Origin of the sequence: Caballeronia sp. GAWG1-1 (assembly GCF_023631465.1) — a bacterium.
Lineage (GTDB): Bacteria > Pseudomonadota > Gammaproteobacteria > Burkholderiales > Burkholderiaceae > Caballeronia.
This window is the reverse complement of the sequence record NZ_JALQDB010000001.1, coordinates 1-57671: the sequence shown is the minus strand read 5'-3', so window position 1 is coordinate 57671 and position 57671 is coordinate 1. Positions and strand designations below refer to the sequence as shown.

Below are 57671 nucleotides of genomic sequence, written 5' to 3'. Positions count from 1 at the left end.
ATCGCGATCTGGCGCGGGCGCGCGATATTGGCCGGCCGCTTCTTCGAATACATGTCGGCGACCTTGATGCTGTAGAAATCCGCGACGGTCTTCTGAATGTTCTCCACCGAGATCTGGCGGTTCTGCACCGTCAACAGATCCTTGAGCGCTTCCTTGGTCAGCTCGATGGTGATGTCGCGGCCATGGAACTTCGAATAAGCGAGGATCTTGCGCAGCGCGCCTTCGAGTTCACGCACGTTCGAGCGCAGATGCTTCGCGACGAAGAACGCGACGTCTTCGGAAAGACTCACGCCTTCGGACTGCGCCTTTCTCATCAGAATGGCAACGCGCATTTCCAGCTCGGGCGGCTCGATGGCGACCGTCAAACCGGAATCGAAGCGCGAGATCAGACGGTCGTCGATACCGGAGATTTCCTTCGGATACGTGTCGCTCGTGATGATGACTTGCGCCTTGTTCGCGACCAGCGCCTCGAACGCGTAGAAGAACTCTTCCTGCGTACGCGACTTGCCCGAGAAGAACTGAATATCGTCGATCAACAAAAGATCGAGCGAATGGTAGTAACGCTTGAAGTCGTCGAACGCCTTGCGCTGATACGCCTTCACCACGTCGGAAACGTACTGCTCCGCGTGAATGTAGCGGATGCGCGCGCCCGCCTTGTCCATCAGCAACTGATTGCCGATAGCGTGGATCAGATGCGTCTTGCCCAGGCCCACGCCTCCGTAAAGAAAGAGCGGGTTGTACGAGATGCCGGGATTGTCGGCGACCTGAATGGCCGCCGCGCGCGCGAGCTGATTCGCCTTACCGGTGACGAAATTGTCGAAGGTCAGCACGGGGTTGAGCTTCGAACGTTCGTAAGCGGAATCGGTTTCACCGCCGGCCGATGGGTTGCCGCCCGGACGCCACGTGCGCCGGCCAGCGGCGGCTTCGTTGGCGTCGAGGCTCGGCAAGTCGAGATCGGCTTGTTCGTCCTGCATGGCCTGAGCTTGCTGGGCGGCTTCCGCCGCCAGCGCGTTCACGTGCGCGGCAGCGTTCGCGTGCGCGACGACCGAAGGCGCTTGCGGTGCGGCGGCCGGCGCGGGCGGACGCGGCGCGCCGTCGGCGACACCCGCGCCGGCCGCCGGCCGCGGCGCGGCGTTCGGCGCCTGACCGATGGCGCTGCGCGCGGTCGCTTTCGGGTCGAGTACGAACTGGACGTCGATCGTCGCGCTGAAGTATTCGCGCGCCATATCGGCAATGCGTCCCGAGAACTGGCTCTTCACCCAGTCGAGCTTGAAGCGATTGGGAGCGGCTATGCGCAAGGTGCTCGCGTCGGCATCGAAGTCGACCGGGGCCAGCGGCTTGATCCACGTGACGTACTGCTGCGGCGTGAGTTCACGCTCCAGCAATGCCGAACAGTGTTCCCAGAAATCGTTCATCGAATGCGGTCGTTTTATGGTTGGCTCCGCGCTCCTGACGGCCGTGCTTGCCGGATGCGCTCAAGCGCCTCGGCAAGTCCCGGCACAGCCATGCAGGCATGCTCCGGAGGCTTACGCCGCAAGGGTTTGCGGGCGAACGGCGGGCCGAAGCAGTAGGCGGATATTTGGGAGTAAGGCGAGATTCTAACGCCAAACGGGACCGGCGCGCGAGTTATCCACAGGGTCAAATCAGCGCGTCCGACAAGCTGGAAATGAACATGATGCGAGCATGGCGAGCTTCACTATTACGCTAACCTATTGACGGTCAATAGGAAAACGGTTTAAATAGCGGGTTCCGCGAAAACAGAATTCCTGAACCTCCGGTCGTTGCGCCCGTTGTGCCTCTCGTGCCTGCGGTTATCCACAGTCGGAACACGGTGGCGCCAAAGCCCGCGCGGTCGATCAATACTCAAGTGAGAGCATCATGAAACGTACTTACCAACCTTCCGTGACGCGCCGCAAGCGCACCCATGGCTTCCGCGTTCGCATGAAGACCGCTGGCGGCCGCAAGGTCATCAACGCTCGCCGTGCGAAGGGTCGCAAGCGCCTGGCAATCTAAGGCTTTCCGGTGGCTGGTCGCGCACGTGTGGTACAGGCCGTATCTGTCCTGAAGCCGGGCGCGCATCACGAACCGGCAGGCTGCTTTAGCGCCGCACAGAAGTCTTGAAACAGGACATCGTTCAGTTGCCGGCGCAGGCCGCGTTCCCCAAGGCCGCAAGGCTACTGAAAACGGATGAGTTCTCATCCGTTTTTCGTTTGCGCCCGTGGCGACGTTCGCCGCATTTCGTGCTGTACGGGAAACCGACTGGGCAGGAGGCGCGTCTCGGCCTCGTGATCGGCAAGAAGCAAGCGCCGCGTGCAGTCACGCGCAACTTGATCAAGCGGCACGCGCGTGACGCGTTTCGGTTGCGTCGCGAAGCGTTGAGCGGTTTCGATATCCTCGTGCGCTTGCACGCGAAAATCGACCGCAAGGCCATGCCGAGCGCCAGTTCGCCGCCGCTCGGCGCGCTCGTGCGAGGCGAACTGGAAGCATTGCTGGACCGTGCCGTGCGCGAAGTCGCGCGCCGTGCGGCTGAAACCGTGGCGGCGCCGCCTGGCGTGCCCGCCGTAGACGACACCTCCGGCCCTTCCGGGTCATGAAGCGCAGTCTGCGTCTCGAATCGCCGGTCACGGCGAACGGGGCGCGCGGCGCGAAGCTTATGCAAACGGCACTAATCGCGTTGTTGCGCTTCTACAAGGTTGCTGTGAGCCCGCTGCTCGGCAGCCGGTGCCGTTTTTATCCCTCCTGTTCCGACTACGCGCGCGAGGCAATCCAGTATCATGGCGCCGCGCATGGCACGTATCTCGCCGCCAAAAGGCTTTGCCGCTGCCATCCGTTCTCGGCGGGCGGCGTCGATCTCGTGCCGCAGCCTTCCGATTCGCGATCAGATTCCACGCGGGTTTCCGAGCCGGCCGCGGAATTCGCTCAAGAAAAGCATTCACCACTAAACGGCGCTGATGCGCTTACCGATCGACACTGAGACAACGCATGGATATCAAACGCACCGTCCTATGGGTCATCTTCTTCGTGTCAGTTGTCATGCTGTTCGACAACTGGCAGCGCGACCATGGGCGCCCGTCGATGTTCTTCCCGAGCGCGACGCAGCCGGCCAAGACCGCCAGCAACCCCGCACCGGGCACGGCCGCATCGGGCGCGCAGCCTTCCGAATTGCCCAACTCGCCGGCCGGTACCGCCGCGCCGGGTTCGACGACGCCGCCCGCCACGGCGGCCGCGCAACTCGTCAAGTTCACGACGGACGTGTATTCCGGTGAGATCGACACGCGCGGCGGCACGCTTTCGAAGCTCTCGCTCGTGAAGGAAGGCGACGGCAAGCAGCCCGACCTTTACATCACCCTCTTCGATCACACGCCGACCCACACGTATCTCGCGCGCACGGGCCTGCTCGGCGGCGACTTCCCTAACCACAACGACATCTTCACGGCGGTGCCGGGCCAGACGTCCTTGTCGGGCGACGCGAAAACGCTGACGCTCGCGTTCGAATCGCCGGTTAAGGGTGGCGTGAAGGTCGTAAAAACCTACACGTTCACGCGTGGCAGCTACGTGATCAACGTCGATACGAAAATCGAGAACGTCGGTAGCGCGCCGGTCACGCCGAAGCTCTACATGGAACTCGTGCGCGACAACACGCCGGTGGAGACGCCGCGCTTCTCGCATACGTTCATCGGGCCAGCGGTCTACACGGATCAGCATCACTTCCAGAAGATCGACTTCAGCGATATCGACAAGAACAAGGCTACGTTCGCGCCTTCCGCCGACAACGGCTGGATTGCGATGGTGCAGCATTACTTCGCGTCGGCGTGGATTCCGCAGCAGGGCGCGAAGCGTGACATCTATGTGCAGAAGATCGATCCGGATTTGTATCGCGTGGGTGTGCAGCAGGCCGTGCAGACCATTGCGCCGGGACAGACCGCGACCGTCGATGCGCGTCTTTTCGCGGGTCCCGAAGAAGAGCGCATGCTGGAAGGTATCGCGCCGGGGCTCGAGCTTGTGAAGGATTACGGCATGGTGACGATCATCGCCAAGCCGCTTTTCTGGCTGCTCGAGAAGATCCACAGCTATGTCGGCAACTGGGGCTGGGCGATCGTGCTGCTTACGCTGCTCATCAAGGCTGTGTTCTTCCCGCTGTCGGCGGCGAGCTATAAGTCGATGGCGCGCATGAAGGAAATCACGCCGCGCATGCAACAGATTCGCGAGCGCTTCAAGAGCGATCCGCAGAAGATGAACGCGTCGCTGATGGAGCTTTACAAGACCGAGAAGGTGAACCCATTCGGCGGCTGCCTGCCGGTCGTGGTGCAGATTCCGGTGTTTATCTCGCTGTACTGGGTGCTGCTGTCGTCGGTGGAAATGCGCGGTGCACCGTGGATCGGCTGGATTCACGATCTGTCGCAACAAGACCCGTACTTCATCTTGCCGGTGCTGATGGCTGTATCGATGTTCCTGCAGACCAAGCTGAACCCGACGCCGCCGGACCCGGTTCAAGCCAAGATGATGATGTTCATGCCGATCGCGTTTTCGGTCATGTTCTTCTTCTTCCCGGCCGGTCTCGTGCTGTATTACGTGGTGAATAACGTGCTGTCGATCGCGCAGCAGTATTACATCACGCGCATGATGGGACAGCGGAAGAAGAAGGCGGCTTGAGGTTTCTTTAGGTTTGGATGTGGAAGTGGATTTGAAAACGCCCGGCATGCCGGGCGTTTTTGTTTGGTTCGACAGGCGGCTCATGAACTTAATATTTGAGCTCGTCCTCGAACTTGTCGACTTCGACCAGTAGTTGATCGATCATTGATCTGATATTGCGAAGCTTCGAGCGACGATCTTCATTTAACGCGCCTTGACCATACGAGACCGCGGGTTCATTTGCATAATTGTTCACGTAGCTGGAGGAGGAATCGCTTACTCCGAACTTCAACCAATTAACAGAACGGTTCAGCGCCTTCGACAGCATTTGTAAATGCTTTGGCCTGGGCATGTGTATGGCATCGAGCCAGTTTTTCACGGTTGTCGATGATACTTGTTCCGCGATGGGAACGTGGGCATCCAATAGGCGCCGGACATGTCTCAGATTCTCAAAATCAATAGCAGTCTCGGCGGGCCAATGCGCCTTTTTGGAAAGTCGCGCGCTCTCTTCAACCAGAGCGTCGCGAAACCGCCTTGCGAAGGCGAGCTTTACAGGATCGGTAACCATGGCGGCAGTGTCCGCGACATTGTTCAAGACGTGGTCAAGGTAAAACTTTTATAACTCAAGTTTTAACGGGCAGCTGATTGTCGGGAAGGCAGAAAACCTTGCGGGACAAGCGTTTAGCGACAATGGCCGGTACAGGCTAGATTTAGCCAACTCGATTGAAACATTCTGTCGCGCTGACGAATTCGAACGTTTACCGCTTCGCCGCCCCGTAAAACTGCTGCACAAGCTCCTCGACCAGATACCGATGATGCGGCGACAACGCCTCGATCTTCGACACAAGCTCGAGCGTTTCCCCGGACGCCGGGTATTGCTCATCCCGTACGAGCGGCTTTGGCGTCCCCTGAGCGATACCGCCCGGCGACGGTCCATAGTGCAGCCAGTGCAACTCCACCTTGAACCATCCGGCCAATACTTCCAGCTTGTCGATGGTCGGAATCGAACGCCCGGTGAGCCACTTGTGCGCCGTTTGAGGGGAAACCGCTTCGCCGTGATAACGGAGACTGAATTTTTTGGCGAGATCGGTCGCGCCGCGCAACTTCTCAGGTGCGCGGGTCATCGAGAACTTAAGCCGCTCGGAGAAATCGGCTTTTTCTTGTGGTGTAGGCATAGTGCAATTGTGCGAGCCAACCGTTGCCTATGCGTCAACCAATCGCGTTAGAAGTGGCGGAAATATTCGTCGTTTTATCTTGCGTAAGCGTTACCGATCGCTGCCAAAAAGCAATCAAGCGTCGCTCTCAGACCTCCGTCAGTGCTGCCTAAGCCACGAATTTGTTGTAGAAAACGGCGCGAGTTGCATGCGTTCGTCCGTATCTCAAATGAGATACGGCAAGAATTTTCCTAACGGGCGTGATGTCCGCAGCTACGCGTCTCAGCGCGATACAATCCCCGCACCCGAAATCCCTGCTTTCCTCACATGCTCAGCAACGACTCCGATCCGATTGTCGCCATCGCCACCGCGCCCGGACGCGGCGGGATTGGCGTCGTGCGGCTGTCGTTCGGACGCGCGGGTGAGCGCGCCGCGCACCTCGCGATGTTCGCGCTGTGCGGCCAATCGTTGAACGCGCGCCACGCTAGCTACGTGCCGTTTCTCGACGGCAACGGCGAGGCGCTCGATCGCGGCATCGCGCTCTACTTTCCCGCGCCGCACTCATACAGCGGCGAATATGTTCTTGAATTGCAGGGTCACGGCGGCCCGATCGTGCTTCAACTCGTGCTGCAACGCGCGCTCGACGTCGGACGCGAGTTCGGCCTGAGACTTGCCGAGCCCGGTGAATTCACGCGACGCGCGTTTCTCAACGACAAGCTCGATCTCGCACAGGCCGAAGCCGTCGCCGATCTGATCGAGGCCAGCACGGAAGCCGCCGCGCGCTCCGCGGGCCGCTCGCTCGAAGGCGCGTTTTCGCGCGAAATCCACGCGCTCGTCGAAGACGTCATCAATTTGCGGATGCTGGTTGAAGCGACTCTGGACTTCCCCGAGGAAGAGATCGACTTCCTGGAAGCAGCGGACGCGCGCGGCAAGCTCGCGCGCATTCGCGAGCGCTTGAACACCGTCCTCGCCGATGCACGACAGGGCGCCTTGCTGCGCGAAGGCTTATCGGTCGTGCTGGCCGGGCAGCCGAACGTGGGCAAGTCGTCGCTGCTGAACGCGCTGGCCGGCGCGGAGCTCGCTATCGTCACGCCGATTGCCGGCACCACGCGCGACAAGGTCGCTCAGACCATTCAAGTGGAAGGCATACCGCTGCATATCATCGATACGGCGGGGCTGCGCGACACCGAAGACGAAGTCGAGCGAATTGGTATCGAGCGGACTTGGGGTGAGATCGAGCGCGCCGACGTCGTGTTGCATTTGCTCGACGCCCGCAACGGGATGACGAGCGAAGACGACGCGATCGCCGCGCGTTTCCCCGGTGGTGTGCCGGTCGTGCGCGTGCTGAACAAAACGGACCTGGCGGGCGCACCAGCCGCAAGCCGAGACGCGGACGGCGACGCGCGCCAAGTCAATCTCTCGGCGAAAACGGGCGAAGGTATCGCGCTCTTGCGAGAAATGCTGCTCAAGATTGCCGGATGGCAGGCAGGCGCGGAGAGCGTGTATTTGGCGCGCGAACGGCATCTCATCGCGTTGCGGGCGGCGCGCGAACATCTGGCACTGGCGGCCGCCCACGCCGATCAGAACTCACAGGCGCTTGATTTATTCGCTGAAGAACTGCGCCTCGCTCAAGAAAATCTCAATGCAATCACGGGTGAGTTCACTTCCGATGATCTACTGGGCGTGATTTTCAGCCGGTTCTGCATCGGAAAGTAACTCAAGCGAGTTTCGGTTTCCCTATCTCCCGCAACTCGGCGCTCAGTTTGTCGCTTTCCTCCGGCCTTCCATGAAACGCGGCCGGCGTGTTCTGAAACAGCTCGACGCGATACACCCCGTCGCACATCGACAGAACCATGGTCTGAATCGCGTTCAGACTCGGATCGAGCGCCGCCGTGCCGCGTGGCCACATCCCTGCAACCGCACGCAAAAGCAAAGTCTGCCCGCTCGCCATGCGTCTGACTTCCCGCACCTTGGCCACGAAAAGCGGCGTCGGATGCTGCGCGAAAATCGGTTGCAGATGCGCTTCGATGCACGCGCGGCCATCGATCGTGCTGCCGTCGAATCCAACTAGACTGCCGCGCTCGGCGAAACGCGCGGCCATTGCTGCCGCGTCTTGACGATTCCAGTCATCGAGCAAGCCGAAAAATACGCGGCGCGCGCTAGTCGCCCAATCAGCAAATGCGGTTTGAGTCATGTCGCCCTCTTCCATGCAGCCGCGAAGACGCCGGCGCCCATGAGCAGCGCGCCGCCGGTCCGATTCACCGTGCGCTGCACGGAGGGCTTGCGAATTGCCCGACGCGCGCCCGATGCGAGCAACGCGTAAAAGAACGCGTTAGCCGCCGCCAGCCCGACGAAGGTTGCCTCGAATAGCGCGATTTGCGAGACGCTTGCCGCGTGGGGATCGATGAACTGCGGCAGAAACGCGACGAAGAAGATGATGCTCTTCGGGTTGAGCGTGGTTACCGCGTAGGCGTGGGCCAGGATGCGGCCGGTGCGCAGATCGTCGCCGGCCTTGACTGCGTCCGTGTCGATCACCGGCGCGCGCCACAACTTGATGCCCAAGTAAAACAGATACGCCGCGCCCACCCACTTGACCACCATGAACAGTTCCGCCGATGCCGCCAGCAAAACGCCGAGACCGAGCATGGAAGCCGTCATCGACGTGAGGTCGCCGAGCGCCACGCCGAGCGTCGTCGCGAGCGCGTACTTGCGCCCGTGCCCGAGCGCGTAGGACACGACCAGCAATACGGTCGGGCCAGGGATTGCAACAAGAATGGCTGATGCGATAGCGAACGGCAGCCACTGAGCGAGCGTCATGGGATATCTCCTGATTTCGTTGGGATCGATTTATCCATGAACGGCGGCGCGGCGCAATAGGCCGGAAGGCTAACTAGACATCTCGGCGAAGAATCGATTGCTTGGAAGGTTGGAAAGCGCTCTTGGTCGGGTAATGCGCCGCACAAGAATCGTGTTGAGATAAATCGCTACCATTGGCAAGTAATAACCGCTTCAATTTCCTCCAAATAGAGGTTTTTAATGCCTTTCATATCAATACGCTGCGTTCTGACGAACTAACGCAAGCGTGCGACATTCCGGCTTGTTGCAATCGCACACAACTTGAGCTTGCAAACTTTCAAACGTCAATTAGCATGGCTTTTGCATTTAGCGGCTTTTAAATACATAGCTAATTTCGAGACGAATTCGTTTGGAGGCTACTCAATGAAGAAGCGCGCCAGTTTTCTCGTTGCAATGGTAGGGACGTTCGCTATCGCTTGCGCTGCGCAGGCCCAGGACAGCGCGGTTCAAGCCCAACAGACATTCACATTTCGGCCTAACTCATATGGTTGCCTGTCCAAGGACAAATTCGATTCAGCCGATGAGCATGCGAAAGCTGGCGAGCATCAAAAGATGCAGCAATATTTCGAAGGCTTCGAATGCGTTTCGACGCCGGTCGATTCGCATTTTCGCGTATTGCGCGTAGTCGGACACGACATCGAATTCGTCAATGCCGCGAATAGCGATACGCAGGGAATGTGGACTGCCGACCGGTTTATTGAGCAGAAAGGGCTCTGAGTAATTACGAATGATGGTGGCCGACGCGCATCGAATAAATGCGCGTAGGTAAATCATTGCCGTTGAAAATGGTGCCATCTTTCGTGGCGGCGAACGCTCGCTGCGCGCATCTTATTCTTCCAATTTGTTCCTGAATCACCGCACAATGTCGGTCGCGTGAGCGTCGGCGTGCGGTGTCTTGGTATTTGTTCGCCGCCTCTTCTACTTTCCTTGCCGGTTTTCGACCGGCCTTTTGGTGTTGCATGGCCCTCAAATCGACAATCTACAAGGCGGACCTTCAGATCGCCGACATGGACCGCCACTATTACGGCGACCATTCCCTGACCATCGCGCGTCATCCTTCCGAGACCGACGAACGGATGATGGTGCGCGTCGCCGCTTTTGGCCTATTCGCGAGCGAACGACTGGAGTTTTGCAAAGGACTATCCGACACCGATGAACCCGATCTCTGGCAAAAGGACCTCACTGGTCAGATCGAGACGTGGATCGAGATTGGCCAGCCGGATGAGCGGCGTATCGCGAAAGCGAGCGGTCGCGCGGACCGCGTGGTGGTTATCGCGTATGCAGGCAGGACGAGCGACATCTGGTGGCAAGGTGTGAAGGGCAAGGTCGAGCGTCTGCAAAACGTGACGGTGTGGTCGCTTGAGGAGGGCGTCGGCGAGGCGCTTGGCAAGCTGGCCGAACGGACGATGCGGCTGCAGATGACGGTGCAGGATGGTGAGGCGTCGTTGGGAAGCGCGACGGTGGATCCGGTGATGATTCGGAAGGGGGTGTTTAAGGGGGCGGCGGTTTGATGTCGATGCGGGCGGGTTGAACGACGCGCAGTTTACGTGTGGGATGTCGTCAATGCGAAAAGGCTCAGCCGAATGGCTGAGCCTTTTGATTTTTCGTGGTGGAGAGGAGGAGGATCGAACAAATCCGGCTTTCGCTTGCCAGATATGGCCTATTTTGGCGGAGAAAATGATAATGCCCCCAAAAATGCCCCCGTTTGCATTGTCGTGTCCAACGCGAAGATCAGCGCGTTGACATGCTCAAATCGATCTAGGCTGTGTTGCGGAAAGGCGACAAGACTCGCTTATGTGTATCAATCTGAATTTCGGCTATTGCGTCTTGGCTTTGCCCTGCCACCGAAATGTAATTGCTGACGCCTAGGCCACCCCAGTAGCTCGGTGGCGCAGTCTGCAGCTAGCTTCGGTTCAATCTGCGGCGACGGCACGCCTAAACAAAGCGGCCCGAGTCGCGTTACTGCCCGCCGCGTGATCACGGGCAGATCGATGGTTCTGAGGTGAGATCGCCCTCTGCAGTTGGCGACTCCGAAGGAATGGACCAACATGCCGTATCCTCTGCCCACACCGCTCCAAGGTTTCGCAGACCGCCGTAGACCCCGTCTCGGGCGATGTCTCGCCCCATCATTTCAGAAGCCTTCACGACGATGGTTTGAATCGATGCCCCCCTTTCGCATCCGAGCAATATCTCTCGTACAGCGTCGACTAGCAACAATCTTCGCGGCCCTTCCCACTTCGAAAGATACAAGTACTGTCCGGCGCCCGAGCGGAACCTCTGATCGCGAGTAGCAATGGCGAGCATAACGGACCCTCCGCCGAGTAAATCGAACCTCTCAGCGGCCAAGCCGGCATAAGGCAGCAGTTCAGAAGTGTGCAGCCCTATTCCTCGGTCCTCGAGTTCTGTTGCAAGGCGATCCAAGATTTCACTGATCTCGGCCTCACTTAGTCCCAAATCTCTATCCAGCAGCCCCCAACGCCCGGACCCGAGTCTGAGAAGGTTTCCTCCGTCGAAGATTTGGAAGATGTCGTTGATCCCTCGCTCAGCGACAATTCGCTCCCTGATCTCCTTATAACTGAGGGGACAGCCGGCATTTTGAATAACCGATAAGATGGCCTGACGAATGTCGATACGATTGGCCGTACTCATCTGCTGACCTTTGTTGTGTACCCAAACCATGCGGCCCAGATAGGTCAGCGTGTTCGAGTTCTGCAAAGCGATGCACAACACATAGGGGTCCAAGTTGCCGTTGCAATCGACCCCGTTTGCATAGAGATGCTCGACCAATTCATTGCAGTGCCATTGTCTTTTAGCCTTCCCCTCACCGACAATCGCAAGCGTCTCTTGGACCAAGGCTTCTTCTTCTTCCGCATCGAGCGGAAAATGCTTTCGGAGACCAAAGGTGCCACGCCCGTACAAGAAAGCATATCTTCCACAAGCGGCATGAACGTAACGAGCGCGGTTATTTCCCCCATCGCGTCCACGCAACCGCTCAGCCACCTCCAAAAAGTGCAACGGCCGCTCTGATTCTGACAGTACCCCAAGAACCATTGCCTCCATTGAGGTTCCATAAGCGACAACGACTGGTTCACCGGCGCCTATTGTCGCCGTGTGCGCCTTCGCCACAGCGAGACGCCACAATTCCTCGCTAAATTCGGATCCTGAGAAAGGCAAGAGCCCGGACACGAGGGATTGCGCTTGGCTAACAGGCCAATTTTTACTCGCGGCCTCAGCCATGATCTCAGAGGCCTGTCGCATAGCAAGATCCCATTCATCCTGAGATAGTCGCGTCACATACTCGATGTGCTCGATCTCGACGAGGTGAAATCGACCATCCAAGAAATTGTCGAAGCAATAGGACAGCACCTTTGCGTTGGCGGCGATTCCATCGAGCCACGGCAATACCACATCCAAACCTAAAACGGGCAACGGTTCCAACGCCTTCGAAAGCGACATCGATAGGTTGGAATCCAGCAGCCTCCATATTGGAAGGTGTTGAATTTCAAGTTTCGCCGCCCTTTCTATTTGTCGGATTCTTTCTCTAGTCACCCCGACGTCCTCTGCGATTTCCTGCAAAGTTGCAGCTTCACAACGCAAGCCCATCCGCCTGCGTAGAACAACGTCCCTCCCCCATTTCAACCGCGGGAGGCTCGCAGCAAGTTCATCTAGGAAATAAGCACTAGGAGCGACGGGATCAAAGCTAGGGCTCGTCGGCTCAAGTCTAGATGCCTCAATTGGCCTCGCGAGACGATTCGCTTCTGAAAGACGCAGTGTCACGTCGGCATCGAAAGATGCCTTAAGCCTTTGTGCCACCTCGTTATCACATTTCCGGCCAAAGTTTGGCAGCTTTCGCAAGGCCTCCGGTGCGAAGAATCGGAGGTCTGCCACCGTCGAAATGTCTGCGGCACGGAGGCAGTTTCCGGCCCTCACTCCCAGCCCCAAGGCTGACACTGCAGTCTCGATAAACCAAGGCGGTAAGCAGCGTGCTAAGCTTCCAGCGTCCACATTCGATAAACTCGACGTGAGATATTCGAATCGCCGAACGCCCAGCGTAATCCGATGGATTGCCGCCAGTCCGGCCTCTTTCCTTTGATAGGATTGGTCATCAAATATTCCAGCATCTGCAACAGCCGCCGCCAACATTGGGTCTTCTGCCAAGATAGCGTTCAACCACTTCTCGCGTTTTCCAGTCAAATGAGGCGTAATCCGACGCTCTAAGTGCAGCAGCCATTCCTCTTTGCTGCCGGCCTCGGCTTCAACCTGATCAGCGGGGAACAAAGACTTTTGTGACACTGCCATTGTGTCGGTGAGCGGCTCAACTGGGATTGTGTATCCCCAACCTTCACATGACAGAAACAGCGGTATGCCTTCGACATCGCCGACAGGTTGAGGGAGGCAACGGCCCAAACCACCGAGACCGTATCGGGCGGACCCTGTGAGAAGGACCCGCCCTTCGTGCGCGGCAGCATAAGAAGCAAACGAGCGAGTGTCGGGCCGCGAAAAGCCAATATGAATAACACCGGTTGCGTCTAATGCACGCGGATACGAATTCCACGTGGCTACGAGATCCTCCAACTCGCGGTGAATCGTTATTTGCCAATCTCGACCTTCCTGCCACACCATCAGGAAGCAACGTAGCGTCTGCATTTTCTTATTCGCGAGAACCGGATAAAAGCTTTGCGAAGTCGATTTGACCACTGTCCGCGCGACGACCGAGCTCGTTCACACCCCATTCGGCCAGACGTTCCGCGCATCGATACACAGGCTCATCCCCGGTTTCGAAGAGTGCTTTGATCATGGCTTGTAGTTCGCCGTCGGGATCCAGCGATCCAATGTTAAAGATAGTCGTCTTCGGTGGAACTATTTCGTCCGGAATTACGCCTTGGCCAATTGCCAGTGCTATCGCAAACCGGTATCCATCCATCATCTCACGGAAGAATCCATTGTCCTTCAGATGCCGCAATCGTTCCGCTGCGCGCTCGGAAAGACCTACGCTAGTCGGTTCGTAAGCATTACTCACGCTAGTACCTCTTCGATTTGAGAATGTCGCGGAGTGATTTCCTTGATTTCATAGGAACGTCCTATCCGTGGCGCAATTACCGCCAGGTCGACATCTTTTCGGATCTCACCGTCGTGAACAAGCAAGACAAGCTGGGTTGTCGCAGTGGGCAAATATCGAATGATGTTGTCTCGGTGCTTCGTGTCCAGTCGTCCGAACGGTGTGTCCATCACTACCGGGCCGACCGAGCGTCCAGTCTGAGAAAGCCCGTCTATCAATGACAAAGCAACGATCTGTTCCGCTCCCGCGGATCTGATAGACACTGGACGGCCGTTCTCGTCCAGAATCGTCAGGCCATAGTTTTTATTGATTTGTAACGACTTATAAGACGCCTGACTTATCATCTTGCGGAAAGCTTCTGTCGCCTTCGCCTCCACCTTCGAACGCAGCGAATCCCGAAGACGCTCGACGCTGTCACCGAACACTCTCTCGAGTTGCATCAGAACCCGCACTTCAGCCGAGCTTCGTTGAGCCCGCGCTTGGGGAATCCCATCTATCGTGCGCGCGATGATTTGAAGCTGCTTTTTAACTTCGTCTAATGCTTCGATTTTGGTGGAGATTGAATTTTCGATAAGCGTTTCGTTTTTGAACAACTGATCACGCAACGCCCTTTTTCGTGCCGCCTCAGGTGGATCGAACCCCTCAACTTCTTGGTTAAGCATCTCAATTTCGTTTTCGATGCGCGTGTACGACACTTCGTTTTGGCTGATTGTCGAGTCCAAACGAGCGATACTTCCGGCGACGGGGGCGCTCTCCAACCTCGCAAGCGAAGTAATCTCGGAAGTCACCTGAGCATAGGCCTCATGTTTAGCCTCGAACTCCGTTATCTTCCCTTGCAACTCACCCAACTCTCGGCCAGCAGCTTGCTTGCGGTCGACTGGAACTTGGGATCCGCAAGTCGGGCACGCAGCATCGGACAAAATCGCACTTAACGTTGCGATGTGACTTTGCATCGCAGCACGTTCGGTTAAGGCGTCAGCGATCTTTTTCTGCTCCGCGCGCAAGTGATCAAGCTTAATTTTGATTTTCGGCTGGAGCAGATCCTTCCACGCAAGCTTAAGCAAATCCAGCTTTTCTTCGTGAAGCTTCTTTTGCTGAACGATAATATCGTCTTTCCGTGATTCAAGCGCATCAATCCGAGCCTGGGCCTTTTGGGCGGCCTCCGTTTTCTTAAGATCGTCGTCTAGCTCACGCCTCTGCTTTTGGACATCTTGATATCGAGCCTTGAGACCGATAACGTCGGCCTCGTGCGCAGCTTGCTTCTGCTGATATCGCTCTTGCTGTTCTGCCTGCCGTTCTAACCCGGCCACCTGAGCGAGGTCCTTACTCTGACGCCGCTGCGCAGCTCGCAAAAGGGTTGTGACATCTTCCCGACCATAGATAAGAGCCGGAACACCCAGCACTTTTTCGATTGCTGCCTTGATATTTCGCCCTTGATCACTTCCCTCGATCAAGAGACTCTCGTACTCTTGTAAAAGCTCACCATCAAATAGAAAAAAACGAGATACTTGCTCTGGCGCAAATTGATTGATTTCAGCTTCGACTAGATTGCCGTTCACCGCCATGCCGTCTTTCAAAAGCGCAGTGAACACTTCGAAATCTTCTTTTCGAGTAGGCGTAGCTACCACCGGGCGCTTAGTACTCCGCCGCCTCAATTCATATTTATGGCCGCCGGCTTCGAACTGAAGCGCAACTTCCATCTCCCAATTCCCTTCGAGCGTCGCTTCTTTGTTGTGCAAGTCGTGGAGAGAAATTTCGCTAGAGTGACGACCGACCGCCCGGCCGTAAAAGGCCCACCGAATGGCGTTCAGGAGGCTCGTCTTGCCGCGCATGTTGTCGCCGAACACGACCATAACGTTTTTTACGGAGTCGTCCGGAAAATTTACGGTCTGCGTGCCCTTGTAGGGCATGAAATTCTTCATTGTTAGACGTTGGAGCTTCATGCCTTATCCTTGATCATCTGCGCCAATATATTCTTCTATTAATTTCCCAAGCTCTTGAGAAGCGATTGGCGACTCACGATTAAATTGATGAGTACGTTCTATAACGTAGGCCGCCTCTATTAGCCCCGGAGACAAAGTTGGCTCGAGCTCCTCTGCACTTCCTAGGAGGGCTTTTAGCCCCATGTCTTGGCTATTGTCAGTCATCGTCAAGCTCTTCCTCTATTCCCTCTTCAGATTTTTCATCCGGATCGAAACCGATTTCTGCGGCAATCGCTCGCAATTCGGCGTCGGCACCGCCATTAAAAGCATCATGCGCGAACTCTAAAGCGCGCACAAATTCCGATCGCAACAATGCAAGCTGTTCGGGTTCGTCGCTAACAGAAACCGGCACGACGATTGCATCATGAATCACAGCGAGAGTCTTTCCAGTGATAGATCGAAGCACGCGCCCCCGTCGCTGTATAAATTGGCGGGGATTTTGACTGGAAGCGAGCACGAGCGCATGCGATATTGCGGGTATGTCCACACCTTCGTCGAGGCATCTGATGGATACCAAGATCCCGCCAAAGATTTTGAACCACTCAAGCGTGCCCTCCTTGTCACCTTGCATGTTCGAATGATATTCGGTGGACGCCAAGCCTGCACCGCTTAAAGCAACACGCACGTCCCTCAGTTGCTCCAGATCTTCGCAGTAAACCAACCATCGCGCGCCTTCTTCGAACTCTGAGGAAAGGACATTAACCGCTAGCGCAATTTTGTTGGCGGCCTTCTTTGCAATGCGTGACCGTTGAATAAGCAATAATTTAGCTTTATCGCTCAGATAGTGTGCCCCATCCGCGCCTCGGCTACGGCCAACCTCGCGGGAGATAGCCTTAGACAGTTCCTTCCAATCCTCGGCCTCGTCAGCAGTTAGACGCACAGGATGAGGGAAGTACTGGTATTCAACCAAGCGCCCGGCGGCGATAGCATCGCGCAGCGTTATTGGTGGGGGCAGGATCGGTCCGAAGTAGCCGAAGATGCGGGCTGTCCCTTCAGGATCGCCGTATCGTTCCGGAGTCGCTGACAGACCTAGCCTAGGTCCACAACGCAGTGATAAAGACTTTGCATTGAAGGAGCTCCCAATTTGATGAACCTCATCAGCCGCAAGCATCAAGTGCGGACCATGACATAGGAGGGATTGAAATGAGTCCGTGGCCGCGGTTTGCATGGTCGCAATAATTACCCGTGGCCCAAGGGTGCAATCATCGCTTGAAATGCTTCTCAAACGCGTGCCTTGCCGCCACGAGCTATGGCCCGCACCGGCGAGCATTCGCGCGGCCTCAGGCATTTCAGCCGAGATTTCCGCGTTCCACTGCGCCAGCAGCAGGCGGCTCGGTACTAATACTAGGGCTGGCAGCCCCTGGGCGACATGGGCACGCATCGCTGAAATCGCGGTGAACGTCTTCCCACTTCCAGTAGCGTGCTGCAGAACCCCTTTCCTCCCGGCCTGCTCCCATGCGGAAATGGCCGCAGCTTGATGCGGTAAAACGTTACGCTTAAGGCTCTTTGTTCGCTTCGGGATTGAATCCTCAAAGAGGGCGGTTTCAATTGCTGACAAGGACGGCAGAGTCTCTTCGATTAGCTTGCGCCTTACTGCCTCTGGAAAATCCTCGACAGTCACGTCCGGCGCGACCTTACCCCACAGCGCCTCGAAATCGTCGGTGTGGCGCTGAACTCGCCCCGCCTCTGCCAAGCCCCTCCATGAACAAAAGGCTTCGATCGATTCGAAATTTCCAGTCGGATCCCACCCGTTCCAAGTCTCATTTGCGGAGCCAATGAAACTCAATGCGTTGCCGAAGCGATCTCGGAAGATGCCGATCTTTTCATGATATAGACCGTAGCTTTTCGGGCGGACTGCAATTTTTATATCGAGTACACCTGTCGCGACAAGTGTCGCAAGTACCCGCGTTCGATAGTTAGTCTCCGGTTGAGAAATGAGAAGCGCTAGCTCTCCTTCCAACTCGGCGCTCAAATTTAGCTCTCTATCGCGATAGCCGGCTTCGATGCTCGCTGTGTCCGCAGGATGCAGTGACGGCGAACACACCAGACGAATTTTGCCGCCGCGTTTCGCAAACTCGATGGTTTCTGGTCCGACGACGAGATAGATTGACGAGCGAAAATAGCCGACCGCTCGATCGTAGAAGGCCGAGTTCAGCAAACACGGATGATAAAAATCGCGGATGGGATCAGATGTTCCAGTGCGATAACGCTGAGAAAACGCAATGGACGACAACCCCAACCCCGCTGCGGCCCCGCTTTTCATTTGGCCCCTTTTTTGATGCGCCAATTTTTAATTCGCTTCGATGGCATGTTTACGGCATCTTGCATCGTTTTCTGAAGTCGCGAAACTGGAACCTTTAATTTTGCCCCGTACTCCCCAGTTCGCCTCCCCGCGGGCCGTATGCATGTCGCACGCCTTTGAGTTGCGTGCGGTTGCCCTTTGCGGCAAAATGTAATACGTAAACCTAGGTCAATAATGTAATCCACAGGAAATCTCAGATGGTACGTCCACCTGTAGCTGAGCGACGCGGCGTGTCTTCGATTCGGCTAACAGAGTCAGAAAGACATGCGATGGAAGAGGCCGCCTCGAAGCTGGGCTTGAAATCGGTTTCTGACTATTTAAGACACCTTCATCGGCAGCATGCAGAGTCAAAGCCAACTGACGGTCGCTCGCGCACCGGCGACGGTGGAGCAAATTTGAGTGAATTTCTTCTCACAAATCACGGTACGATATTTGAAGGAAATTCGCTGTCTTGGCTGCATGATCACGCAAAGCCCAATAGCGTAGACTTAATTATGACCAGCCCTCCCTTTGGCTTGGTCAGAAAGAAGACCTATGGTAATGAGGATGCAGATCTTTACTGCAATTGGTTTAGGCCTTTCGCAGAGGGTTTTAAACGCGTACTAAAAGACACTGGATCACTGGTAATCGACATTGGTGGAGCGTGGAAGCCGGGCTTACCCACGAGAAGTCTTTATAATTTCGAACTCCTGATAATGCTTTGCCGTGAATATGGATTCCATCTTTGTCAAGAGCATTATTGGTGGAACCCCGCCAAACTGCCGACGCCGGCCGAATGGGTGAATGTTCGTCGAGTTCGGGTTAAAGATGCTGTTAATACGATATGGTGGCTATCGCCGTCGCCGTTTCCAAAAGCAAATAATCGCAGAGTATTGGCTCCATATTCCGGCGCCATGAAAGATTTGCTAAAAAATGGCTACACGGCCAAAATGCGGCCGTCCGGTCATGATATCTCAACAAAATTTCAAAAAGATAATGGCGGCGCCGTTCCACCAAACTTGCTGGCTATAGCAAACACTGAATCAAATGGTGTTTATCAAGATTTTTGTCGGGCAAATAATCGAGAAATTCACCCGGCTAGGTTTCCCGCGCTGCTTCCTGAATATTTTATTCGTATGCTGACCGATCAAGGAGATCTTGTAGTCGATCCGTTCGGCGGATCATGCGTGACTGGCATGGTGGCGGAGTCATTAAAGCGGAAGTGGGTGTGCGTTGAAATGAACCGCGAATATTTGCATGGTGCGAAAGCAAGATTCAGCGGCACCGCGCGCGGGAAAGCGACGCAATCAAAGAATCGGCAAATATCTTATGAGATCCCCGCGCCATGTGGAGTGCCCGTGGACGAAAGCCTTACTCCGTTTTTTGCCGACGGTGGAGCAGCCCGCTCAGGAAACGCATCGGCAGTGCTTGATGACGATCGCAAGATTGAGTCCGTGACGATGCAGATTCGCCGACCACGTGTGGTGAAGGCTGCTTAACAGTCACCTTGCGAACCGGCGTTTGACCGAAATTCCAACTCGGATCAGCCAGAGCTGCGCTTGCGGCATTCAGGCCAACTTGGGAGGTTATTTGGTCGCGCCACTGAGACCCTCTGCTTGCCGCCACTAGCGGTGACAATGCGCCCCAACTTCGCCGTGCGAGCGCGTTTTGCTTTTGGGTTGATCTGCCTGATTCACAGGTCAATAACTTGGCGGCGATTGCAGAGGCGCAGCAGCGTCCTCGCGCGACTGTCATTCGTGACGCCATCGAAGCATACATTGCGCAACGCAGACACGCACGTGGCGCTGATGTATCTGGGTTTTGGGAGGACAAGAGGGATGACGGTCTGACATACCAACAGCAGCTTCGCTCCGCATGGCGACGCCGGTCATCCCCGCAATCCAGCTCGGTTATTTGTTGAGCGGCTTCATGCTGTAGCTGTGGATATTTCCGTGGACCCTGTCTGCAGCTTGCTGCTTCGTCAGCTTGCTCGATTCTGCACCGGATTGCGGAGCCGGATTGGACGGTTTAATGGGTGCGAGGGATTGCCTATGCAGGTTGCTATAGAGCCTATCGGCGGCCTGTTTCGAGGGCGTATCGGCCGAAGACGCATTGGCCTATGCCGCCAGCGAAACGAAAAACACGGTAACGAATACTTCTTTCAACTTGGCTCCATGCTGCATGACCGTTCTAACGGGCTTCACGCCGAGTTTTTTTTACAAAAACTTCATCCCCGAAACCCTGACCTTTCGCGATGCGGCGCCCGCCGAGTCATCCCGAAGTTTTCACCTTTCGCGCCGCAGAGCCGGTCGAGCCATCCCTAAAGCTCAGCCCTTTCGCGATGCAGGGTCGGCCGAGTCATCCCCGAAACCCTGACCTTTCGAGATGCGGCGCCCGCCGAGTCACCCCAAAAGTTTTGACCTTTCGTGCCGTAGTATCGGTCGAGCTCTCTCCAAAACCGGACCGTTACGCATCGGCAGCGTGCGGTCAGTCCTGCATCGCATATCGACTCGCGCGCGCATCATGCAGCGCGTGATGCCGGCCACCATGCTCGCGAAAGTACATTTCCGAGCGTTCGGGGCACAGCGCTTGGCCGATATGGCACGCCAACCAGCCCTCCGGCACATCGCCGACGAGATCCACGAACAGATCCCAGTCGCCCGCATAGTCGAAGCACAGCATGCGCTCTTGCTCGCCGTCGAACTCAGCCAGCCACGCGAGTAGTTCGGCGCGCAAGGCGTCACGCGTGAAGACCCGGCCCGGCTGCTGGCCGAGTTGCGGTATCACCGCCTCGCGCACGAAGGCGGTACAGGTCGCATCGTCGTAATCCGAGCGCTCACCGTAGAACTCGCGGCCATCGTCAGCGACAAGCGCGATCGAAATCAGATCGCAGTCGATGAAGCCGTGAATACGGTATCAACAAAAAGACGCAAGATCTGGCCTATTCAATCTGAGTCCGTCAACTACGTGCGCTTTTGCAGTAACTTCGACAATTGGTCATTCTTCCTGCGCAAGCCTGCGAAAGTCCTTTAGTTCTTCGCTTTCAGATACGCCAAGAAAAGCACTCATGGGGACAGCTCTCATGATCATCTGCACCGTCAGCATCGAATGGAATTCAATTTGTTCTCGTCTGCGCGGTGAGCACGCTTTAGGGCGTTGCGGGCTTGGTTCATTCCGGCGACAAAGCACCGATCGCATGGATCGATGCAGCGCACGACATTCGCGCTTACCGGTTGGCAGACGGCTGTCCACAAACGTTATCGATCAGAAGGCGCCCGTGCGCAACCTTTCTTGCAGTCTTCGCTGTAGATGACAGGCGATTTTTCGCGCCGTCGGCTTGGGTCTTCTGCGGCGGCCCGGTACCGTGGCAACCCTCTCCGACCACTCCTGAATTTTTTTTCGCAGGAGTAAGAATTCGACGGAGCGATCTGTCCGGAGCCGGACCTTCAAAGGTTTCCTTACCCCCTCCCCCTTAGCCGCGACCCTCTCGTCGGGCCGGTAAAGGCGCAACGCAGCGAGGGCAAACACGCTAGGAGCTGATTTATGGACGCATTAATTTATTGTCTTGGCATTGCCCAGCGCTTCATGGAGCTTCTTGCCACTCGTCTCCAAAACCTCGACTACAGCGTCAGACATCTCGCGCAAAGGCGCCTGTCTGATGTCTTCGGCGGACGTAAGCATCACGCTTGCACCTTCCAATGAGACGATTGCGTAATTGACGAGTGCCCGCAGCCGTGCAATCTCTTGTTCTTGATCCATGGTCTATCCAAGTAATTGAGCGAACGGGTTGTCTGCGTTCTTTTTCCCGCCAACCGCCACCTTTGATCGATCGGCGGGCGACATGCCAAACTTCCCGAGCATCGCCTCCAAGCGAGCCAGCTTAGCGGCCGTGAAGTCCGCCCAATTGACGCGCGAATCGGCTAGCAGCCGCGCGGCGAGCTCGACCGTAATGCGATCGGAGGCTGTGAGTACATCCCGTGGCGCGCCGCTCGCGATGTCGTTCCATGCGGCAAGCTCGGCGCCAGAAAAATACGCAGGCGGATCGCCGAGAGGACCGGAAGCGTCGGGCTCTTCACGCCGCCGGCTCGGATTCCGTTTGTACGAGCCGCGCATCTCCAAAACTTTGGCTGGCGTGCGTGGACGCGCCATGACTACTTCTCTCCAAATGCGCGCGATGTCGCGCTGTATGAACCCATTGAGCTGCCGCTCGCGCGAGCATGCTTTTTCAATTTTTTCCGCCTAAATTTTGAGCAAATTCGTCAGAAGCGAAACGCAGTTCTTATTTTAATCAAAGATTTACAAGTAGCGAGTCAAACTAGAATTTTGTGGATGTATAAATTCGACGGAACGGTCGGTCCCGGGGCGAACCGCCTCAGGCTTTTGATCCCCCCTCCCCCTGCTCGCTTCAAATCACCTTCAGCAAACGACAGCTTGAAGTTGCAGAGCAGCCCTTGCGAGACTTTTAGCGCGGATGTCCCGCTCAAAGCGATGAGAGTTCAGTTTGCGACGAGCAACGCGTCCGAAGCGCGAATCGCAACCGCCCGCTTGTAGGCCGCATTGCTGAAACGCCGACGGTCGGTTCAAATATCGGGGAGCCGCTGTGCTCACGTTGCCTTGAGCACATCGGTGGTGCGCGGATTGGGGCGCTGCGTGCAAGGAAGCTCCACCGTGCGAGCAGTCTAGTCCGTCGACCATTTCGGCCACCCGAATCGAAGCCTTCAAATTGTCGTCGTGTTGTGGAAAGGCGGTAGCTGACACACGGGTAACGCACATACCAGCATAGCTGCTGAACTGTTTGGGTCGACGTGCCGTAGATACTATGGGCGGGCAATCCAATCGAATAACCCCAAGACGAGGCCATCATGAGACGTTTTCACATTGCGTTGGCTGTTGCGAACCTCGACGAATCGATCTTGGACTACAGCCGTCGTCTGGGACACCCACCCTTCGCCGTCGTACCAGGCCAGTACGCAATGTGGCGCACGGATCTGCTCAACTTCTCGATCAACGAGAAACCTGCGCAGGCGGGGCAATTACGCCACGTGGGGTTCGAAGACGACACCGCAGAAGGGTATTCGAGCAGCACCGACGTGAACGGACTCGAATGGGAGTTCTTCTCGGCCGCCGAGCAGGACGCTCGCATTGTCAGTGCTTATGGCGTTCCCGTGCGCCATCGTGAGGTATAGATAGCTACAGTGTGTCGTGATTAGGTCGTAATTGACCGGTGCAGGCCTGGTCGGAGGAAGGCCCCGGGGCGCTGCTGTCTGAAGTGATTAATTGACGGTCGACTGCACCGGCCGCCCTATATAGGACTGGCTTCGGCGGTGTGGCCATTGAGCAACGTGTCGTTGAGGCCGTTCGAATGACCGCTCAACTGAAGAATGCTGCTGAATTTCTTGGACCCGTCGAACGAAGCCGCCCCTGCCACACCTTGATCCGGCAAACCGATATTCAGGCACCATACGCCGCCTGCGAAAGCGCTACCTTAGTCGCCGCAGTCGCATTGGCGGCATGTTGTCGGTTCCTCTGCTTGAACGTCATCGGTGATAACTATCGATGACGTCCGCAGGTAAGGCGATGTTGCGCCATTTCCGGCGAATCCTTGGTGGGATCGAGGACTCGCAATTGACATGGTGGAGTTTCAAACCACGACCGAGACAGTCCGAGGGCGCGTTCGTGCAGCTTCCAACGAATCTGCACTTTCAGGCTTTTTCCCGGAATGCACTTTCGCGGTTCATGGGCGATCGGGCAGTGAAGGTTCAAATAATCTCGACGAGAAGGTCAAGTTCGTATGACGCTCAACCATTCTGCCTAATGATCCGGCGAGCGCGATCGATGAGGTCCTGAGCCCGCTGCTGATCGGTGAACACCTCACCCGACGCGCGCTTGACCGATGCCGTCGAGGTCGCGTCTGTGCCTGGAAGGATGTTGCCGGCGCACGCCGTGTCGCGCGGCGGCATCGCGCCCGTCAGGAAGTAATTGGCGACGTTCGTATCGACGCAGGCCGTGCCATACGGGAAGAGTCCGTGCGAATACTCGCCCTTCACGAGGATCATGCTTGCGGAAGGAAGCTGGGCAAGCGTCGCCTGTGCACCGGAGAGCGGGGTCAGCATGTCATTCTCGGACTGCAGCATAAGCATCGGCGACGATGATTTCGCGGCGCTCGACAAGGCTGGCTTGGTCACCGTCACCGGACCCCAGAACATGCAGGGGTTGTCGAGGTCAGAACTATCGGCAATAGGCGCCTCACGCGTGATCGTCATTGCGCGGCTCACCCAGAACGCCGGATTCGTCGATACGGGCGCATCTGAGCAATGCACCGCCATGTTGACCCATTCGGTCGGCGCCGCGGTTGCAGCGTAGACATGCGTGAGCGATTCCACGTAGGCTGGATAAGAGCCGAGTGCAAGCGATTTGGCCGCTTCGTTTCGTTCGCTGTCGTTCGGGAAGTAGATGTAATTCGAAAGTGCGGCGCCATACGCCTCGGGCGTCGGCTGCGTAGCGCTCGCCTGCGTGATTGCATAGGCTGCGGTCATGACCACGACCGTGCCGTCGACGGCTTCGTGATACGGCATCGTCTTATAGAGTTGTTCGTGAAGATAGCTGCGCGACCAGTCCGGCGCGTTCGTGAAGATTCCGCGAATGCCGGCGAGCGTGTTCGGTAGTGCGACCTGATCCACCTTCGTCAATGCGTAGAGCGAGATCAGATCGTCGTAGAGCTTTTGCTCCGCCACGGCTTGCGACTGCAGCGGAAGCGGCAGCTCGTAATCGACGGAACTGTCGAGCAGAAAGCGCCCGGTCTGCTCCGGGAACAGCGACGCGTACCACGCGCCGAGCAGCGTACCGTACGAATAGCCGATGTAGTTAAGCTTTTGGTCACCCAGTGCAGCGCGGATGATGTCCATGTCGCGCGCGGTAGCGTCCGTGTTGATGAACGGCGTGATCGGCGTGTTGCGGCATGCATCGGCCATCAGCTTGTCGTTGTACAGCGCGCTATCCACATTCGCCTGGCTCAGATCATTCGGCAGCCAGTTGACATGCTTGAGCGGCGCGTTGAGCGAACATTCGAGCAGCGTGCTATGGCCGACGCCGCGCGGCGAGAATCCGATGAAGTCGAACTTGCGCGACATGTCGTATAGGCCGCGATAGCCGCCGCTCGCCGGATTGACGAGCCGCGCGAGACCAGCCCGCAGCGCGCCGAGGGTAAAGCCATCGCCACCAGGGCCGCCGGGATTGAAGAGAATCGCGCCGACACGTTCCTTCGGCGCGGCAGCTGCCACGCGCATTACGCCGATGGATATGTCGCCCGCTGCGGGATGCGCGTAGTCCATGGGCGCGTTGATCTGCGCGCAGGTCAGGTCGGAGCCCAGCGCGCTGACCTCCAGCGGCGGCAGCTCATCGGTTTCGCTGGCGGTGCATGGCGACCAGCGTATCGGCTGCGTCTTGTAGGAGGCAAGAGGATCGGGCTGCGCGTCACTGCCGCCGCATCCGGCGATCAGTGCAGCCAAGCCGAACGATGCCGCGACGAGCAGCGTACGGGCGCGGACGTGGTTGAACACCGGCGCCTCCGAAAGCTGACTCTTAAGCCGCTCGAGCAACTGATATGTTCGTGTGTTCTTGTTCATTTTTTTCGGCAATTTGCGCTTTTCCTGACAAGATTCTTTTAACGGCAAGCCAATCGAAAACTGTTGTAGGCGTTGAAATAAATCTCTCGAATAGCCAACTTTGCGGAATCGTTCTGACGGCGCGACGTTCGTCACTAAAGCGTCTAGTAGCCAATTGGAAGCTTTGATAAAGAGTGCCCCACTCCATGGTTTTGCCTCGGGCGTGAACGTCGCGTGCGCCGGCAGGGCCCCTTTGCCTGCAGGTGCGACCTTGTTCTTCACAGTGAACCGGTGCGTGCAGGCACCCCGCCGATCTATGGCAGGCGGTCTAGTACGTTGCGCTTGTTATTAAAGTCGCCGTTGTGCGTGATCGACAATCCCGCTCTTTGCGACCCGCAAAGACGGAGCGGCGTGACGCGCTTGCAGATCGTCGGGGCTCCGCCACAGACTGGCGGCGGAGAGCATGCTCAACGCGCGCCCCGGATTGCGAGCGAGTAGTCGTCGCCGATGCGGGCACCGTCGGGACGCAGGATAAGCGCGCGCCGTTTGAGTTCGTCGAAGGAACAGGACCGGCCGAGCAACCCGAGACGATAGCTATAGTCGTCGGCGTGTCCGCTCAGTAACACTTTCCAGCTATAGCGCAGGTGCGGCGCAACGGTGCGTGCATGGCGAAGGATGTTCGTCGTGCAGTTATTGAAGAGCGTGTGATAGTACTCGGGACGCTCGTTCAGCACGGTCACGCGACGCATGTAGTCCCTGAACAATGCGCGCACGGTCTCGGGACTCACATCGGCGCGATACAGGCACACACGCTCCCGACGAACATCGGTGCGCACGCCGATCAGATCGCGCTCGTCGGCGACGACGTAAATCAGATCGTAGTGCCTGAAGAAGCCTTTCCACGTCGAGTAGTGCTGGCCGGTCCGGCGGCGTGTTTCGATCGATATCGACAGATAGCGTCCGTCGTCGAAACCGAAGCTCAAGAAGACATGCGCGATCGAATCATGCGCCCAGCGCGACACGACCAGATCGACACTATGCAGCCGCCCCAGGTCGTAGTCGGCATCGAAATATGCGGGCGTGTAATCGTCGCGAGTGCGGTATTCGAAGTGGCGGATATTGCGAATACGAACGTTGTCACCCTGCCAAATGGCAGAGGGCGTGCGGGCATATTCTTCGATCCACGGTCCCGAACGTGTCACCCTTGACTCCATGACATGTTCGCAACGAACAGCAACTGCGAGATCACGTTGAGCGCGACGAACGTGACGTGAAAAACCTGATTGCGCGTGCGCATGGCAAACAGGCAGCCGACGGCGAAGATCGCGGTTTTGCACCAATACATATCGCCGAGGCCGGCCACATGCAGTTCGCCCTTTATATACGAATCCCCGATATCGATCACGCTTTCAGCCAGCGCGAGACCAAAAAACCACCCGCGCCGCGACATGAAATAGTCCTGGTAATCCGAGTAGTCGCGCAGGGAATCCGGGAATAGCATCGCGCTCATCAGATAGATGATAAACGCGTAGAAAATAAGGTACAGATAGATGCCGAAGGTCCACACCGGAATTTCGCGCAACGAGAATTCCCACCACCAGAATTGCAGAATGTTAAGGATCAGCGACCCGACCCACGCCATATGAATCGGATAAATATTTCTTCGCGACGGATGCTGAATGGCCGAACTCAGGCCCTTGAGCATGTGCGTCAGCCCGAGACTGACGATCATGCCCATCACAATGCGTACGTGAGTGAACTTCTCCATGATGCGTGTCGCCTGTGGTCTGGCGATTCAGCCGCGGCGGGCACGGCGAGCCTGTCTCAGGCTCAGCATGGTCAGCGCGAACCAGCCGATGGCCGGCGGATGCGTCACCACGCGTAAAGCGCGTGCGTAATCGAGCACGAGTCCCGGCGTCCACGCCATCGTGTGCGCGCGATGACGAAGCTGGGCGGCGATCCACATCTCGGGCGTGACGATCAGGCGAAACGCATCCATCCAGCCGCCCTCGCGGTACGCCGTGCCTTCGAGCGCAGCCTCAATGCCTTCAGCCACCGTGCTTGAGCAGTTGCGGTTGGTGAGGTTATAGATTTCAGTCGCCTTGTAGCTGCGCGCGAAGGCTTCGAGGCGCGCAGCGTCGAAACGGCGGAAGGAAATGCGTGTGGTCGACTCGCACCAAGCCGCCGCTTCTTCGGGATAGTTTGGCAGATAGCGCCCAGGGACGTTATTGGAGGCATCGGCACGCAGCAAACGCGCGAATTCATCCGGCGACCGGTCGATTTCCACGGCAGGATACAGGCTCAAATAGAGATCGCTTGCTTCGAGCGCGGCATGGCCGGTCGAAATGACGCCGTCGACATCGACGGCCGCGATATAACGATCGACCACGGGACGGCTCAGCGCCTTGTTTTTCGCTGAACCGACGGGCGTCCAGACATGGACGATCATGGGTTCGGGATTGGATGTGGCGGTGACCGACACTTGCGCCGCTTCGGCGCGGACCTGCTTGCGCAGCCGCAGATATAGCCAGATCATGCGAAGGCCGCTGACGGCCATCCACATGCCGATGCAATAGGGCACCGTGCCGCGGTAATGCGTCGGATACGGCTGAAAGAAGATAATCGCCAGCACGATACTCCCGATGCCGAGCGCGATCGTCGAGCGCCAGTGGCGATACCGTACCATCCACGCCGCCGCGATCAGCAACGCGCCTTCTAGCGCGAAGCCCGCACCGAAGATCATCGCGAGGAGAAAGTCGGAATAGCTGTGACGCGCGATTACCAGCACGCCGATCAGCACGCCGATCACGCCTTTCGCGAAGCGAAAGCGTGTCTGGAGCGACAGGCCGCTTTTGGCCAGCACGATCGCCGCGACGCCTTCGGCCGCCAGCAGCACGCCGAAGCTTTGCAGGGGGAACCAGAGTGCGCCGTCGAGCGCGTCGGCCACCACGAATGCGCCCATACCGAGCCACACCGTGCCGAGCAGGAGCAGTGCCCGCAGATGGCGGCTGATGTATCGCGCGCCGAGTAGATGAAGCAGAAGCTGGATCATTTCGCAACGCCCTCTGCGATTGGGGAACTGAAATCGTCGTGCGCGTCAGCCATTTCGCGGCGCAGGCACATTTGCAGCGCTTCGATCGCGCGTGCGTGACGCAAGCGCACGGCGCGCAGGCGCTTCGGATCGCGTCTCAACGCATCGCTTTCCTGTTCCACGCGCGCGCGGCGTTCGTCTTCGAGCAGCGAGGCAATGACAGCATCGCCCCGGCGGCTTGCATCGAGCAGGCGCACGAAGGCATGAACGTTTTGGGCGGAGATCGAATGCGCCTTTTCGCCGATGGCGAGCGCGCGGTTCCAGATCGACACGCCGATCGCGGCGACCCATACAAGCACGTTGGCGGGCACGATCCACGCGGGCAACGGCAACGCCTGTTCGGCGCCATGCAGCCAGTTATGCGCGCCGTTTGCATCCGGCGCGCCGATGGCGGACGATACCGCGCTCTCCAGCGCATGATGCCGCGCCACTTCGATATCGACACCCTTAGATGCGAGCAGCAGCGCAACCACGAACAACACAATGCCGGCGACGAATATGTTCTGGCGATGCTCGCCCTCGTAGATCGAGCCGATGGCCTCGCGCAGCGAATCGAGCATCAGCACGGAGGCGACGATCGGCAATTCCGCGCTGCCGAGAAAATTCACAATACCGTGATTTCCGCCCACTTGCGCGTGCAGCATGGTCAGCACGGCGGTAACGAACACGGTGAGGACGACGCCGCCGACGGCGTCGGCGAATACTGCCTTTTTCATGATGTTGAGCGCTTCCAAATTAGGCAATGCGGCCCGCGACATCGTGTCGGATGCTGCGGCCTTCATGATCTTCTAACGGAGCATCACGGCAGAACTTGAGCGCTAAGCTACCTTCGTCGCCAGATCGGTGGAAATTGCTGCGTCGCGCGGCTTGTCTCGCGTGCTACCTGAGCAGCAGATAGTGAATGGGGTTGTCGTCGCATTGACCGGCTCCGCACTCGAGCACGGTGCAAAGCAGATTCGCGCCGATCAACACGACGAACACCAGGTACGCCGCGCGCGCGCCCCGGCCGTTGCCGGCTGTCGCCAGAACCTTCTTCCGCCTACTTGCCATATCCTTCGCGACGAATATCAGCGCGACATAGCTCACCGTGGCGAGTGCCGCAATCAGCGACCACGTGTAGAAATGCAGGCCGAAAAGTGTCGAGCCATAACCGGGATCGCCGGGCAGCAGATGGAGCGAGACCTGCCGCATCGAAATCAATCCGGTGACGAGGCTGCCGACGAGAACCATCGCGTAATGCACACCACGCTCGCCCACGCGCACGTTGAACAAGAAGCCCATGCCGATCGCAATAAAGCCTGCGCGTTGTAACAGGCAGAGCGGGCAGGGTAATTCGCCATGCGCGAACTGATAATAAAAGGCGACCAACAGGATGAGCGTCGTGCCGAGCAGGCCAAGCATATTCAGTTTCCAGACGCCCGATGCTCCCGCTGCGTCGCGCCTGTCGAGTGTGTCCATCGTCGCCTCAGAATGAGAAATTGAGCGGGTCGGTCGCGTGATAAAAGAACCACGCGATCGTCACGGCCACCGTTCCGGTCCACACGGCATAGCTCCAGCCAGTGCGCGCGCGCAGACGAGGAAGGCCGAGCAGCACGCAGTTCGCGAGTGCCAGGAGGAAGGGTAAAAACATATACATAGGGTGAAGTCCTCGATCGCCCGTTGCGGGCGCTGGCGAGAAGCGGGCGTTATTGCGTGACGAGCACGGGAATTTCGAGCGGTCCGTTGCGGGTGGACGCTGCAGCGGCGGCAGGCGCGGTGTTGAACCGGATGTAGTCCGTCGAGCCGACTGTCGCGTTGTCGGCCACCTTGACCGTGACGCGTCTGTAACCGGCGTACCGCGAACCCTTGCCCGTCGAGATCGTCAGCCACGAAGGGGAATCGACGAGTTGCCAGCCCAGCCGGTACGGCGTCGAGGCGTCGCCGGCATAGACATCGATGGTAGTGGTCTGTCCCGGTTTGAGACGCAAAGGCGCGGGATCGTCCACGTCGACCGACCGATACGAACCGTCATCCAGGGGCACCTTAACGTCGAAGACCGGCGGCGAGACGGTGATCGTATAGGGCTTGTCGCTGCTATAGCCGTAGAGCGACGCCCGGTTGAATGCCACGTTCATCGGAAACACGCCGGGCCGCATGAAGTAGCCGAAGTTGCCGGACATTTCGTTGACAGTGACGCGCACATCGTCGGGTTGGGTCTGATGCGTGCCGTCGTTCGGGACGCGAAATAGGCCCCATGCTGTCATCTGCACGCCACCGACGGTGGTCGGATCGGCATCGAAGAGGTCGCCCCCAAAGCTGAAGCCGACCGACGTCGCGTGCGAAAGCGCAAACTTGAGTTGCCCGTCCGACGAAGAGTTGATCACGTTGACGGCGCTGTAGGAATAGCTCGTCGCCACTTCGCTCGACACGCTTACTTCCGGACCTTTATCGCCGACCTTCAGTCCCGAGCCGATTTTCTCGGCGTGCGACTTATTGCGAAGAACGGTTTGCGGAGCCGAACCTTCAATGATGCCCGCGACCGTCTGACTGCCGCGAAGCACCGAGAGGTTAAAGGCGAGGGTGTGGTCGTTATTGAAGAAGCCGCAGATTTGCGAATCGCAGTTGCCTTTCGAGCGCGGATTCGCGCTCCAGATTGCGCGCACGAGATAGTAGTCGTCGTTGAGATAGGAGTTGAGACGGAACACGGCCATATTCAGTTGCACATTGCCCGTGGATTGATCGGCGAAATAGGTGTTGGTGCGCGCGTTCAGCTGGTATGTCTGGCGGCTGGAACCGATCAAGGTCCACGCGGTAGGATCGGGCATGGCGAAGCCGGGCGTCTGCGCATCCTTTTTCACTGCGCGCAAGTCCGCCGATTTCGCGATGGAGACAGCCGTGTCGCTAGCGAAGGTAGTCTGGGCAGCGCGCAAGGTTGCAAGGCAGTCGGACACTTGGGCGTCGAGCGTATCGGCGCTTCCGGCATAAGCGCACTCGGTCGGCGCATTGCTGTCATCCACCGAGCGGGCGAGCACAAAACGCTGCTTGGCCGCGTCGTCGCTCGAGGTTCTCGGCGCGGACGATGCGGGTACCGAATTGATCACGAGGCTGTCCGATGCGGGATCGACGGCTTGCACGCCATCGAGCGATGCGAACATCGGGGCCTGATCGGCCGGGTTCCAAGGATCAATTACGCCATCGGAAACGATGGCGTAACCGGCGTTGTAGTGCGCGATGACCGAGCACATGTCGGCGTTGCGTGAATCGACCTGGAAGACCGGATAGCCCGTTACGTCGGGCACTGCGGCGGTCGATTGGCAGCTGGCCGGGGCGTTGGTCATCGCGGCGTTGACGGATGCGGGCGTCGAGTCTGAGCCGCCGCATCCCGACACGATTGCGGTCAGAACGATGAAGCCGATACCTACCGGCAACCGAAGCCTGCGTTCGAAGAGGGCCTTTGATCTCGCGTTCAGTTTCATTGAGCAGCTGCATCTCTGATTGGTTCTGTATGAACCTATAACGGCGACGATCTTGAAAACTGAAACGAATGCGTAAGAGTTCGTCGGCGTTTCTTAAGGAGGCAAATGCTGCGGGATCGAAGATTTTGCTCAACGCCGCTCGCGCTTGCCATCGTCCAGCGTCTTGCTCAAGACGTTGCGCAACGCGCTGAGCGAGCGCATGGACATGGTGTTTGGCGCAAATTAATAATGAGCCACTTCGCGCGAAGTAATACTGAGCCACCTTCAGTATTTTTGCGGATCATCCGTTCAGGCTTTCGCCGGTAAGACTCAGGCCATCACGAGTCGTCGCCAAAATGAGCGCGTACACCCTAAGTGAGACGTGGGTCCATCTCCGATTGCGGCAGCTTCTGCTGCGCTAGGCTCATGGATTGTCAATCGGGCGATGAAACACTGGGGACCCTAGGGCAAGGGGGTATCTGAGATCTGGAGACCTTTCGACGCGGACACAGACCGTCCTCTCACGCGCAGAAAAAATCCCCTTTTAACAAGAAATGTTAAAGGCTTTAACATGGCCCTAATTACATCAGATCCTGTACTGGCGGGGCTCTGAGCGAATTCGAGGCGTGTTAAAGCGATGTTAAAGGGATGTTAAACATGTTAAAGATGTTAAAGCGGGAGAGACCTCCAGCGGAGGCGATCGGCGACTCGAACTTCTAATTTCATGAAATGAAAACTCGACAAGGTGGTCGGTCCCAGAATGATCGCCTCAGACTGTGGATACCCCCCCTACATCGTCGCTACCTCGATTAGAACGAAAGGCGCGAACGCTCAGCCAACCTCGACAGAACCCCAGGCGCGGATGGCGAGCACCAGGCGCGGGAAGCTGAACTTGCGGCACGCGGCACGTTTAAAGGGCTTCCGCATCCGGCCATGCACGGTCACTCGACGTGCTCATTTAGATCGTTAGCAATTGGCACGCTGGCATGCCGTTAGTTCGCTGCTCACAGGAGACGTTCGGCGAGTAGAGCGGAGAAACGCGGCGCTAGATGGCTGTGAGACTGAATTTGCTACCGCCTCCCATTCGTTGAGTTGGCAGGTGCGCTCCGGTGGCCCCAAGCCACCTTCGCTGCAGGGCGGCTACATGGAGCATGGGGATTTAATCAAGCTGAAGTCCAAACGCCCGCCTCAAGCTTTTGTCGACCTGCCCGAACGGCGCAAAGCGTCGCAAGAGGCTAAGCACCCTCGCCCTGCCGTCCGCAGGCTGTCTCAGCCGATACGTGCCGCGAACTATCGAAAGGATCTTTCCCGCCACCTCCTCGGGCGGTGGTCCGTCGTTGATCTGTTGCCGCACGGCGTTGACGCTCTGGGCGCAAGCGGCGGCGTAATCTTCAATCACCGCCTGGGTCCGCGTTGCGTTTATGTCTAAGTTCGTTCGACTAAAGCTTGGCTCAACGAGCACGACTCGCACGCCAAACGCCCGCACCTCGTGATCGAGCGATTCCGAGAGACCCTCCAAAGCGTGCTTGCTGCTCGCGTACAGCCCCATGTAAGGAGCAGGCAAAAAGCCCAGTACCGAACTAATATTAAGGACGAGGCCGCTTCGATTTCTGCGCATGGACGGCAAAACGGCCCTCAAGACCCGCAGCACACCAAATACATTTACATCGAACAGTGCCGTCGCCTCGGCATCGCTGGTGGCTTCGACAGGGCCAACCAGCGAAACCCCGGCGTTGTTAATCACAATGTCGATTCGCCCGGCTTTTTCAATGATCTTGCTCACGGCCGTCACGACGGATGCATCGTCTTGCACGTCCATTCCGACGTACTCAACACCGGGTGCGGTTGCAGCGGCTTCGGGTCTGCGAACGCCGCCAAATACGCGGTAGCCAGCGCCCGCCAGTGTTCGTGCGGTCGCGTCACCGATACCAGAGGACGCCCCTGTAATCAACACCACTGAACCTTCAGCTTTCATATCCTCTCCACTACGTCTCGGGCACCTCAGAACCTGTCGGTCACTCGCAGCAAACAGCAAAGAGGGGTCAGCGCACGCCGAGCATGATTTGCGCAACTTCGTCGGCGGCGTCGATCTGAGGCCAGTGCCCCGCATCCAGTGCGTGGAGTGAGGCGTTCTTCGCCTGCGACTGAATGTTCTGCGCGACGCTCAGGTGAAGGTAAGGGTCGGCATTACCCCAGACCAGATGAAGCGGAACCGCAGAGCGCCTGAGATCGACGATCCGAGCCGTGTTCGCCGCCACCTCCTCATGCAACTGCGACGTCATTTGCGCGAACGCGACGGCTGCGCTTGGCTGTTGGCGAAAGTTGTTGTCAATGACAGGGCCGAGGAACTCAAAGTAGTTCACTTTCTGTTCGTCGGTTAGGCCGTGCTGAAGCAGGTTGCGCTGAAAATCAATCAGCCAGGCAAACTGCTGAGGACTTTGCAGGAAGTGCGTCGCCAGCTTGCGCAAGTTCCTGTTCGCAAAGAGCTCGATCAGTTCAGGCACCCGCAGGCCCGGCGCATCTCCGTAAAACGCGTTCATTACCACGACCGCGCTTGTAAGGTCGGGGTGTTTCAGCGAGAAGTTGATGGCTGCGGGTCCACCGGCGTCGTGGCCGACAGGAATGATCTGCTCGATGGCGAGCGCCTCGACGACCGCTTCGAGATCACCTAGTTGTTGCGGGAAACTATATTGCGCCCCGACCAGCTTATCGGACCCGCCAAAGCCGAGGAAGTCGACTGCGACCACTCGTCTGCCCGCCGAGACAAGGCGAGGTATGAGCAAGTCGTAGATGTGCGAGTCGTCCGGAAAGCCGTGCAGCAAGACGAATGCGGGACCAGTGCCGGCGAAGTCGCGGACGTAGACACTCCCGCCGTTACGCTTGACGCGGTGCTCGACGAATTGCGGCAGGGGGGGACTGGTAGTTGCCATTTCGAACTTCTCCTTTCTAGTCGGGGTTTGGCACACAGCGAATTGCGCGGAGCAACGCTATCCGCGTTGGTCAGCATCTGGTTCGCCGCCTGGCTGATCGCTTTTGTAAAGTGCTTCAAGTCGAGGGCGTAGCCCGCTCAAGTCGTAGCCAGCGGCGGTGATCCGTTGCATGATTTCCTCTGGCTCGATCGACGCGCCGACCGATAGCGCCCACAGCGTGGCGGCCCGTCCACCGGTGCGGCAATACGCGATCACGGGGCCATCCAACGTTTCGAGCGCAGACGAAAACTCCGCGGCATCTTCAGCCGTGACTTTTCCAGGTAAAACGGGAATCGCGGCGAAACCAAGTCCGACCATGCGGGCTGCCACACGCATTTCGGCGATGGTGGGCTGCCCCGGTTCCTCGGCGTCGGGACGGTTGACGACGACGGAGAGAAAACCTCGCGCCTTTGCCTCGCCAATATCGGCAATGCTCAGTTGTGGACTGACCGACAGGTTCGGCGCAAGCTCTTTGGGGTTCATCAGAATCCTTCTGGGGTTCGCTTACGAGAACAAGTTGACGGGGCGAGAAAGGCCCCGCGCATTCGCTTTGAGCGAATCAACCGGGACAGCTTCGCTGTCGGACCTGAAACGGCTCCTTTGCATGCGACCAATCAATCAGATCGTATCGAGCGGAATCCTTAGGTAGCGCCGGCCGTTGCTTTCCACGCGCGGTAGTGCACCGCCGCGGATGTTCACCTGGATGGCCGGAAGGATGAGTTTCGGAACGGCCAATGTTGCGTCGCGCGCGTTACGGGCAGCGACGAACTCGCCTTCCGTCACGCCTTCACGAGCATGCACATTCGCCATACGTTCTGCGCCAATCGTTGTTTGCCAGGCGTAAGTGTCACGTCCCGGTGCCTTATAGTCGTGACAGAGAAAGAGCCGCGCTTCGTCGGGCAAGCGGAGGAGCCTCCGAATCGAGCGATAGAGCTGGCCTGCATCGCCGCCCGGGAAATCTGCTCGCGCGGTACCGTAGTCCGGCATGAAGAGCGTGTCACCGCAAAACACAGCGTCGCCGATCACATAAGCTACGTCCGCCGGCGTGTGGCCTGGAACGTTGAGCACGGTGCATTCAAGCGTCCCGATTGTGAATAGTTCGCCGTCGTCAAACAGGTGATCGAATTGCGATCCGTCTCGCTTGAACTCGGGCTCGGCGTTAAAAATGTCGCCAAAAATCTGCTGGACGGCCGTGATGGCGCGCCCGATGGCGATCTTCCCACCCACTTTCGCCTGCAGAAAAGGCGCAGCGGAGAGATGGTCAGCATGAGCGTGGGTTTCAAGCAGCCATTCTATTGATAGCCCCTCCGATTCGACGTAGGCAACGACAGCTTGCGCTGACCGCGTTGACGTGCGCCCTGCGGGTGCATCGAAATCGAGCACTGAATCAATAACGGCCGCTGTGAGTGTGACCGGATCGTGCACGACATAGGTTGCAGTGCACGTGCTTTCGTCGAAAAACGAACGTACTATCGGCGTCTTGCGGTCGCCGATTTGTGTCTTAACAATGCCAGCCGACGCACGTTCAAGCGACTGATCCAAGATTTTTTTCCCAGCTCGATGTTATTGCATCGTAGCTCGGTAAAGCTCCTCGGTCTTGGACAAAGCGACGGCACGATGGACAAAACGCGGTCAGATGCCTGGAATGAGGGCGGACTAGCTGAGGACGCGGCGCGTAAATGCATGTGTCAGCGTGCGCGGTTCTGTAGCCGCCAATCCTTCGGCCTACAGCCAACGAGGCGAACGAACACCCGAGAAAAATGGCTCTGATCAAAAAGCCACAGTCAGCTGCAATGGCGGCAAGACTCGCGTCCGTGCCGCGCAGTTGCGATTTCGCGCGATCGATCCTGCGTCTCATTAGCCATTGATGCGGCGAGATTCCGGCTGTTTGTTTGAACGCTTCGGCGAAGTAGCTCGCGGAAAGATCGCATTGGCTTGCGAGCTCGAGAATGGACGGGTTGCCATTCAGGTTCGCCTCGAAGAAATCGATAATGCGTTGCATCTGCCACGGAGCCAGCTTGGGACGCTGGACAGGCCCTGAAGTGCCGCTTGCGCCATATCGGGCTATCACGTGCTCGCAAAACGCGACGGCGAGGGCATCGACCAAAAGCGCATTTACCTCGCCGGGCCGCTCCAGAATGGGCACTAACGTCTGCGAAAAATGAAACAGCACGGCGTCCCATTCACCGAAGCCCTGCTGCACGAGCCCGTCGATGCGGCGCCGACCCTTCTGATAAACAAATTCGTCGATCGTGCCCTGCGAGATGTAGAGTCGGATGTTGTCGAACGGTTTGTCGAGCCGGCGTGTGGGACCATCGCGCAAGTCCAGCAGACAGGACCAGCCAGGTTTGCCAGCGTCTGCTGAACGGGCGGTCGGCTTGCCGGAGTAACGAATATCCGGGTTAAGGTTGGCAATGAGCGGTACCTGAAAGATGAACGCTTCTTCCGGCTTTGGCGCGAGTGAGCGGCCTGGCTGAGGCCGATCGTTGGTCAACCTCGAGAATATGATCGGGGGTGCCAACGTTGCCACGCCGGCCCGTAGCGTCGGTACATCCCGTAGTGAAAAGCTTCTCGCAAGGCTCGCTTCAAACGAAAGCGGCCTGTGATCAGCGCGACTAATTTCATTCATATCTATCTTTCGTGATGCCGGAGTGTCGGTGTCCGTTCTGCTGTTTCACCGACGTTACGCCGTAGTCTCGCGGCCAGTTTGAACGACGGGAGAATAGCTTAGCTCAGTTCGATTTATTTTCAGCACCGGCACCCGCTTCGGATCCACATTCCGGCGCCGGCAATTGCTGCTGCGGTCACGGATGACCGTTTCGGAGCAATCCGAGCGACGGCAGTGGGTCGGGACTTCGCGTTGGCGAGTGGCCGTTGTCGGGCAGCCAAACACCATTGACCGCTTTGCGGCGATAAGTTCGTAGCTCGGATGTGCTCATCCCGACCCGATGCCGCCTTACGTAGTGGCATTGGCATCACGTCTGTTTCCAAGCTTCAGCGGTCGTTCGCGCTTGCCGAGTTGCGCCACTTTGCCGTGGCCTCCAGCGAACAGCGCACCGATATCGTTCAGCTCAATTTGTCCATCGCACAGCTGGATTGCGCCACCGAGCAGAATGCGTCGCTCGTCGAGAAGCGGCCGCTGCGATCGAAGAGCAGGCTCAGCGACTGCGCGAGACTGCGGCGGTGTTCTGCATCGTCTGAGTGCGGCAGGCGCAGCGCAACGAAGGGGCGCCTGCCGCCCCGCTCCTACGTCCGGCTGCGGTACAGTGCTGCCTGCACTGCAAGGGGCTGGACATGAATGCCAGAAGGAAACCTAATACACACAATGCCCGGGGCGAAGCCACCGCGCGGACCTGGGCTGACGACGTCGTTCGCACAGCGCGCAAGACAATCCATACCCGCACGGTGACCTGTGACGGCGTCACAACGGAACACCAATCCGTGCACGCGGGATTCAAGGCCTACGGCTTGCCAGCAGGCGACCATATCCGGTTCCGTGCCAAAGCCAAAAGGAATGGCGTGGCGTTTTTTGAACACGAAGGAAAATCGTACGAGTTCCGGACCTTCTTGAAGGAGCCGGGGCGCGCGAGGGGCGCCCCGCACGTCATGCCGGAGGTCATCGCGCAAGCGCTCGAGGTTGCCGAGCAGCAAGAGGGGGCGTGCGCAACGCTTGCACCCATTGACACAGAGCACGACGGCCGCGTGCGTGAGTTACGCGCCGTGGTGATGCGCCGCGGCCAGAAAGAGTTTCGTGAGGCTTTGCTCGAGGCCTACGCCGGTCGTTGCGCGATACCCAATGCGACGCAACGGCCGTGCTTGAGGCCGCCCACATCGTCCCCTACGCTGGGGAGCACACACACCGGCAGGACAACGGCCTGTTGCTCCGCTCAGACATTCACACGCTGTTTGATTTGGGCCTGCTCTGGATTGACCCCATCTTGATGCGCGTCGAGGTGGCGGAGCAACTCCTGGTGACAGAATACGCGGGGCTTCGCGGGTGTGCGCTCCATCTCCCGAGCAATCTGGCCTGGCACCCGCATCGCGACCACCTTCAGCATCACGCGGATATCGCTCGACACGCGCGGACGGCCCGGGGATAAGCCCCGAAGCATGTCCAGTCCACAGCTGGCCGCGACACAGAAGGTGACACGGCAGGGCCTCCCAGGCGAAGCGTTCACGTGCCGATGGTGTTCAAACGCAAGTCCCTTGCCGATGATTCGGTACGAAACCGAAGGCGGCTTTCGTGCCTTCAAGCTGGGATTTGGAGTCATTCGGCGCGTATTCGATGGTTTAGGCGGTGAAGGTATTCATCGTGGTGTCCTCTGATAGTCGACGGTGAGCACACGATCGCGCACCCATCGCACTATCAGAAGGAAGGCGGCGGTGATAGAACTCATTCTCTCGAGGAATGGCTAGCCAAATCGGCCAATGCCAGCGATCCCGGTATAGTCCGACACAGGCAATCTAATGTATTACCCTTGTGTCGATACACTGCCGACGTAGAAGGCATCAGCAGTTGATCCAGGAACGGTCGTCTCGGCGTGGTGCGAGCTGGCATCAGTCGATGCAACGCTTTGCGGGAGTGCCCCTATTCGTCACGCTTTGACCATTGCCTATCGCACGCGCTGGCGGGCCCCAAAGGGTCGCGCCGAAGCATTCAATGCCTGCGCTCTTTGTATTGCCGACGCGGGTGCACTGGGCGGCAATATGCCATTGTCATCATCCCCAGCCGCCCACGAATATGATGTTGGCGCGTCAGGCGCGAAATTAGTAGGATCGACAGCTTCGCACACTGATTCTTCGAAGGCGGAGCCATGCTTCGGCGATGCATTTTGCATTCACCGAGCCCCTCCTCCCGCAGCCACCTATTCCAATCGACGTTAAAGACTAAATGGGCCATCGACTGCACTGTCATGCAGGATGCAGACGTCGTCTTCAGAGAACAGCCGAAATAGTTCTGCAGTCGTTGCCACGCCGAGCTTGAGCATAGCGTTCGTTTTGTGGGTGCAGATAGTCTGCTTCGAGCGGTGGCGTGCCAAGGCAATCGCCTTGAGTGATTGACCAGCAAGCGTAGCTTTTAGAACGTCGATCTCACAGGCAGTAAGGGGCTGATAACTTTGGCCACGTCTGGGCAGCTTTGCCGAGTATTTAGCAAGTGTAGACGAAACGAATTTTTTGCGGATGTGCGCCGCATGAATAGCAGCCTTCAAATCCCTGCCGACATCATCCTTGTCGAGCACCGCATGAACGGCCCTCATTGCCGACAGAGTTGCGAGAAATGCCTCATTTTTTATGCAAGAATGCAGGACCAGGCCAACGTCAATATGACCCGCACGTATGCGTGACAGCAATGGTTCGCCCAGGGCGTTTTGCCGCGAACTAACGCTTTGAAGGTCCGCGACGATTACATCACAGTCGACCGCTAGATTCGCCAACGTGTCTGCGCAGTGGGTCGTAGCGATGGTCCTGACCCCGGCACACTGACGAACCGCCGCCTCAGTGCCAAGTGCGCTAATAAGATGGCCGCCAGCACAAACAACCCTAATTGGCATCGCTATCTCCGCAGGAAGAAAACTGTCGAGACTAATTAGAGATGTAGCATCAGACAATCGGATAAGTATGATTTTGTTCGGGGACGGGATCTGGCTTCCCACCTATCGATCCTCGAGCAGCATCGCCGTCGCACTGGCTGAGAGCTCTGTTACTGAGCCAGGCACGTCGCGAAGCTGGACAGCGGCTTTCGCGAGGACTTTGCGCACGTCGAACTTCACTTCGGCTGTACAAGAACTTGGATTTGTGAACGGCCCGCTACGTTGAGACGCATCCTCATCGGAAGCGGCTTAATGCCATACTCAAAATAATTGACCGGTGCTAAGCATGAAACATATCACCAAGGCTTGGTTCATAAATGAACGAACCCGGGACACCTGGGTGCAAATCGGCGTTCAAGTGGGTAGTAAAGTTCATTACGGGAAAATTTCCGATGCGGCTCTAGTTGAATTGGCATTAAGAGCTTGCAGCACAGTGCAGGAAGCAATGAATACCGAGCTTTTGCAAGCCGTTCGCGCATTCGTCCGTCAGAATAAATACGCTACCGTTCCAATCCTAACTGCGCCCCTTGATCCACTAAGTGATGCCAAGATACAGTCACCGCGTCGTTTATAAGATCAGCGAATTTGATGCACATTGAAACACTGAGCTACATTTTTCTTTCTGCCTCCCCCGTGACCTTTGGCGACGCGCCTTTATCCCCACCACCGAGTGCCACCAATAGCGCCGCGCGGGTCGTCAAACGGTCGAAGTGATTTTGTGCCAAAGCTTCCTGAATTTGTTGCACCGACTGCTGGCTTTGCAACCACGGCTGTACGTCCGTTTCACCGGCAGTGAAACGCGCTTTGGCCAAGCGTTCGGCTAAGCGAGACTGCTCAAGTCGCTCCTGCAGCTTGGCCTCTTCGCGTTCGAATTGAGCGCTAGCCGTCAACCTGTCTTCGACCTCCTGGAGCGCATTATAAATTGCCTTTCGGAATTGGAGCGCTGCGACGTTGTAATCCGACTGCGACACTTTTATTCGCAGCTGAGTCCGGTTCCAATCGACAAATGGCAACGCGATGGCCAGCCCCACGTTGGCCACAGGATTGGTTAGGAAGCGCGCTAGGTCATCGCTCAATGTACCCACGGAACTGGTAAGCGATAGCGACGGATACAAGCTAGCACGAGCAACATCGATGTTCGCTAGCGTTTGCCGCACTCGCCATTCCGCTGCACGTACATCAGCGCGGCGATGAATAACATCCGCTGGTAGTCCCGCAGCTACCGGTGGGAGGGATCGGGTGATCAGTCTATCCGGGATGTCGATGGCGGTCTCGGGTGGCCCGCCTACTAGGATCGCCAACGCGTTTCTATTCTGCAAAAGCTCCTTGGCGATTTGATCGATGGTCACTTCTTCGGCAAGCACAGTCTGCCGCGCCTGACCGACATCGACCCTGGACGCGCTTCCCGCATCGTAGCGCGCCTGCACTATTGCAAGAGTCCGCTTGGCGTAGGCCAACCGGTCCTTAGAAAGCGTTAAGCGCTCGTTAAGCAAGCCAAGCATCCAGTAATTCTTCAAACATGCGCTAATTATTCCTAGTCGAGCCCAATCTGCGCCGTGCTCTTCTGCATTCGCAAGCCAGTTCGCTGAATCGCGTTCAGCAGCTAGCTTCCCACCAACGTCTAAGTCGTAATTAAGCGACGCGTTGACATCTCCTCCGCGCGAACGCATGCGGCGCAACGTGAGAGACTCCGTGCCCCAACCAATGTTGCCGCCCACGGTGACTCTTGGCGTCATATTCGTCGAAGTGTTTGTTGCCTCCAATTGCACTTGACGCAGGCGGTCGGCCGCTATCAGCAGATCAGTGTTAGATTCAACGACACTGCGGACTAACCGATTAAGGCGTTCATCCCCAAACTCCCGCCACCATTCCTCTGCAACGTTCGATCCATTGGCCGCCGTCGGAGCGCTCCAGTTCACTGGGACTTCTGCTGGCGGTACTCCTGGCAGTTGCGGCGCAACACAGCCAGCAATCGACAGAACGGCGCAAACAAACGAAGCCTCGCTGGATCGCTTTGCGATTGTAGACAGTCTGCGGCTAATCATGTGCAAGCGCGTCGATAGGGTCGAGCCGAGCAGCACGGCAAGCCGGCATCAAACCAAAAATAACGCCTACGAGCGTCGACGATGCGAATGCTGTCGCAGCTGTGATGGGAGACTGAAGCATCGCCCAATCATTGGCAAAGTAAGAGACACATTCACTCAACGCGAGGGACAGGACCAGTCCTATCAATCCACCTGAAACGCAAAGAAACACTGCCTCTAAGAGGAACTGCTGCAAGATATCGCTGTGTCGCGCCCCTACCGCCATGCGGATTCCGATTTCGCGCGTGCGCTCTTTGATTGAGACTAGCATCATGTTCATGACGCCGATGCCGCCAACACCGAGCGTCGTGATCGCTACTACGATCATAAGTGTTGTCATAATGTCTTGGGTCTTATTGAGTAGCTTGGCAAAACTATTAGCATTGAACGTAGCGAAGTCCTTGCGACCATGACGCTGCGCAAGCACGTCACTGAGACGGGCTTCCGCGTCGTCAGTGCTGTGATCGCCAAGCACACGCACGATAAGTCGATCCGGCAGCTGGCGTCCCATGACTCGGGTTGTTGCGGCCGACAGTGGCATCCAGACGTCTAATGCACTGGGGTCGGAGAACATGTCGCGCTTTTCTTTTACGACCCCTATCACTGTCGCTGGCGCGTTGTTGACCGCGATAACTTGGCCCATTGCGTCGCCGTACTGGCCAAATAACTTTCGCTGCGCTGCCTGACTAATAACGACCACTTGAGTATTCTTTGCGAATTCGTCGTCATCGAATCCCGTCCCTCGCAGGAAGCTCAAACCTCGCACCCTGAAATAGTCTTTGTTCACACCAACAAGTCTTCCGCGTCCGTGAGCGTGTCCATGCTGTATCAGAACAAATTTTTCAATTTCGGCCGTCCCGCTATCGACATAGTCCTGGGCCGCCAGTAGCTTCAAATCGGCAAGCGTTAATGACTTTCTCAACGATGGGCTCGCCTTATCGGAGTCGCCGATCGGCCAGAAGGTAATTGTGTTCGTTCCCAACGAGCGGATCGTGTCAAGAGTGCGTTCTTCCGCACCAAGGCTTAGCGCGACTATCGACACTACTGCGGCGACGCCGATGACAACTCCGAGCATTGTGAGTGCTGTACGCAGCCGGTTATTCGCGAGACTCCTCAGCGCGATTCCCACGCTTGTTCGTAGGCAACCGATACGTGTTACCACACTCCTCTTCTGACAAGATGCGCCCATAGCGGGGCATTCATTTTTTTCGCCGGAAATCGATAAGCCAAGCCAGTGCGAACCGACAGGCAGCGCAACGCTAGAATAAGCATCCTCAGTTTTCGCCGTAGAGGTTGGCCTGTCATCCACGATCTTGCCGTCCTCAATTTTGATTACTCGATGAGCATGCTCCGCGACGCGTTCATCATGAGAAACCAAGACTACTGTGTGACCCTGACGATGAAGTGCGTCAAAGATCTCCATGACCTCGCGAGCGCTCTTCGAATCCAACGCCCCGGTAGGCTCGTCACCGAGTAACACCGTCCCGCCGTTCATCAACGCTCGCGCAATGCTCACTCGCTGCTGCTGACCACCTGATAGCTGATTAGGACGATGCCTGGCCCGACGCGCTAGCCCGAGAAGGCTTAAGAGCTTTTCAGCGCGATGACGTCGTTCGACGGACGGCGTGCCCGCGTACACTGCAGGAACTTCCACGTTCTCCGCCGCGCTTAAGTGAGAAAGCAGGTTGTAACGCTGGAAAATGAATCCAAAATATTCACGCCGCAGCTTCGCCAATTTTTCGCCATCTGCGTCGAACACAAGTTGACCATCGAGTTTGTAAGTGCCGGCACTTGGGCGAGCAAGACATCCGATGATATTTAGTAGGGTTGTCTTCCCAGAACCAGATGTCCCAACGATAGCGACGAATTCGCCGGCATTGATGGTGAGGTTTATATCTTCAAGAACGACTATGTGCTCACCTCCCGCTTCATAGTGGCGACTAACATTCGAGAGCTGAATAAGCGGCTCTGACATGATTAGCTCCCATCTGAGATAGCTGGGTCTGTAGGCGAATTGAATGCCAATCCGTCGTCAATAAGCACCGCCTCTCCAATAGCAAGCCCATCGCGAACTTCTGCCTTAACGTTGTTGTTCAGGCCGATCCGAACGCTGCGCTGAACAATCTCGCCCCGATCGTTGATAACCCGAACTTGATACCGCCCATCAGGTGCTTTTGCCCCCAACGCTTCGGACGGAATAATCAGGACCTCTTTACTCGAATTGATCGCTACTCGAACGTCGGCGGTCATCGCGATACGAAGCTTGCGTTTCGAATTAGGAACGTCAAAAAGCGCGTTATAGAAAACGGCCCGGTGCGTCGATTCTTCGCCGCCCGTACCGCGTTGACGAGCGGATTCAATATACCCCCGGGGCGCCGGCTCTATCGAACGCAGCTTCCCGCAGTAATGTTGGTCCGGCTCCCCTAGGGTCGTAAAGCAGGCAGTCTGGCCGAGACGTACCCGATGCACGTCCGCCTCGGACACTTCTGCGCTCACCGTCATCGTGCCGAGGTCGGCAAGCCTCAGTATGACTGGAGTTTCCTGCTGCGCATTTACCGTTTGCCCCTCTCGCGAAACGATCGCTACGACTTCTCCCTCGCTCGGTGCGACAATCTTCGTGAAGTCAAGATGTGCCTTGGCAGTTTCGACTTTCATGTGGGCACTGCGGATACTGGCGTCAATGCTCTCCAGCTGGGCCTTTCGACTCCGATACTCAGTCTCAGCTCTGATATTGTCCTGACGCGAGGTTGCTTCTTCGGCGAGCATGAGGTGATGGCGACGCATTGCCATTTCGGCTTCAAACAGCTTAGCGTGCGCGGCTGCCCTGTCTGCAACCAGCTGATCCTCGCGGGCCTGCTCTTCTTTCAGCTCGTTTTCTGCGACGGTAGGGTCGATCTCCGCAAGCAATTGCCCTTTCGTTACCTTGTCTCCAACGTGAACCTTCAAAGATTTGATTTGGCCGGAAGCCTGTGAACCCACGTCTACCTGGGTTCTACCTTCAAGCGTCCCTTCTGCCAAAACCACGTCGTCAACATCACCTTTTTCTACGCGCACAGTGCGAAAGTTCGATTTCATATCAATCCGGCACCACAGCGCGGCGACAACGACTGCAGTGATCGCAAGAGCAAGGACGACCACCACCAAAAATTTCTTTAGCATGATGTTTCTTAGCAAACGCGAAGACGTTCCTACGAGCGTGCTGCAAGCGTGGGTTGAAGTGCGCAATAGGGCACCGCCTCAAGATGAGTCAGCGCCGTTGCCCTCCTTAACTTCGTCTGAAATTGACCGCTCGTGGTCACGGGGAAGTGCAAAGGGATAGCGGTAAGCAGTTAAGGCGCGACAGAATCGAAAGGATGCTGACCTGGGCGTATCGCCCATCGGTGGGATCTTTCCCAAGGACAAAACTGCGGCGGACTGGCTGCTGCCGATGCCGGGCTCAGCACAGAGCTAGTGTGTTGCGGCAAATGATAATCATCGGAAAAGAGCGACCACAGATTGATTAGGACCGCTCAAATCACACAAATGGCCGGCCCTACTACACACATTCCTGAATTTTTTAATAGCCGAGATTTCCTTCCGCAAGCTAGCCAACAACTACTCTACCCGCCCGAATCCTCTATCTGGAATGCGACACGTACGAAAGTGGCAAAGCCACATTGGCTTCAGCAGTTACGGCGTTGTTCCTCCGCTTATATCGAGACGAGATTTCCCTGGCGCTAAGATGGACTGAACTTGAAGGAACGGTTCCGGCGTCTTCCGTTCCAGCCTTCGCCACCCGGCCAAGGAAACCGTGAATCAGCATTGCACGCGCTTCCGGCTTTATCACCGAACTTCTCCGGTCTGCTGGCAGTAGGTCGCTGTCGATCCATTTGCATTCTTATGGATTCGCGCCTCTTAAAGGTCGATTGGCACAGTGAGACACACGGTGCGCGCAACGCCATGTCTGACGTCTTCGCGCTTGTTATCCAATTGAAGCCGAAACTTGATGCAACAGGCAATCCGGTGAAGGTTACCTTTCCCATCCGTTCGATCCCTGAACCTCGAATTTCGAGTCTAGGAGATTCGTCGTCCATCTAACATTGGACGTGTACGAATCTGTCGCTCTGAGTTGGCAGCTGTTGCGACGCATCGTTACCGCAAGCGTGTGAGCGTTCATTGATCCATACAGGCGACGCAGGAATGCGTCTCTCGAAAATCAAGAAGCAGGCAGTGATGCCGAACGCTCGCCGGGGGCGGTAGCGGGCCGGGCACGGGCGGTGGCAAGCGGCTGCATCTGGGCCGGCAAGTGTTTCTGTTCAAGCCCGCTCTGTGAAATGTTTCATCACGACGGCGGCTAATTCCTGTAGCTCCGACTTCTCATCAAAGCGCTCCTCGCGTCGTGACCTGAGAAAGAACCGAGCCTTTGGGAGGCTTGGAAGCGTTGGTTTTGACACCTGCCGCAATCCAGGTCGCGCGGCCGCAGAAGCATTGAGACAACCCACGCCGAGCCCAGCTTCTAGGGCGGCGGTGAGGTCGTCAACGCCGGACGCGATATGACTCACATAGAAAGCAATGCCCCTTTTACGAAGGCTATCTATTGCAAGGCGATGCAGCGAGCAGAATTCCGGCAGGAGGACAAGGGGCAAGGGGCGCCCCGGCAGAGGATTCGAGCGTTTGGCACCAATCACCCACTGCAGTGGCTCGACACCGAGCTCCGTGCTGTCGTTCAGCCGAAGCGACTTTACGCCTATTAGGCTCATCAGCAAGGCAAGTTCGATTTCGCCTCGTTCATACGCTGCCTGAATATCGGAGCTCATGCCAACGAGGCTTCGCAATCGGATCCGGGGGCAGTCTGTCACTGTTCGCGCGAGCAGTTGTCCGAGTTCTGCGCTGCGAAAGTAACCCGTAACACCGATTGCTATCTCGATGTCCTCGGGAATCGCATGCATGTCTCGCCATGCAGCTTCCGACAAACCGACGATCCTCCTTGCGTGGCGTAACAGTTGAATGCCTGCAGCGGTAGGCGTGACGCCGCTCTTGGCCCGCAGCAGCAATGTCTGACCCGCTCGGGCTTCAAGCTTCGCAAGTTGCTCGCTCAAAGCTGATTGCGAAAGACTGCGCGCAGGGGCAGCAGCCGTAATGCTCCTTGCTTCCACTGCGGCGATAAACGATTTCAGTTGCTCGACGTCGAAAACGTGCATTTCATCCCCCGGAGATGCCGATGGATCATAGCTGATCTTCCCGCTTTTCGGATTCGTTAATGACAGCCACTATACGAGCATTAATCACAGACAGGAACGAACATGCCTCATATCAACATTCAAATCTCAGGATCTCGTGATCGTGATCTTGGCCGCCGAGCCGCCGAAGCGATTAGTCAGCTGACAGCGGACGTCCTTGGCAAGGATCCGGCTGTCATGGCCGTGACACTCGACTACATCGCCGACGAGGATTGGCTGATCGGGGGGAAAAGCCTAGCTGAATTGTCTGCTGCATCGTATTTCGTCGAGGTGAGCATTACCGACGAGACAAATACAAAGGCAGAAAAGGCCAACTTCATCCGCCAAGTGCACGAAGTAATGTGCGGCTTGAGAGCAGAGGTTCACGAAGTGTCATACGTGTATCTGATCGACGCTCGCGCCGCCGCATATGGATTCGGCGGACGGACGCAAGAGTGGCGACACCAGAAGGCAGGCGTCTAGACGATCGTCTCAAGATTCGTGGCACTTGCCGAGACTCACAATGGGCATTGGTCACGGGTCATCCACTTTTGATGAGAAAGCCATGCTCGCGGACTTTTTGGAAACAATCGGCTCGCTCGGTGTGTTGGCCAGCGCCGTGGCCTGCTGCAAAAATGCTGGATCCAGTCGCACTCGCCCGCAACTGAACGAAAACGTTCGACACTCGAACGGGTGCCTTCATCGCCGGCCGAAGGTACGTCACTTCGAGTCAAATGCGGATCGCGAATGTACAGGTAATGCATTAAAAGATTCTGCCATGAAGGATCGTCCTATCCCCCGGGACGGTTTCGTTGACTAGCAGCGCGCGAATTACGAGTGCTTCTTACGGTAACGCCAGAGTCTCGCCGGCACCGCTAGACACAGTGCTCGCAAGCACCGCTGCTCGCGATCGCTGGGGCTACACGATCCATCGGCGGCTTCGGTCCGGATCATCAACGCGTGTTGGTTGCCAATCGTCGAGGACACCTCTACCGGCTGACAAGGCCGGTCATTTGACCGATATACGAAGCCAGCGATGGATGCGATCGTGCTTGCTTCGCATCACACTGGAGAGGCGCGATTAGCAGCGTGCGCCTCACAGATATTCGATATTACTTGGAGTATCTCAATGAAGTTGAAGGCAATAGCGGTCGCTGCCATCGCCTGTGCTGCGCTTCTCACAGCAGATCCGGGTTTCGCGCAAAGCATTAGCGATTCCGCGTGCGGGTCTGCAAAGAACGTCGTGCTGGTACATGGGCTTTTTGCCGACGCTTCCAGATGGATGAAGGTCATTCCACTTTTGCAAGCCAAAGGGCTGCACGTTACGGCGGTACAGAACCCCACCACCTCCCTTGACGCGGACGTCGCTGCCGTTAAGCGTGTCCTCTCCCAGCAGGATGGCCCGACGCTGCTTGTCGCCCATTCCTATGGTGGGATGGTCATCAGCCAAGCGGGCGATGATCCCAAGGTATGCGGGCTTGTCTACGTCGCTGCGCGTGCGCCCGACGCGAATGAGGACTATGTTGCCCTGACCAAAAAATTTCCGCCCGCGCCTGCTTCCACAGGTTTGCAGTGGTCACCCGACGGTTATGGAAGTCTGTCAGAGCAGGCATTCGTCAATGACTTTGCGGGTGACCTTCCGAAGTCGGAGGCTCGTGCCTACTTCGCCGTTCAGCAACCGGTGGGGCGGGCGATCACGATGGCAAAAACGACCCTGGCCGCATGGCGCGACAAACCAACGTGGTACGTGGTATCGACCGAAGACCGAACCATCAACGCCGATTTGGAGCGCTTCATGGCCAAGCGCATGCACGCAAAGACCACTGAGATCGAGGCCAGCCACGTTGTGCTCATTTCGCATCCGAACGAAGTTGCAGATCAGATACTGGCTGCCGTTGCTCAACAGCGATAAGTCTGCCAATCCGTGCATCGATCGAACCCTGGATGTCTCGTACGCGGTGATACTCCTTTTGTTGAGCGTAGCTGAGACGCAAGAGCGTGGAAGAAGGAAGAATTAAGAAAGAGGCCCGCAGCCGTCATGGGGCTGAAAATGTGATCGCGCTCAATTCGGCGTGAAGTGTAGTGCGCAAGTTCGTACCGGTAAGTGCAGCATTGCGCCTCGTCTCACCGACTGTCTAGCGTCGTAGCATAACGGCGCCTACATCCTGCGCCGTCCGATCTGCTCATCGAGGCGCCACACGAGGTTCACGGAAAATCGACGATCAAGCAACGGGGTGGACAATCCTAATCTCATCGCTCATGACTTCCGATCAGCGAGCAGGCGACTCGTGATTACCGTTCCGGAAACAGCTACCTCTACCGCACACGCCCTTTTGGCTCGCGAGTGCGATCGATCGGGCGCTACCGCTGCTCCTACCTCTCATGGTGTCTATCGTTCCGGCGCTCCGGCTGAGTCCAGCAATATATCGCCGGCGAATCCGGTCACGCATTTATCGGTCTTATGGCCGTCTGCTGACGGTCGAGCGCAAGGCTCTTTTATTGGACGATGACGACGACCGTCATTCGCTGCTTGAAGGACTGGCTTCGGCTGAACAGTCGCTAAACGACTTCAGCGTCCGTTTCCCCATGCTGATGCGCTTTATTTCCTGTGCGAACACATCGGCCTGGTGCAGGCACATCTACGGGTTAGGAAAGGACGCTTTCTCCTATCTGAACATCGATGTGCGATGAAGCGACTCTCGAGCCCTCACACATCACAAACTGCTCAAGGAACCGCAGGCGCAGTCGATAACCTGAAAGGCTGTGCATGCCTTCCTCAGCCCGGCCTATGTTCCGGGTGCATCAACTTATTCTTGACACAAGCAGACATGCGGCATTTCATCAGCACTCTTTTTCTTCTTGCGCTTCCTTTCCTCGTGTCGTGCGGAGGAAACTCCAATACACCGTCGAATGGAGCTGCGGCAGCAGCGAACGCAGCCTCCTCGACGGCGTCGACGTCTGCTCCTGGCGAATCGGGCCCAGCGACGACCGCTACCGGTGCGTCGGCGCCGGCATCGACCTCCGCCGTCGTGGGCACAAATGAGCCGAACCCGGCGACAACAGTTGCGGATAACGTATTACCGATTAGCGTGCAAACGCCGAACTATGACATCAACCGGGCCTTGATTAGCGTCACCGTCTGCGTGCCCGGCACGTCGATGTGCGAAACGGTCAATAACGTCATGGTGGATACAGGCTCTGTTGGCCTGCGATTGCAACGTTCCGCGCTCAAACATCCTGAACTCTTCTCGGCGATGGCAGGACCCGACGCACATGCGTTGGCGGAATGCTATCGCTTCGTCTCATCGGCCGCTTGGGGAGTAGTGACTCGCGCGGATGTCCGGTTAGCTGCCATCCAAGCATCGAGTGTTCCAATTCAGATCGTTGATGAAGCAAGCGCGTCGTATGGCGATCATCCGCGTCCCGACTCCTGTTCGAAGGGCAGCAAGCCGACGTCGAACGGAACGCTCGGGATTGCTCCGGTATCCCTCAACGATTGCAAGGATCCATGCTTCATTTCGCTCAGAACACCTCGGTACTACGAGTGCACTGCAGAAGGGTGCACGCCCATCGCTAAGCCCGTGGCCGCGAATTTTCGCGTTGTTCATCCGATAGCGGCTCTTCCGTCTGATAACAATGGCTACGTGCTCAACGTACAGGCGGTTCCGGAGTCGGGCGCGAGCGCCACACCGGGGACGCTTACGCTCGGCATCGCAACGCGTTCGAACAATTCACTCGACGTTACCAACGTGATCGATCTCGCGCCGGATGGAACCTTCACGACGGTTTGGAACGGGCAGTCGTACTCTGCGAGCTACTTCGATACAGGCACCGAAGAATATTACTTCGCCACTTCGCCGGCTGGAGTGCACGCGTGCGGCTCTCACTGGTGCGCAGCGCCCGAAGCAGCGTTATCCGCGACCCTGAAGGGCCAAACTACGGAAGCGACCGCCAATTTTCGTGTCGGCGATTCAACCAGTCTGATTAACAGCGGTAAGGGCGCGTTCAGAAATATTGCCATTGTCGCTAACAAGGACTCGCGCGCCTTTGTCTGGGGTATGCCGTTCTTTGTCGGACGCAAAGTCTTTATCAAACTGACTGACGGGTCGAGCGGTTCCAGCAATGCGTATTACGCGTTTTCCGATGCCGTTTTCCCCTAACGCGTGATGCGGTAGGAAATTGCACGCCGAAGCGACATCGCACCGGCTCACGCCACCCTCAAGTTGATGGTCCGCAAGCCGTCAATAAAAGAGATGGTTCGGGAACTGAAAACGTGCATCGACGGTGCGATCGCTTCATCAGGGAGAAACAACATAAGCAGCGAGCGCGCCCTGGGCGCATCGCCATTCACATAAACCCAGACTGAACGTCCTTGAACTCGTGAAACCAACCCTTATCAGTGCCGCAACGCTCGCGGTTTTTTGTTCCGTATTTGCAGGATGCGGAGGCAGCTCTGCGCCTTCGACCTCCGGCAGTGTCTACATGGGTCCGCTCAGCAACGCGACGGTCGAGGTTCATGAGCTTGCAGCGGACGGCACCGTGTCCGACAAGCCCGTCACAACTACCACTACCGCGTCCGACGGCTCATTCACGCTTAAATCGGCACTGCACTATCCGGTGTTCGTACGGGTCACGGGCGGTTCTTACGAGGAAGAGGCAACCGGCACCGCGACCACGCTAAACGGCGAACTTGACGCGGTCTACCTGACCGCGCCGTCTCAGATGGTAGTTTCCACCTATTCGAACGCCGTCGTTGCCGACGCACGTGCTGCGGGCGGCCTCACTGCCGACAACATTGCCTCGGCGATGTCGCGTATGAACGCCTTTGCGGGCGACATCGACGTGAGCTCGACCACACCGACTTTCGTTTCGAGCGGCACTACGACGGACGTTTCCGATGGCTCGAAGATGGCGCTCGCGCTCGGCGCGGAGTCACAGAGCCGCACGTCGCTCGGCCTCTCGGTCGTCGAGAGCACGCAAAATATCGTCGCGCAAGCCGGCAACGGCGACAACCTCGCACAATGTAACGCCGGTGCAGGCAACATCAACTCTGACGGCACGCTCGACGCACCGGTCAGCGGTAACTGCGCGATTACCACTGCCGCGGCCGCTTACGTTGGCGGCAGTCACAACAAGTCCGGCATCAAGAAACTGTCGGCACTTAAAAATGTGATTCCCGGTCATGCAGCCGCAGTATCCATCAGCAGCGCGGCGTGCACGGATCGCGAAAAACTGTTAAGCGAGCTCGGCACGCTCTTCGCCAATCGAAAGAACGAAGTTCAGGCACAGCTCGGAAATGGCGTCACTGTGGCGAACTGGAAAAACTTTGCCAACGGCGGCACGTGGGGTCCATTCGCCGCGAGCTACGGCCCGGTCACGGCGGCAGCTTGCGGCAGCGACGTCGGCGCGTTCCAGCGCGAACTGGTCATGGCTGTGGAGAACTACTGGGTCGATCAGGGCATCAACTATTGCCACCATCACATCCCCGGCTGGTTACCGCCGAAGTCGCCCGCTAAGTTTCGCAACTTCTCCTCGGGCAGTACTTCTGGCGGCAGCACGTCCAAGATGACCTGCACCGCGAACCGTCGCGCCGATGGGTCGCAGAGCCTCACGCCTTTGACGCAAAGTGACGAGATTCAGTGGCAAGGCGTCGATTGTTCAGACTTCACCTCATGGGTGTACAACTTCGCGGGTCTCACGCAGGAAACGAATAACCTCGAGACGGGGATCGGTTCGCAGGCTTGCTCTACAGGCGATGATCCGCTCGTAAGCTCAGGCCAAAAGGAGCCGGGTGTGTTGCTGGATATCAACCAGGGCAACATCGCCAACATGGTCGGTTACTTGAAGCCGGGCGACCTGCTGTACATTACGCAAAAGGCGACCGTCCCGGCTAACGTCGGCACGGTCACGACAGCGGACGGCTACGATGTCTCGCACGTTATCACTTGGACCGGCAAGCATTACAGCGAGCTCAGAGCGAGCGATCCGGCGCACTTCGATCTGGGTACGCTGGGCAAGGTCGGATCGCGTCTGGGTGTTGACATCGCATCCTACCTGTCGACGTTGGACGGCAAGCCCATGCCGGTGTCCGAGTTGGGAGAATCGACGGACAAGGATCCGTGGATGATCATCGACAGTCACGATGCCGGACCGGCCTATCGTCCCTTCGTAATCAAAAATGCGACGATGAAAGCCGACTGGTACGCCGCGAGCCTCTCGCATGTACGCCGAATTATCGAAGCCGACAAGGTACAGACCGATCCGGCGCTCGCACCGCTCGTCATCACGCAGACAGTAAGTTCGAGCAACAACGCAGGTCCAGTGCTGACATTTGCGTCGAAGGCGTCATGGGCGAGTGGCACGAATGGCTACAAGCTGATTTATCAGCGGCCGAAACCGGGCGCTACACCCGCTTGCTATCGGGTAGGAACTCCGCCGGTTGCCGCAAGCACAGCGGCGGCGCAGTAAAACTCGTTGTTGACTGGCCGCCGTTCTTAATGGCGGCTAGTCTTACATTGAGGCTTTTCTCCCAGAGCAATTAGCGGCCACGTATCTGCGCGTGGTCGATCTCCACTCAATCAAGCCTCCTGACATACACTTATTTTCGCGGTTACAGCGGTTACATCAGTTACGCTATCCACGGACCCTTATCAGGCAAGGCTCGTAGCGTAACCGTTTTTTGTAACCGCGATTTGCTGTAACCGCGCAATCTGCTCTGGACCATTCAAACCCGTAGCCGGTGTAACCGCAGGCGCGGTTACAGGCGTGCACGGTTACACCGTCGCGGTTACGCGGAAAAGCCCATCTGATAAGGCTTCAATCTGACCTGTAACCGCGTAACCGCTGTAACCGCGTTTGCAGCAAGGTCAGAGAGTCTGTTCCCACAGGGCAGATGTGAAGACGTACACCTTAGTAGGCCCTTTGCCGGGAACCCGTTCGGCGCGCTGGGCCCAGCCGATGGCAGCGGGCTTGATCCAACCCGCGTCTATCAACGCCCGTGCAGCGGCTTTGAGATCTTGACCAATACAAATCTCTCGCCTGAATACCTCAGGGAATACTAGGTATTCGACGCCCCCATCAACCATGCGCCGATATCCCGCACGATTAGGCGTGGGTCTTTCGCTTTCTGAGTAAAGGTCTGTAAAGCGCGACTCCTCATGAGCTTCGAAGAACGCTTTGACTTGGGAAAGGATTGCCGCGTGCTCGTGATTGCCGGCACCGCCTCGGGTCTCTAGCCATGCTCGAAAACACGTGGCTGCGGCTGCGAGTGTTTCACCGGGCTGCCATCCGGTGATTCCGCGATCCGTCGCATACTCGCCTGCCAGGCCGAATAGGGCGAGCCGCTTACAGACGCGATGCGCCTGACCATTTGCGTCAGTCGGTAGGTCCTCGGCTTCCTGTGTCGCCTAGCACTCGCAGTTCGACCCGCTACACAAAATTGGTGTAACAGGTGTAGCCGGTGTAACTTTGGCCGCAAACCCAAACTGGGCAAGAGTTTCCGCGTTACACAAATCGCGTTACACCGATTGCGTGTTACACCGCCAGGTGTAACACGGTCTCTCGCCCGTCACGAACAACGGCGAGGCGAGCCATGAATAGCACGCTCACCGAGATCCTCGGTTCCTGTGAACGCTGTACCTGCCCGTCGTTATCGGTGCGGGCACGACGGTGAACGGAATCGAGCGAAGCAATACCGCGTTCGGCGTGCCCTGCGCGACCCAGCAAGCCGCGTGGGCGGCGGCACGCGAAATGTGCGAACAGATGGATGGCGTCGGCTTCTGCGTGGGCCGCCTCGATCCTGTCTCGGAGAGAGGGGCGCGCCCTGGCGACTAAGAAAAAGGACGCAGATCCGCGCGGCAGTTGGACAAGCTCTACGCGGAAATGATCCGAAGTCACGCCTATCGCGCGCTCAGCATGCCCGCGCGCTGTCTGATGTGGGACATGAAGTCGATGGTGACCACGACGAACAACGGGTCCATCGGCGCCCCGCTCTCGGTGAGGAAAAAACAGTTCGGCTGGAGTTCTTCATCGGCGCTGAGCAAAGCGCTGTATGAGCTCCGCGCGATGGGATTCATCGCCGTGACGAAGCAGGGAGGATTTAAAGAGGGGACGCGTGTTTGCTCGTTGTACCGCTTTACTGATCTGCCCGTCTACGAGCATAAAGCCAGCGATCGACAGCCCCGGCAACCTGGTCACCGGATCCGGGGCGCAGCCGCTAGGTGCTCGCGTTACGGCCTGAGGTCGACATCGGTAGATTCGTTGGAGTGCTTCTGTCCGAGCGCGAGCAGAACCAATTCTTTCGCCGCGAGATTAGGGCACACGAAGATGACGAGATCGTTCGTCTTAGCGGCCGCGAGTTCGTCGGCGACGATCTTCCCTGCAATAGCGGAGTCATCTAGAACCGACGTACGAATATCCTCGAAGACGTGCAAGTCGAACTTTGCAATCGGCGAGAAGTCAGTACCGTCTTCCAATGCCACGATGAACTTTTGACCATGGGTCGAACATTCAAAGCGCTGCCCCTCTGTGGAGATCAAGCGAGATGTTTTCATGCGGCGGCCTAGTTGATCGCAGCCCCGGCAGCCGCGAGGGATTTCGTGGTTTCGGACCGCTAGAACGCTTCGCACATAAGCTGCCGGGTGTTCGCGCTGCGCAAACAAGTTAGCACGGATTGCTGCGGCCTACTTTTTGTCCATGCTTTAATAATAGTAAAAATCTGCTTAATTACATGTTCTGGCGGCGATGCTTTTGCCTCCGCATCTCGGTACGTTGGAGTTCGCGCGCCGGCGCCATATAGCAAAATGAACCTGTACGACTGTCAAATGTTGGCCGCTAGCATCAGGAAACGGGTTGACAACGGAATACTGAATGGCCAACAACTTGCGATTGAGCTCGACCATCTTGCAGACGCACTTGCGCCCTGTGTGGGGACGGACTGGCGCGTCCAGACATCCTTATCTGTTGCACGCTCGTTACTAGCACTTAGAAAAACGCTAGAGGCACTTTTCCGCCTGGAGCGCCTGATCTCGGAAGAGGTGTGCCGTCGTGACAGCGACTGAGGATCTTAGAACGTCCGGCACAAGGAGGTGACGCGTGAGTGGCGACCGCGTTATAAGTCAGCACCGCGCGCGGACGTCGAGCGGACGCCGTTCCTAAAACTTTAGGACCTGAGATCAGCACACTTCTGTGCCGATCTCCACGACATCGACGCCGCGCTAACATGGATAAAGTGTCATCGGTGTAACGGTGTAACGCGATCACATAGTTGGTGTAACGCCGAAAGGCTTATGAGACAGGGCTTTCCGGGACGCGTTACACCTGCTACACCCGTTACACCGACATTTCGATGATCGCGAGAGACGCGTTACGAAGACCATACGCGGGAAGTAAATACATAGACGCGTGTACTCCCCTTCCCCGGAATGCGCTCAACTCGTTGATACTTTCCGTCGGGCGAAACCCGAATCCAACCCGCATCCACAAGCACTTTGGCAGCGCCTTTCGGATCAAAGCCTTGAGACACTTCGCGCTTAAAAACTTCCGGAAAGACAAGGTATTCCGAAGCTCCATCAACTGCGCGCCTAAACCCGGCGCGATTCATGGTTGGTCGGTCTGAAACATCATTGAGGTCGGTGAATCGCGATTCTTCGTGGGCCTCGAAGAACGCTTTGACGTGGGAAAGGATTGCCGCGTGCTCGTGATTGCCTGCGCCGCCTCGGTTCTCTAGCCATGCTCG

49 protein-coding genes and 1 pseudogene (1 of these 50 running past the window's edge) are annotated in these 57671 nt (G+C 57.3%); 15 read left to right on the top strand and 35 right to left on the bottom strand.

All coding sequences use genetic code 11. The features are described from left to right. On the bottom strand, positions 1-1415 hold the 5' portion of the coding sequence (dnaA, locus tag NCT03_RS00250) for a chromosomal replication initiator protein DnaA (RefSeq protein ID WP_244826710.1). 172 nt of this gene lie to the left of the window's left edge; the window shows 1415 of its 1587 coding nt (coding positions 1-1415); it begins with the start codon at positions 1413-1415; its stop codon lies beyond the left edge, outside the window. Between the two features lie 463 nt (positions 1416-1878). Between dnaA and rpmH the strand changes: the two genes are divergently transcribed. The 4 genes from rpmH to yidC all read left to right on the top strand — a co-directional run bounded on the left by rpmH (position 1879) and on the right by yidC (position 4653). Beyond that, positions 1879-2013 carry a 50S ribosomal protein L34 gene (gene rpmH / locus NCT03_RS00245; protein WP_004198824.1) on the top strand — a complete coding sequence of 45 codons (135 nt, stop codon included), beginning with the start codon at positions 1879-1881 and terminating at the stop codon, positions 2011-2013. Between the two features lie 104 nt (positions 2014-2117). Next, positions 2118-2594, top strand: coding sequence for a ribonuclease P protein component (gene rnpA / locus NCT03_RS00240; RefSeq protein ID WP_244826709.1), 477 nt, complete (start codon positions 2118-2120; stop codon positions 2592-2594). A gap of 59 nt (positions 2595-2653) precedes the next feature. Next, complete coding sequence (gene yidD / locus NCT03_RS00235; protein WP_244826708.1) at positions 2654-2974, top strand: membrane protein insertion efficiency factor YidD; 321 nt, start codon at positions 2654-2656, stop codon at positions 2972-2974. A gap of 8 nt (positions 2975-2982) precedes the next feature. Then, entirely contained in the window at positions 2983-4653 is a 1671-nt protein-coding gene (gene yidC / locus NCT03_RS00230) for a membrane protein insertase YidC (RefSeq protein WP_250462440.1), read from the top strand. An 88-nt stretch (positions 4654-4741) separates the two neighbouring features. Here yidC and NCT03_RS00225 read toward each other — a convergent pair whose 3' ends face one another. After that, complete coding sequence (locus NCT03_RS00225; protein WP_250491632.1) at positions 4742-5200, bottom strand: hypothetical protein; 459 nt, start codon at positions 5198-5200, stop codon at positions 4742-4744. A gap of 190 nt (positions 5201-5390) precedes the next feature. Then, positions 5391-5807: a transcriptional regulator gene (locus NCT03_RS00220; protein WP_250491631.1), complete on the bottom strand. Its 417-nt coding sequence runs from the start codon at positions 5805-5807 to the stop codon at positions 5391-5393. Positions 5808-6113: 306 nt separating this feature from the next. Here NCT03_RS00220 and mnmE point away from each other — a divergent pair, with 306 nt between their 5' ends. Continuing rightward, positions 6114-7502 carry a tRNA uridine-5-carboxymethylaminomethyl(34) synthesis GTPase MnmE gene (gene mnmE / locus NCT03_RS00215; RefSeq protein ID WP_250491630.1) on the top strand — a complete coding sequence of 463 codons (1389 nt, stop codon included), beginning with the start codon at positions 6114-6116 and terminating at the stop codon, positions 7500-7502. Position 7503: 1 nt separating this feature from the next. Here mnmE and NCT03_RS00210 read toward each other — a convergent pair whose 3' ends face one another. After that, on the bottom strand, positions 7504-7980 hold the full coding sequence (locus NCT03_RS00210) for an SgcJ/EcaC family oxidoreductase (protein WP_244826703.1): 477 nt from the start codon (positions 7978-7980) through the stop codon (positions 7504-7506). Then, positions 7977-8603, bottom strand: coding sequence for a LysE family translocator (locus NCT03_RS00205; RefSeq protein ID WP_250491629.1), 627 nt, complete (start codon positions 8601-8603; stop codon positions 7977-7979). Before NCT03_RS00205 ends, NCT03_RS00210 begins: the two co-directional genes overlap by 4 nt. A 402-nt stretch (positions 8604-9005) precedes the next feature. On the opposite strand from NCT03_RS00205, the gene sap1 reads away from it, so the two are divergent. Beyond that, complete coding sequence (sap1, locus tag NCT03_RS00200; protein WP_250491628.1) at positions 9006-9359, top strand: surface attachment protein Sap1; 354 nt, start codon at positions 9006-9008, stop codon at positions 9357-9359. A 4-nt stretch (positions 9360-9363) separates the two neighbouring features. Here sap1 and NCT03_RS00195 read toward each other — a convergent pair whose 3' ends face one another. Continuing rightward, positions 9364-9603 carry a hypothetical protein gene (locus NCT03_RS00195; RefSeq protein WP_250491627.1) on the bottom strand — a complete coding sequence of 80 codons (240 nt, stop codon included), beginning with the start codon at positions 9601-9603 and terminating at the stop codon, positions 9364-9366. On the opposite strand from NCT03_RS00195, the gene NCT03_RS00190 reads away from it, so the two are divergent. Next, a complete protein-coding gene (locus tag NCT03_RS00190) occupies positions 9602-10153 on the top strand; it encodes a YaeQ family protein (protein WP_250462431.1) in 552 nt (183 codons plus the stop codon). The genes NCT03_RS00195 and NCT03_RS00190 overlap by 2 nt on opposite strands. A 466-nt stretch (positions 10154-10619) precedes the next feature. On the opposite strand, the gene NCT03_RS00185 is transcribed toward NCT03_RS00190, so the two are convergent. The 5 genes from NCT03_RS00185 to NCT03_RS00165 are packed head-to-tail and all read right to left on the bottom strand — an operon-like array spanning position 10620 to position 17970. Then, positions 10620-13340 (bottom strand): DNA-directed RNA polymerase subunit alpha C-terminal domain-containing protein, encoded by a 2721-nt coding sequence (locus NCT03_RS00185; RefSeq protein WP_250491626.1) that lies wholly within the window; start codon positions 13338-13340, stop codon positions 10620-10622. Next, positions 13294-13662 carry a hypothetical protein gene (locus NCT03_RS00180; protein WP_250491625.1) on the bottom strand — a complete coding sequence of 123 codons (369 nt, stop codon included), beginning with the start codon at positions 13660-13662 and terminating at the stop codon, positions 13294-13296. The genes NCT03_RS00185 and NCT03_RS00180 overlap by 47 nt, the downstream gene beginning before the upstream one ends. Then, a complete protein-coding gene (locus NCT03_RS00175; RefSeq protein ID WP_250491624.1) occupies positions 13659-15644 on the bottom strand; it encodes an AAA family ATPase in 1986 nt (661 codons plus the stop codon). Before NCT03_RS00175 ends, NCT03_RS00180 begins: the two co-directional genes overlap by 4 nt. A gap of 3 nt (positions 15645-15647) precedes the next feature. After that, on the bottom strand, positions 15648-15848 hold the full coding sequence (locus NCT03_RS00170) for a hypothetical protein (protein ID WP_250491623.1): 201 nt from the start codon (positions 15846-15848) through the stop codon (positions 15648-15650). Beyond that, entirely contained in the window at positions 15841-17970 is a 2130-nt protein-coding gene (locus NCT03_RS00165) for a DEAD/DEAH box helicase family protein (RefSeq protein ID WP_250491622.1), read from the bottom strand. Before NCT03_RS00165 ends, NCT03_RS00170 begins: the two co-directional genes overlap by 8 nt. A 284-nt stretch (positions 17971-18254) precedes the next feature. Between NCT03_RS00165 and NCT03_RS00160 the strand changes: the two genes are divergently transcribed. After that, positions 18255-19463, top strand: coding sequence for a DNA-methyltransferase (locus tag NCT03_RS00160; protein ID WP_250491621.1), 1209 nt, complete (start codon positions 18255-18257; stop codon positions 19461-19463). 988 nt (positions 19464-20451) lie between these two features. Here NCT03_RS00160 and NCT03_RS00150 read toward each other — a convergent pair. The 3 genes from NCT03_RS00150 to NCT03_RS00140 form a co-directional block, all read right to left on the bottom strand. Continuing rightward, positions 20452-20751, bottom strand: a complete 300-nt coding sequence (locus tag NCT03_RS00150) for a hypothetical protein (RefSeq protein WP_250491620.1) — start codon at positions 20749-20751, stop codon at positions 20452-20454. A gap of 765 nt (positions 20752-21516) precedes the next feature. Beyond that, complete coding sequence (locus tag NCT03_RS00145; RefSeq protein ID WP_250491619.1) at positions 21517-21723, bottom strand: hypothetical protein; 207 nt, start codon at positions 21721-21723, stop codon at positions 21517-21519. Between the two features lie 3 nt (positions 21724-21726). After that, a complete protein-coding gene (locus NCT03_RS00140; RefSeq protein WP_250491618.1) occupies positions 21727-22113 on the bottom strand; it encodes a hypothetical protein in 387 nt (128 codons plus the stop codon). A gap of 713 nt (positions 22114-22826) precedes the next feature. On the opposite strand from NCT03_RS00140, the gene NCT03_RS00135 reads away from it, so the two are divergent. Next, positions 22827-23150 carry a VOC family protein gene (locus NCT03_RS00135; RefSeq protein WP_250491617.1) on the top strand — a complete coding sequence of 108 codons (324 nt, stop codon included), beginning with the start codon at positions 22827-22829 and terminating at the stop codon, positions 23148-23150. Positions 23151-23762: 612 nt separating this feature from the next. Here the strand turns inward: NCT03_RS00135 and NCT03_RS00130 are convergent. From NCT03_RS00130 to NCT03_RS00065, 14 genes are all read right to left on the bottom strand, one after another. Beyond that, positions 23763-25523, bottom strand: a complete 1761-nt coding sequence (locus tag NCT03_RS00130) for an alpha/beta fold hydrolase (protein ID WP_250491616.1) — start codon at positions 25521-25523, stop codon at positions 23763-23765. A gap of 22 nt (positions 25524-25545) precedes the next feature. Continuing rightward, entirely contained in the window at positions 25546-25776 is a 231-nt protein-coding gene (locus NCT03_RS00125; RefSeq protein WP_250491615.1) for a hypothetical protein, read from the bottom strand. A 259-nt stretch (positions 25777-26035) separates the two neighbouring features. Next, positions 26036-26770: an Lnb N-terminal periplasmic domain-containing protein gene (locus tag NCT03_RS00120; protein WP_250491614.1), complete on the bottom strand. Its 735-nt coding sequence runs from the start codon at positions 26768-26770 to the stop codon at positions 26036-26038. Beyond that, on the bottom strand, positions 26767-27336 hold the full coding sequence (locus NCT03_RS00115; protein WP_250491613.1) for a hypothetical protein: 570 nt from the start codon (positions 27334-27336) through the stop codon (positions 26767-26769). The genes NCT03_RS00120 and NCT03_RS00115 overlap by 4 nt, the downstream gene beginning before the upstream one ends. A 27-nt stretch (positions 27337-27363) precedes the next feature. Continuing rightward, positions 27364-28620, bottom strand: a complete 1257-nt coding sequence (locus NCT03_RS00110; RefSeq protein ID WP_250491612.1) for an HdeD family acid-resistance protein — start codon at positions 28618-28620, stop codon at positions 27364-27366. Next, entirely contained in the window at positions 28617-29375 is a 759-nt protein-coding gene (locus tag NCT03_RS00105; RefSeq protein WP_250491611.1) for a hypothetical protein, read from the bottom strand. The genes NCT03_RS00110 and NCT03_RS00105 overlap by 4 nt, the downstream gene beginning before the upstream one ends. Before the next feature lie 163 nt (positions 29376-29538). Beyond that, positions 29539-30060, bottom strand: a complete 522-nt coding sequence (locus tag NCT03_RS00100) for a disulfide bond formation protein B (protein ID WP_250491610.1) — start codon at positions 30058-30060, stop codon at positions 29539-29541. A gap of 64 nt (positions 30061-30124) precedes the next feature. Then, positions 30125-30295 carry a DUF5993 family protein gene (locus NCT03_RS00095; protein ID WP_250491609.1) on the bottom strand — a complete coding sequence of 57 codons (171 nt, stop codon included), beginning with the start codon at positions 30293-30295 and terminating at the stop codon, positions 30125-30127. Positions 30296-30344: 49 nt separating this feature from the next. After that, entirely contained in the window at positions 30345-32066 is a 1722-nt protein-coding gene (locus NCT03_RS00090) for a hypothetical protein (RefSeq protein WP_250491608.1), read from the bottom strand. Between the two features lie 1186 nt (positions 32067-33252). After that, positions 33253-34068 carry an oxidoreductase gene (locus NCT03_RS00085; protein WP_250491607.1) on the bottom strand — a complete coding sequence of 272 codons (816 nt, stop codon included), beginning with the start codon at positions 34066-34068 and terminating at the stop codon, positions 33253-33255. 67 nt (positions 34069-34135) lie between these two features. Continuing rightward, positions 34136-35023 (bottom strand): alpha/beta fold hydrolase, encoded by an 888-nt coding sequence (locus NCT03_RS00080; RefSeq protein WP_250491606.1) that lies wholly within the window; start codon positions 35021-35023, stop codon positions 34136-34138. A 57-nt stretch (positions 35024-35080) separates the two neighbouring features. Then, on the bottom strand, positions 35081-35545 hold the full coding sequence (locus NCT03_RS00075) for a protein tyrosine phosphatase family protein (protein WP_250491605.1): 465 nt from the start codon (positions 35543-35545) through the stop codon (positions 35081-35083). A 135-nt stretch (positions 35546-35680) separates the two neighbouring features. Next, the gene (locus tag NCT03_RS00070) at positions 35681-36556 is read right to left on the bottom strand and encodes an MBL fold metallo-hydrolase (RefSeq protein WP_250491643.1); all 876 of its coding nucleotides are present in this window, start codon (positions 36554-36556) and stop codon (positions 35681-35683) included. Between the two features lie 31 nt (positions 36557-36587). Continuing rightward, on the bottom strand, positions 36588-37691 hold the full coding sequence (locus tag NCT03_RS00065; protein ID WP_250491604.1) for a helix-turn-helix transcriptional regulator: 1104 nt from the start codon (positions 37689-37691) through the stop codon (positions 36588-36590). Positions 37692-38844: 1153 nt separating this feature from the next. Here NCT03_RS00065 and NCT03_RS34005 point away from each other — a divergent pair. Next, a complete protein-coding gene (locus NCT03_RS34005; protein WP_502800332.1) occupies positions 38845-39162 on the top strand; it encodes an HNH endonuclease in 318 nt (105 codons plus the stop codon). 780 nt (positions 39163-39942) lie between these two features. Here the strand turns inward: NCT03_RS34005 and NCT03_RS00060 are convergent. Continuing rightward, a complete protein-coding gene (locus NCT03_RS00060; protein WP_250491603.1) occupies positions 39943-40497 on the bottom strand; it encodes a helix-turn-helix transcriptional regulator in 555 nt (184 codons plus the stop codon). Between the two features lie 442 nt (positions 40498-40939). Here NCT03_RS00060 and NCT03_RS00055 point away from each other — a divergent pair, with 442 nt between their 5' ends. Beyond that, on the top strand, positions 40940-41227 hold the full coding sequence (locus NCT03_RS00055; RefSeq protein WP_250491602.1) for a hypothetical protein: 288 nt from the start codon (positions 40940-40942) through the stop codon (positions 41225-41227). A 34-nt stretch (positions 41228-41261) separates the two neighbouring features. Here NCT03_RS00055 and NCT03_RS00050 read toward each other — a convergent pair whose 3' ends face one another. The 4 genes from NCT03_RS00050 to NCT03_RS00035 all read right to left on the bottom strand — a co-directional run bounded on the left by NCT03_RS00050 (position 41262) and on the right by NCT03_RS00035 (position 47917). Next, the gene (locus NCT03_RS00050) at positions 41262-42698 is read right to left on the bottom strand and encodes an efflux transporter outer membrane subunit (protein WP_250491601.1); all 1437 of its coding nucleotides are present in this window, start codon (positions 42696-42698) and stop codon (positions 41262-41264) included. Further along, the gene (locus tag NCT03_RS00045) at positions 42691-44712 is read right to left on the bottom strand and encodes an ABC transporter permease (protein WP_250491600.1); all 2022 of its coding nucleotides are present in this window, start codon (positions 44710-44712) and stop codon (positions 42691-42693) included. Before NCT03_RS00045 ends, NCT03_RS00050 begins: the two co-directional genes overlap by 8 nt. A 2-nt stretch (positions 44713-44714) precedes the next feature. After that, a complete protein-coding gene (locus NCT03_RS00040; protein ID WP_250462374.1) occupies positions 44715-45896 on the bottom strand; it encodes an efflux RND transporter periplasmic adaptor subunit in 1182 nt (393 codons plus the stop codon). A gap of 1136 nt (positions 45897-47032) precedes the next feature. Then, on the bottom strand, positions 47033-47917 hold the full coding sequence (locus tag NCT03_RS00035) for a LysR family transcriptional regulator (protein WP_250462372.1): 885 nt from the start codon (positions 47915-47917) through the stop codon (positions 47033-47035). Between the two features lie 102 nt (positions 47918-48019). Between NCT03_RS00035 and NCT03_RS00030 the strand changes: the two genes are divergently transcribed. From NCT03_RS00030 to NCT03_RS00015, 4 genes are all read left to right on the top strand, one after another. Then, complete coding sequence (locus tag NCT03_RS00030) at positions 48020-48418, top strand: tautomerase family protein (protein WP_250491599.1); 399 nt, start codon at positions 48020-48022, stop codon at positions 48416-48418. Between the two features lie 646 nt (positions 48419-49064). Continuing rightward, positions 49065-49847, top strand: a complete 783-nt coding sequence (locus tag NCT03_RS00025; protein ID WP_250491598.1) for an alpha/beta hydrolase — start codon at positions 49065-49067, stop codon at positions 49845-49847. A 916-nt stretch (positions 49848-50763) separates the two neighbouring features. Next, positions 50764-52095: a DUF3443 family protein gene (locus NCT03_RS00020; RefSeq protein ID WP_250462368.1), complete on the top strand. Its 1332-nt coding sequence runs from the start codon at positions 50764-50766 to the stop codon at positions 52093-52095. A gap of 322 nt (positions 52096-52417) precedes the next feature. Next, positions 52418-54403, top strand: a complete 1986-nt coding sequence (locus tag NCT03_RS00015) for a hypothetical protein (RefSeq protein WP_250491597.1) — start codon at positions 52418-52420, stop codon at positions 54401-54403. A 1760-nt stretch (positions 54404-56163) separates the two neighbouring features. Here the strand turns inward: NCT03_RS00015 and NCT03_RS00010 are convergent. Further along, a complete protein-coding gene (locus NCT03_RS00010) occupies positions 56164-56487 on the bottom strand; it encodes a hypothetical protein (protein ID WP_250462364.1) in 324 nt (107 codons plus the stop codon). A gap of 812 nt (positions 56488-57299) precedes the next feature. Further along, positions 57300-57671 (bottom strand): annotated as a pseudogene (locus NCT03_RS00005) (DUF927 domain-containing protein); the annotation flags it as partial.

Excerpts from the sequence above, each read along its gene's own strand:
- NCT03_RS00160 (WP_250491621.1), top strand. The coding sequence starts at position 18,255 with ATGGAAGAGGCCGCCTCGAAGCTGGGCTTGAAATCGGTTTCTGACTAT.
- NCT03_RS00190 (WP_250462431.1), top strand. The coding sequence starts at position 9,602 with ATGGCCCTCAAATCGACAATCTACAAGGCGGACCTTCAGATCGCCGAC.
- NCT03_RS00075 (WP_250491605.1), bottom strand. The coding sequence starts at position 35,545 with ATGAACCCCAAAGAGCTTGCGCCGAACCTGTCGGTCAGTCCACAACTG.
- NCT03_RS00195 (WP_250491627.1), bottom strand. The coding sequence starts at position 9,603 with ATGCAACACCAAAAGGCCGGTCGAAAACCGGCAAGGAAAGTAGAAGAG.
- NCT03_RS00020 (WP_250462368.1), top strand. The coding sequence starts at position 50,764 with ATGCGGCATTTCATCAGCACTCTTTTTCTTCTTGCGCTTCCTTTCCTC.
- yidD (WP_244826708.1), top strand. The coding sequence starts at position 2,654 with ATGCAAACGGCACTAATCGCGTTGTTGCGCTTCTACAAGGTTGCTGTG.
- NCT03_RS00045 (WP_250491600.1), bottom strand. The coding sequence starts at position 44,712 with ATGTCAGAGCCGCTTATTCAGCTCTCGAATGTTAGTCGCCACTATGAA.
- NCT03_RS00210 (WP_244826703.1), bottom strand. The coding sequence starts at position 7,980 with ATGACTCAAACCGCATTTGCTGATTGGGCGACTAGCGCGCGCCGCGTA.
- rpmH (WP_004198824.1), top strand. The coding sequence starts at position 1,879 with ATGAAACGTACTTACCAACCTTCCGTGACGCGCCGCAAGCGCACCCAT.
- NCT03_RS00015 (WP_250491597.1), top strand. The coding sequence starts at position 52,418 with ATGGGTCCGCTCAGCAACGCGACGGTCGAGGTTCATGAGCTTGCAGCG.
- NCT03_RS00030 (WP_250491599.1), top strand. The coding sequence starts at position 48,020 with ATGCCTCATATCAACATTCAAATCTCAGGATCTCGTGATCGTGATCTT.
- mnmE (WP_250491630.1), top strand. The coding sequence starts at position 6,114 with ATGCTCAGCAACGACTCCGATCCGATTGTCGCCATCGCCACCGCGCCC.
- NCT03_RS00205 (WP_250491629.1), bottom strand. The coding sequence starts at position 8,603 with ATGACGCTCGCTCAGTGGCTGCCGTTCGCTATCGCATCAGCCATTCTT.
- NCT03_RS00105 (WP_250491611.1), bottom strand. The coding sequence starts at position 29,375 with ATGAAAAAGGCAGTATTCGCCGACGCCGTCGGCGGCGTCGTCCTCACC.
- NCT03_RS00035 (WP_250462372.1), bottom strand. The coding sequence starts at position 47,917 with ATGCACGTTTTCGACGTCGAGCAACTGAAATCGTTTATCGCCGCAGTG.
- sap1 (WP_250491628.1), top strand. The coding sequence starts at position 9,006 with ATGAAGAAGCGCGCCAGTTTTCTCGTTGCAATGGTAGGGACGTTCGCT.
- NCT03_RS00220 (WP_250491631.1), bottom strand. The coding sequence starts at position 5,807 with ATGCCTACACCACAAGAAAAAGCCGATTTCTCCGAGCGGCTTAAGTTC.
- NCT03_RS00010 (WP_250462364.1), bottom strand. The coding sequence starts at position 56,487 with ATGAAAACATCTCGCTTGATCTCCACAGAGGGGCAGCGCTTTGAATGT.
- NCT03_RS00025 (WP_250491598.1), top strand. The coding sequence starts at position 49,065 with ATGAAGTTGAAGGCAATAGCGGTCGCTGCCATCGCCTGTGCTGCGCTT.
- NCT03_RS00225 (WP_250491632.1), bottom strand. The coding sequence starts at position 5,200 with ATGGTTACCGATCCTGTAAAGCTCGCCTTCGCAAGGCGGTTTCGCGAC.
- NCT03_RS00125 (WP_250491615.1), bottom strand. The coding sequence starts at position 25,776 with ATGGAGTGGGGCACTCTTTATCAAAGCTTCCAATTGGCTACTAGACGC.
- NCT03_RS00085 (WP_250491607.1), bottom strand. The coding sequence starts at position 34,068 with ATGAAAGCTGAAGGTTCAGTGGTGTTGATTACAGGGGCGTCCTCTGGT.
- NCT03_RS00115 (WP_250491613.1), bottom strand. The coding sequence starts at position 27,336 with ATGGAGAAGTTCACTCACGTACGCATTGTGATGGGCATGATCGTCAGT.
- NCT03_RS00050 (WP_250491601.1), bottom strand. The coding sequence starts at position 42,698 with ATGATTAGCCGCAGACTGTCTACAATCGCAAAGCGATCCAGCGAGGCT.
- NCT03_RS00065 (WP_250491604.1), bottom strand. The coding sequence starts at position 37,691 with ATGAATGAAATTAGTCGCGCTGATCACAGGCCGCTTTCGTTTGAAGCG.
- NCT03_RS00040 (WP_250462374.1), bottom strand. The coding sequence starts at position 45,896 with ATGCTAAAGAAATTTTTGGTGGTGGTCGTCCTTGCTCTTGCGATCACT.
- NCT03_RS00080 (WP_250491606.1), bottom strand. The coding sequence starts at position 35,023 with ATGGCAACTACCAGTCCCCCCCTGCCGCAATTCGTCGAGCACCGCGTC.
- yidC (WP_250462440.1), top strand. The coding sequence starts at position 2,983 with ATGGATATCAAACGCACCGTCCTATGGGTCATCTTCTTCGTGTCAGTT.
- NCT03_RS00055 (WP_250491602.1), top strand. The coding sequence starts at position 40,940 with ATGAAACATATCACCAAGGCTTGGTTCATAAATGAACGAACCCGGGAC.
- NCT03_RS00095 (WP_250491609.1), bottom strand. The coding sequence starts at position 30,295 with ATGTATATGTTTTTACCCTTCCTCCTGGCACTCGCGAACTGCGTGCTG.
- NCT03_RS00175 (WP_250491624.1), bottom strand. The coding sequence starts at position 15,644 with ATGAAGCTCCAACGTCTAACAATGAAGAATTTCATGCCCTACAAGGGC.
- NCT03_RS00110 (WP_250491612.1), bottom strand. The coding sequence starts at position 28,620 with ATGATCCAGCTTCTGCTTCATCTACTCGGCGCGCGATACATCAGCCGC.
- NCT03_RS00135 (WP_250491617.1), top strand. The coding sequence starts at position 22,827 with ATGAGACGTTTTCACATTGCGTTGGCTGTTGCGAACCTCGACGAATCG.
- NCT03_RS00170 (WP_250491623.1), bottom strand. The coding sequence starts at position 15,848 with ATGACTGACAATAGCCAAGACATGGGGCTAAAAGCCCTCCTAGGAAGT.
- NCT03_RS00140 (WP_250491618.1), bottom strand. The coding sequence starts at position 22,113 with ATGGCGCGTCCACGCACGCCAGCCAAAGTTTTGGAGATGCGCGGCTCG.
- NCT03_RS00145 (WP_250491619.1), bottom strand. The coding sequence starts at position 21,723 with ATGGATCAAGAACAAGAGATTGCACGGCTGCGGGCACTCGTCAATTAC.
- NCT03_RS00100 (WP_250491610.1), bottom strand. The coding sequence starts at position 30,060 with ATGCTTGGCCTGCTCGGCACGACGCTCATCCTGTTGGTCGCCTTTTAT.